The sequence below is a fragment of the Arthrobacter sp. NPDC055138 genome, assembly GCF_053607305.1.
Genome location: NZ_JBSGTH010000001.1, coordinates 99,766 through 155,388, shown reverse-complemented (window position 1 = coordinate 155,388; position 55,623 = coordinate 99,766). Strand labels below are relative to the sequence as shown.

At 67.4% G+C, this 55,623-nt stretch carries 56 protein-coding genes (1 of these 56 only partly in view); 35 read left to right on the top strand and 21 right to left on the bottom strand.

Annotated features, from left to right (window positions below; genetic code table 11):
- Positions 1-32: 32 nt before the first annotated feature.
- Both ACWF5H_RS00770 and ACWF5H_RS00765 read right to left on the bottom strand, forming a co-directional pair.
- On the bottom strand, positions 33-458 hold the full coding sequence (locus ACWF5H_RS00770) for a hypothetical protein (RefSeq protein WP_364651783.1): 426 nt from the start codon (positions 456-458) through the stop codon (positions 33-35).
- Between the two features lie 91 nt (positions 459-549).
- A complete protein-coding gene (locus tag ACWF5H_RS00765) occupies positions 550-2,223 on the bottom strand; it encodes an NERD domain-containing protein (protein ID WP_452034205.1) in 1,674 nt (557 codons plus the stop codon).
- A gap of 227 nt (positions 2,224-2,450) precedes the next feature.
- Here ACWF5H_RS00765 and ACWF5H_RS00760 point away from each other — a divergent pair, with 227 nt between their 5' ends.
- Positions 2,451-3,155, top strand: a complete 705-nt coding sequence (locus ACWF5H_RS00760; protein ID WP_452034203.1) for an SRPBCC family protein — start codon at positions 2,451-2,453, stop codon at positions 3,153-3,155.
- Between the two features lie 37 nt (positions 3,156-3,192).
- Here the strand turns inward: ACWF5H_RS00760 and pstS are convergent, their stop codons facing one another.
- Positions 3,193-4,308 (bottom strand): phosphate ABC transporter substrate-binding protein PstS, encoded by a 1,116-nt coding sequence (gene pstS / locus ACWF5H_RS00755; RefSeq protein ID WP_452034201.1) that lies wholly within the window; start codon positions 4,306-4,308, stop codon positions 3,193-3,195.
- Positions 4,309-4,484: 176 nt separating this feature from the next.
- Here pstS and ACWF5H_RS00750 point away from each other — a divergent pair, with 176 nt between their 5' ends.
- Positions 4,485-5,051 (top strand): cysteine hydrolase family protein, encoded by a 567-nt coding sequence (locus ACWF5H_RS00750; RefSeq protein WP_452034200.1) that lies wholly within the window; start codon positions 4,485-4,487, stop codon positions 5,049-5,051.
- Positions 5,052-5,102: 51 nt separating this feature from the next.
- Here ACWF5H_RS00750 and ACWF5H_RS00745 read toward each other — a convergent pair whose 3' ends face one another.
- Positions 5,103-5,693 (bottom strand): TetR/AcrR family transcriptional regulator, encoded by a 591-nt coding sequence (locus tag ACWF5H_RS00745; RefSeq protein WP_364651774.1) that lies wholly within the window; start codon positions 5,691-5,693, stop codon positions 5,103-5,105.
- A gap of 291 nt (positions 5,694-5,984) precedes the next feature.
- Here ACWF5H_RS00745 and ACWF5H_RS00740 point away from each other — a divergent pair, with 291 nt between their 5' ends.
- On the top strand, positions 5,985-7,598 hold the full coding sequence (locus ACWF5H_RS00740; protein ID WP_452034199.1) for an MFS transporter: 1,614 nt from the start codon (positions 5,985-5,987) through the stop codon (positions 7,596-7,598).
- Positions 7,599-7,694: 96 nt separating this feature from the next.
- Here the strand turns inward: ACWF5H_RS00740 and ACWF5H_RS00735 are convergent, their stop codons facing one another.
- Both ACWF5H_RS00735 and ACWF5H_RS00730 read right to left on the bottom strand, forming a co-directional pair.
- Complete coding sequence (locus tag ACWF5H_RS00735) at positions 7,695-9,170, bottom strand: MDR family MFS transporter (RefSeq protein ID WP_452034198.1); 1,476 nt, start codon at positions 9,168-9,170, stop codon at positions 7,695-7,697.
- Between the two features lie 100 nt (positions 9,171-9,270).
- Positions 9,271-9,744 carry a MarR family winged helix-turn-helix transcriptional regulator gene (locus ACWF5H_RS00730; RefSeq protein ID WP_452034197.1) on the bottom strand — a complete coding sequence of 158 codons (474 nt, stop codon included), beginning with the start codon at positions 9,742-9,744 and terminating at the stop codon, positions 9,271-9,273.
- A 138-nt stretch (positions 9,745-9,882) separates the two neighbouring features.
- Between ACWF5H_RS00730 and ACWF5H_RS00725 the strand changes: the two genes are divergently transcribed.
- Positions 9,883-10,125: a DUF2630 family protein gene (locus ACWF5H_RS00725; protein ID WP_364651764.1), complete on the top strand. Its 243-nt coding sequence runs from the start codon at positions 9,883-9,885 to the stop codon at positions 10,123-10,125.
- A gap of 134 nt (positions 10,126-10,259) precedes the next feature.
- Here the strand turns inward: ACWF5H_RS00725 and ku are convergent, their stop codons facing one another.
- Complete coding sequence (gene ku / locus ACWF5H_RS00720; protein ID WP_452034195.1) at positions 10,260-11,117, bottom strand: non-homologous end joining protein Ku; 858 nt, start codon at positions 11,115-11,117, stop codon at positions 10,260-10,262.
- A gap of 82 nt (positions 11,118-11,199) precedes the next feature.
- On the opposite strand from ku, the gene ACWF5H_RS00715 reads away from it, so the two are divergent.
- The 5 genes from ACWF5H_RS00715 (at position 11,200) to ACWF5H_RS00695 (ending at position 17,657) form a co-directional block, all read left to right on the top strand.
- Positions 11,200-13,743 (top strand): ATP-dependent DNA ligase, encoded by a 2,544-nt coding sequence (locus ACWF5H_RS00715; protein WP_452034194.1) that lies wholly within the window; start codon positions 11,200-11,202, stop codon positions 13,741-13,743.
- 135 nt (positions 13,744-13,878) lie between these two features.
- Positions 13,879-14,958 (top strand): LacI family DNA-binding transcriptional regulator, encoded by a 1,080-nt coding sequence (locus ACWF5H_RS00710; RefSeq protein WP_364651758.1) that lies wholly within the window; start codon positions 13,879-13,881, stop codon positions 14,956-14,958.
- Between the two features lie 24 nt (positions 14,959-14,982).
- Positions 14,983-15,825, top strand: coding sequence for an alpha/beta hydrolase (locus tag ACWF5H_RS00705; protein WP_452034193.1), 843 nt, complete (start codon positions 14,983-14,985; stop codon positions 15,823-15,825).
- A 41-nt stretch (positions 15,826-15,866) separates the two neighbouring features.
- Positions 15,867-16,781 (top strand): carbohydrate kinase family protein, encoded by a 915-nt coding sequence (locus ACWF5H_RS00700; protein ID WP_452034192.1) that lies wholly within the window; start codon positions 15,867-15,869, stop codon positions 16,779-16,781.
- Positions 16,782-16,820: 39 nt separating this feature from the next.
- Entirely contained in the window at positions 16,821-17,657 is an 837-nt protein-coding gene (locus tag ACWF5H_RS00695; protein WP_452034191.1) for an HAD family hydrolase, read from the top strand.
- A gap of 9 nt (positions 17,658-17,666) precedes the next feature.
- Here ACWF5H_RS00695 and ACWF5H_RS00690 read toward each other — a convergent pair whose 3' ends face one another.
- On the bottom strand, positions 17,667-18,329 hold the full coding sequence (locus ACWF5H_RS00690) for a hypothetical protein (RefSeq protein WP_452034190.1): 663 nt from the start codon (positions 18,327-18,329) through the stop codon (positions 17,667-17,669).
- Between the two features lie 114 nt (positions 18,330-18,443).
- Between ACWF5H_RS00690 and ACWF5H_RS00685 the strand changes: the two genes are divergently transcribed.
- Genes ACWF5H_RS00685 through ACWF5H_RS00675 form a run of 3 tightly spaced genes read left to right on the top strand, consistent with a single transcriptional unit; the run spans position 18,444 to position 20,836 of the window.
- On the top strand, positions 18,444-19,181 hold the full coding sequence (locus ACWF5H_RS00685; RefSeq protein WP_452035293.1) for a glycerophosphodiester phosphodiesterase: 738 nt from the start codon (positions 18,444-18,446) through the stop codon (positions 19,179-19,181).
- Positions 19,178-20,299, top strand: coding sequence for a glycerate kinase (locus ACWF5H_RS00680; RefSeq protein ID WP_452034189.1), 1,122 nt, complete (start codon positions 19,178-19,180; stop codon positions 20,297-20,299). Before ACWF5H_RS00685 ends, ACWF5H_RS00680 begins: the two co-directional genes overlap by 4 nt.
- Before the next feature lie 27 nt (positions 20,300-20,326).
- A complete protein-coding gene (locus tag ACWF5H_RS00675) occupies positions 20,327-20,836 on the top strand; it encodes a hypothetical protein (protein ID WP_452034188.1) in 510 nt (169 codons plus the stop codon).
- Between the two features lie 29 nt (positions 20,837-20,865).
- On the opposite strand, the gene ACWF5H_RS00670 is transcribed toward ACWF5H_RS00675, so the two are convergent.
- From ACWF5H_RS00670 to ACWF5H_RS00655, 4 genes are all read right to left on the bottom strand, one after another.
- Positions 20,866-22,503, bottom strand: coding sequence for a SulP family inorganic anion transporter (locus tag ACWF5H_RS00670; protein ID WP_452034187.1), 1,638 nt, complete (start codon positions 22,501-22,503; stop codon positions 20,866-20,868).
- Positions 22,504-22,508: 5 nt separating this feature from the next.
- Entirely contained in the window at positions 22,509-22,910 is a 402-nt protein-coding gene (locus tag ACWF5H_RS00665) for an ArsR/SmtB family transcription factor (RefSeq protein WP_452034186.1), read from the bottom strand.
- Positions 22,911-23,038: 128 nt separating this feature from the next.
- Positions 23,039-23,248, bottom strand: coding sequence for a dodecin (locus ACWF5H_RS00660; RefSeq protein ID WP_127513153.1), 210 nt, complete (start codon positions 23,246-23,248; stop codon positions 23,039-23,041).
- Positions 23,249-23,386: 138 nt separating this feature from the next.
- Positions 23,387-24,700 (bottom strand): uracil-xanthine permease family protein, encoded by a 1,314-nt coding sequence (locus ACWF5H_RS00655; protein WP_452034185.1) that lies wholly within the window; start codon positions 24,698-24,700, stop codon positions 23,387-23,389.
- Positions 24,701-24,842: 142 nt separating this feature from the next.
- Here ACWF5H_RS00655 and ACWF5H_RS00650 point away from each other — a divergent pair, with 142 nt between their 5' ends.
- On the top strand, positions 24,843-25,739 hold the full coding sequence (locus ACWF5H_RS00650; RefSeq protein ID WP_452034184.1) for an SDR family NAD(P)-dependent oxidoreductase: 897 nt from the start codon (positions 24,843-24,845) through the stop codon (positions 25,737-25,739).
- Complete coding sequence (locus tag ACWF5H_RS00645) at positions 25,736-27,124, top strand: aldehyde dehydrogenase family protein (RefSeq protein ID WP_452034183.1); 1,389 nt, start codon at positions 25,736-25,738, stop codon at positions 27,122-27,124. Before ACWF5H_RS00650 ends, ACWF5H_RS00645 begins: the two co-directional genes overlap by 4 nt.
- 51 nt (positions 27,125-27,175) lie before the next feature.
- Here the strand turns inward: ACWF5H_RS00645 and pgm are convergent, their stop codons facing one another.
- Positions 27,176-28,822: a phosphoglucomutase (alpha-D-glucose-1,6-bisphosphate-dependent) gene (gene pgm / locus ACWF5H_RS00640; RefSeq protein ID WP_452034182.1), complete on the bottom strand. Its 1,647-nt coding sequence runs from the start codon at positions 28,820-28,822 to the stop codon at positions 27,176-27,178.
- A 151-nt stretch (positions 28,823-28,973) separates the two neighbouring features.
- Here pgm and ACWF5H_RS00635 point away from each other — a divergent pair, with 151 nt between their 5' ends.
- Positions 28,974-29,417: a DUF4190 domain-containing protein gene (locus tag ACWF5H_RS00635; RefSeq protein ID WP_452034181.1), complete on the top strand. Its 444-nt coding sequence runs from the start codon at positions 28,974-28,976 to the stop codon at positions 29,415-29,417.
- A 177-nt stretch (positions 29,418-29,594) separates the two neighbouring features.
- Here the strand turns inward: ACWF5H_RS00635 and ACWF5H_RS00630 are convergent, their stop codons facing one another.
- From ACWF5H_RS00630 to ACWF5H_RS00620, 3 genes are all read right to left on the bottom strand, one after another.
- Positions 29,595-30,998 (bottom strand): peptide MFS transporter, encoded by a 1,404-nt coding sequence (locus ACWF5H_RS00630; RefSeq protein ID WP_452035291.1) that lies wholly within the window; start codon positions 30,996-30,998, stop codon positions 29,595-29,597.
- 195 nt (positions 30,999-31,193) lie between these two features.
- Entirely contained in the window at positions 31,194-32,576 is a 1,383-nt protein-coding gene (locus ACWF5H_RS00625) for an amidase (protein ID WP_452034180.1), read from the bottom strand.
- Between the two features lie 73 nt (positions 32,577-32,649).
- A complete protein-coding gene (locus ACWF5H_RS00620; RefSeq protein WP_452034179.1) occupies positions 32,650-33,393 on the bottom strand; it encodes a Type 1 glutamine amidotransferase-like domain-containing protein in 744 nt (247 codons plus the stop codon).
- Positions 33,394-33,523: 130 nt separating this feature from the next.
- On the opposite strand from ACWF5H_RS00620, the gene ACWF5H_RS00615 reads away from it, so the two are divergent.
- From ACWF5H_RS00615 to ACWF5H_RS00605, 3 genes are all read left to right on the top strand, one after another.
- Positions 33,524-33,850 (top strand): rhodanese-like domain-containing protein, encoded by a 327-nt coding sequence (locus tag ACWF5H_RS00615; RefSeq protein WP_364651725.1) that lies wholly within the window; start codon positions 33,524-33,526, stop codon positions 33,848-33,850.
- Positions 33,850-34,776, top strand: coding sequence for a prephenate dehydratase (gene pheA / locus ACWF5H_RS00610; RefSeq protein ID WP_452034178.1), 927 nt, complete (start codon positions 33,850-33,852; stop codon positions 34,774-34,776). Before ACWF5H_RS00615 ends, pheA begins: the two co-directional genes overlap by 1 nt.
- An 83-nt stretch (positions 34,777-34,859) precedes the next feature.
- Positions 34,860-35,189, top strand: coding sequence for a hypothetical protein (locus ACWF5H_RS00605; RefSeq protein WP_452034177.1), 330 nt, complete (start codon positions 34,860-34,862; stop codon positions 35,187-35,189).
- 45 nt (positions 35,190-35,234) lie between these two features.
- Here the strand turns inward: ACWF5H_RS00605 and ACWF5H_RS00600 are convergent, their stop codons facing one another.
- Positions 35,235-36,329, bottom strand: a complete 1,095-nt coding sequence (locus tag ACWF5H_RS00600) for a diacylglycerol/lipid kinase family protein (RefSeq protein ID WP_452034176.1) — start codon at positions 36,327-36,329, stop codon at positions 35,235-35,237.
- A 99-nt stretch (positions 36,330-36,428) separates the two neighbouring features.
- On the opposite strand from ACWF5H_RS00600, the gene serS reads away from it, so the two are divergent.
- Positions 36,429-37,718, top strand: a complete 1,290-nt coding sequence (gene serS, locus ACWF5H_RS00595; protein WP_452034175.1) for a serine--tRNA ligase — start codon at positions 36,429-36,431, stop codon at positions 37,716-37,718.
- Between the two features lie 128 nt (positions 37,719-37,846).
- Positions 37,847-38,752 carry an HAD family hydrolase gene (locus tag ACWF5H_RS00590; protein WP_364651715.1) on the top strand — a complete coding sequence of 302 codons (906 nt, stop codon included), beginning with the start codon at positions 37,847-37,849 and terminating at the stop codon, positions 38,750-38,752.
- Between the two features lie 122 nt (positions 38,753-38,874).
- Here ACWF5H_RS00590 and ACWF5H_RS00585 read toward each other — a convergent pair whose 3' ends face one another.
- The 4 genes from ACWF5H_RS00585 to ACWF5H_RS00570 all read right to left on the bottom strand — a co-directional run bounded on the left by ACWF5H_RS00585 (position 38,875) and on the right by ACWF5H_RS00570 (position 41,342).
- The gene (locus ACWF5H_RS00585) at positions 38,875-39,348 is read right to left on the bottom strand and encodes a hypothetical protein (RefSeq protein ID WP_452034174.1); all 474 of its coding nucleotides are present in this window, start codon (positions 39,346-39,348) and stop codon (positions 38,875-38,877) included.
- Positions 39,349-39,512: 164 nt separating this feature from the next.
- Entirely contained in the window at positions 39,513-39,938 is a 426-nt protein-coding gene (locus ACWF5H_RS00580; RefSeq protein ID WP_452034173.1) for a DUF1761 domain-containing protein, read from the bottom strand.
- Positions 39,939-40,048: 110 nt separating this feature from the next.
- Entirely contained in the window at positions 40,049-40,675 is a 627-nt protein-coding gene (locus ACWF5H_RS00575; protein WP_364651709.1) for a hypothetical protein, read from the bottom strand.
- A 142-nt stretch (positions 40,676-40,817) separates the two neighbouring features.
- The gene (locus ACWF5H_RS00570; RefSeq protein ID WP_364651707.1) at positions 40,818-41,342 is read right to left on the bottom strand and encodes an inorganic diphosphatase; all 525 of its coding nucleotides are present in this window, start codon (positions 41,340-41,342) and stop codon (positions 40,818-40,820) included.
- A gap of 163 nt (positions 41,343-41,505) precedes the next feature.
- Between ACWF5H_RS00570 and dacB the strand changes: the two genes are divergently transcribed.
- From dacB to lysS, 15 genes are all read left to right on the top strand, one after another.
- A complete protein-coding gene (dacB, locus tag ACWF5H_RS00565; RefSeq protein WP_452034172.1) occupies positions 41,506-42,918 on the top strand; it encodes a D-alanyl-D-alanine carboxypeptidase/D-alanyl-D-alanine endopeptidase in 1,413 nt (470 codons plus the stop codon).
- 57 nt (positions 42,919-42,975) lie between these two features.
- Complete coding sequence (locus ACWF5H_RS00560) at positions 42,976-44,148, top strand: zinc-dependent metalloprotease (RefSeq protein ID WP_452034171.1); 1,173 nt, start codon at positions 42,976-42,978, stop codon at positions 44,146-44,148.
- Positions 44,145-45,257 (top strand): tRNA lysidine(34) synthetase TilS, encoded by a 1,113-nt coding sequence (gene tilS / locus ACWF5H_RS00555; protein WP_452034170.1) that lies wholly within the window; start codon positions 44,145-44,147, stop codon positions 45,255-45,257. The genes ACWF5H_RS00560 and tilS overlap by 4 nt, the downstream gene beginning before the upstream one ends.
- 15 nt (positions 45,258-45,272) lie before the next feature.
- Positions 45,273-45,824 (top strand): hypoxanthine phosphoribosyltransferase, encoded by a 552-nt coding sequence (hpt, locus tag ACWF5H_RS00550; protein ID WP_353916673.1) that lies wholly within the window; start codon positions 45,273-45,275, stop codon positions 45,822-45,824.
- Between the two features lie 158 nt (positions 45,825-45,982).
- Positions 45,983-48,022, top strand: coding sequence for an ATP-dependent zinc metalloprotease FtsH (ftsH, locus tag ACWF5H_RS00545; protein ID WP_364651698.1), 2,040 nt, complete (start codon positions 45,983-45,985; stop codon positions 48,020-48,022).
- 10 nt (positions 48,023-48,032) lie between these two features.
- Positions 48,033-48,641, top strand: coding sequence for a GTP cyclohydrolase I FolE (gene folE, locus ACWF5H_RS00540; RefSeq protein ID WP_364651696.1), 609 nt, complete (start codon positions 48,033-48,035; stop codon positions 48,639-48,641).
- Positions 48,642-48,667: 26 nt separating this feature from the next.
- On the top strand, positions 48,668-49,573 hold the full coding sequence (folP, locus tag ACWF5H_RS00535; RefSeq protein ID WP_452034168.1) for a dihydropteroate synthase: 906 nt from the start codon (positions 48,668-48,670) through the stop codon (positions 49,571-49,573).
- A gap of 8 nt (positions 49,574-49,581) precedes the next feature.
- Positions 49,582-49,965, top strand: a complete 384-nt coding sequence (gene folB, locus ACWF5H_RS00530) for a dihydroneopterin aldolase (protein WP_452034167.1) — start codon at positions 49,582-49,584, stop codon at positions 49,963-49,965.
- Positions 49,962-50,471, top strand: coding sequence for a 2-amino-4-hydroxy-6-hydroxymethyldihydropteridine diphosphokinase (folK, locus tag ACWF5H_RS00525; RefSeq protein WP_364651690.1), 510 nt, complete (start codon positions 49,962-49,964; stop codon positions 50,469-50,471). Before folB ends, folK begins: the two co-directional genes overlap by 4 nt.
- 22 nt (positions 50,472-50,493) lie before the next feature.
- Positions 50,494-50,991 carry a DUF3180 domain-containing protein gene (locus ACWF5H_RS00520; protein WP_364651689.1) on the top strand — a complete coding sequence of 166 codons (498 nt, stop codon included), beginning with the start codon at positions 50,494-50,496 and terminating at the stop codon, positions 50,989-50,991.
- Positions 50,984-51,496: a PH domain-containing protein gene (locus ACWF5H_RS00515; RefSeq protein ID WP_452034166.1), complete on the top strand. Its 513-nt coding sequence runs from the start codon at positions 50,984-50,986 to the stop codon at positions 51,494-51,496. Before ACWF5H_RS00520 ends, ACWF5H_RS00515 begins: the two co-directional genes overlap by 8 nt.
- A complete protein-coding gene (locus ACWF5H_RS00510; RefSeq protein WP_452034165.1) occupies positions 51,493-53,151 on the top strand; it encodes a PH domain-containing protein in 1,659 nt (552 codons plus the stop codon). Before ACWF5H_RS00515 ends, ACWF5H_RS00510 begins: the two co-directional genes overlap by 4 nt.
- Complete coding sequence (locus ACWF5H_RS00505) at positions 53,135-54,052, top strand: Rossmann-like and DUF2520 domain-containing protein (protein ID WP_452034164.1); 918 nt, start codon at positions 53,135-53,137, stop codon at positions 54,050-54,052. Before ACWF5H_RS00510 ends, ACWF5H_RS00505 begins: the two co-directional genes overlap by 17 nt.
- Positions 54,049-54,945: a pantoate--beta-alanine ligase gene (panC, locus tag ACWF5H_RS00500; RefSeq protein WP_452034163.1), complete on the top strand. Its 897-nt coding sequence runs from the start codon at positions 54,049-54,051 to the stop codon at positions 54,943-54,945. Before ACWF5H_RS00505 ends, panC begins: the two co-directional genes overlap by 4 nt.
- Before the next feature lie 77 nt (positions 54,946-55,022).
- Positions 55,023-55,623: the 5' end (the start) of a lysine--tRNA ligase gene (lysS, locus tag ACWF5H_RS00495; RefSeq protein ID WP_452034162.1), read on the top strand. It continues 917 nt past the right edge of the window; only the first 601 of its 1,518 coding nucleotides appear in the window; the start codon lies at positions 55,023-55,025; its stop codon lies off the right edge, out of view.

Genomic DNA, 55,623 nt, shown 5'->3' with positions numbered 1-55,623 from the left:
CCGCTCGGCAGGAGCCGGCCGGTCGGAATCGGTCAGCGGGCGGTGCGGCGCCAGGCCGGATCGTACTGGGTGGCCAGGCGTGCCAGAGTCAGGGCTGCCAGCATCAGGCCGAAGTCCCGCAGGGCCACGTCGTAGAACCCCGACAGCGTCAACAGATTGATGATGATGCCCGCCAGCCAGAGCGCCACAACGTAGGCGGCGTAGCGGGGCTTGATCCAGACCAAAATGCCCGCGGCGATCTCGATGACGCCGACAATCAGCATTGCGGTGTGGGCGCTGAAGGGGAGCAGGCTGACAACCCACGGCGCCAGATACTGTTCCCAGTTGGTGAGCAGGTTGAAAAACTTGTCCAGCCCCATCAGGATCGGCAGGACGGTGAATCCCAGTCTGAGCATCCAGAACGCGCCGTAGGCGGGATCGGTCCGTACCCGCTGCAGCGTTGGAGTCGTGGTAGCCATCGGAACCTCCGGTAAATTCTAAAAACCGAATAAGTATTTTTAGAATCCTCCGAACGCCGGGGAATGTCAATGGACGCCTGCCAGTCCGCAGCTAATGCTCCGGACGCCAGGCTTCCGTCTGCGTCAGCCGCTTGATGACGGCGGGGCCGCCGATGCCGGACAGGACGGATCGCTCGCCGACGATGACCAGCAGGCTGCGTGCGCGGGAGGCCCCCACATAGAGCATCTCGCGGGCACGCGCCGGATCAGCGAACCCGTTGACTGCCAGCACCACCACGGACCGTTCCAGTCCTTTGAAACCCAGCACGTTTCCGTAGAACACGTCCTTGTCGTCGAAAAAGGCGTCCCAGTATCCGCGCCAGCCCAGCGCATCCACATCCTGCTGCTGAACCGGATGCTTCCGCTTGGTGGTCAGCAGGGCCACCTGCTGCGGGGCCCAGCCCTCCCGTTCAATCAGCTGGTTAACCGCATCGTCCGCCCGCTCAATAACGGTGCCGGCCGGTGCCTCGACCAACCGGATCCGGGGCCCGGAGAGGCCCCGGGGGATTGCCAGTTCGGTGGACAGCGCGCCGGACAGTGCAGCGATTTGCTTGGTATTCCTCAGGTTCTCGTTCAGGACGAAGGGCGGCGCCTCGATCGGCGGCCGTCCCTCGCGGCCGAAGATCCGCTGGTCGTCGTCCATGAAGACATACAACGCACCGGCGGCTGGATCCTTCAGGCACACCAGCACGGACTCCCACCAGAGCGCACCGAAGTCCTGGCCTTCATCGACCACGATGGCGTCGAAGAGCTCCGCGGGCGGCTGGACCTTGGCCAGGCGTTTGAGCGTCCGGGGCAGGTAATGCTCGTAGTACTGGTTGGTCAGCAGCCGGGGATCCAGCGGATGGTGCGCTCCCCAGCGCACCGGCAGGTCGTGGAACATACCCACGTGGGCTGGGCGGTCGGCCGGCTTCCAGCCAGCGGTTTCCGTCTCGAAGTAGCGGGCCAGGCCGCGGCTGTAGCAGAGCAGCGCCACCCGCTTTCCGGCGCGGGCCAGCCGGCGGGCCTGTTCCAACGCCAGCCACGTCTTGCCCGTCCCCGCACCGCCAATGATCCGTGCCCGCGGCTGGTTTTTAAGCACATCTAGGATCGCCGCCTGGTCGCGGGTCATCTGCTCGGCGCGCCCTTCGTGCTCCGCCGCCGCGGAGAGGGCACCGTTGCCCGGCAGCGGGCGGGTCAGCTGCGCCAGAATGCGTTCGGCGACGTCCGGCGTGGTGTCGCCGTCGCCGTCGCCGCAGAAGTTGATCGCCTCCCGGACGGCATCGTCCGGATACTTCAGGTCCTGGCTGCCGATCACCATCGCGCGCCTCAGGCCGGGGATGTCCCAGTGCCGGGGTATGGACGTGTAGGGAAAGGCCAGCAAATGGGCGAAACGGACCTTCCGGCCAAGCCCCAACTGGGCGCCGAGATAGCGCTGGAGCATGTGCCTGCCGTCCTGGACTTGGACCAGCGGATCTTTGATGCGGTGCTGCTGGCCGTTGCTGGCCTGGTACCACTGCCCCGACTCGAAGCTGACATGGCCGCCCTTGACTTCGATCGCCGCGATGCCGACGCCGGGCCAAATGACGAGCAGGTCGATCTCCCGCTCGGTGCCGTTCTCAATGATGTTGACGGAGTGCAGCAGCGCGGCGGACGGCGGCAGCGTACGCACCAGCGCCTCCCAGACCTCGCGTTCGGCATGCCGGTCCCGGCCGAACTCAGGCTGTTCCGGAAAACAGCGCGGCATACCTCCCCCTCACATCAACGCAGTGGCTTACCACACAGACTACCTAATGCAAGTCGTCGGTCGGCCTGCGCTGGTCTCCCGCAGGATTTCGGCGCAGGCCGGCGTGCAATGCTCAGCAAACGTGGCAATTCGTTGCCGTGCCAGCGGCCGTTCTGTAGCGTTAAGCCAAGTGGCAGCTGATGAAGGCGGCGCACGCGGCGCCGTTCCTCAGCGGATTGAGGATGATCATGGCAACTGTAGATGAAACCGTCGAGATCGCCCGGCCCGCCCAGACGGTCTACGCCGAGTGGCTGCGCTTCGAGTCCTTTCCCTTCTTCATGCACGGCGTGAAATCCGTGATCCGCACGTCGGACACCACCCACCATTGGGTCACCAAAGTGGGCGGCGCGCAGCGCGAATTCGACACCACCGTGACCGAGGAAGTGCCCGGGCAGCGCATTGTCTGGAGCGGCGAAGGCGGCGTCAGCCACGGCGGGACGGTGACCTTCGGAGCGGTTGACGCCGACACCACGTCAATGCATGTCCATATCGACTGGCAACCGGGGTCGCTGCTGGAGAAGGCAGGGTCCACTCTGGGCTCGGACCATAGGGAAGTGCGCAACGAGCTCTGGCGCTTCAAGGAATTCGTGGAGTCGGGCGGATCCGAAACCCATGACCTGGGCGACAAGAACTTCTACGGCGGGACCTTTGCGGGCGGATTCCCGCCAAAGCAATCCTCGCAGCCGGACATCCCCCGCAACGAGGACACCTACGCCTACAGCCGCGATCCCGACCTGAGCGAGGCGGAGCGCCGGAGACTGCGCGGCAGGAAACAGGGCCAGGCCCGGGAAGACCACGACGAACCGAGCGAGTGGGCCGACGATCCGATGCTGGACGACCCCGCGCTGCGCGAACCGCGGACTACGGAAGAGAGCCCCGGTTCAGGCAGCTAGCTGCTTCCGTCCCCACGCCCGAGACCGGCTGCCGTGGTCAGGAACGCGCGCTGATCCGGTCGATGGAGTCCGCGGCCCGCTGCGCCAGTTCCTCGGACAGCGGCGCACTCTTGGCGGATTTCGCGGCGTCCGCCTGTCCTTCGGGGCTCAGGACGTAGTGCCCGAAGGCCTTGATCAGGTCCACCTTGCTCTGGTCCTCATACGTGGTGCAGTAGATGTGGTAGGACACCAGCATCAGCGGATAGGCCCCGGCCGCGGTGGTCGCCCGGTCCAACTCCAGCGCCAGATCGTACGCCGGCCTGCCCTCGACCTGCTTGGCCTGGTCCAGAGCCGTGGCGGCTGCTTCGGCGCTGACCGGCACAAAGTCATCGCCGACTTTGAGGCTGGCCTTGCCCAGCGGGGCTCCAACGGCGGAATCGTCGGCGTAGGTTACGGCGCCCTTGGTGCCGGCCACCATGCTGACCACGCCGGTGGTCCCCTGGGCGTTCTCGCCGGCGAATTCTGCCGGCCACGTGTCGCTCGGCTCGGCCGTCCAGGTATCGGGCACGACGGCATGGAGATACTCGGTGAAGGTCTCCGTGGTTCCGGAGTCCTCGGAGCGGTTCACTGGAGTGACCGGCAGATCGGGCAGCTCAACGCCCGGGTTGTGCTGTGCAATGGCCGGGTCGTTCCAGGACTTGATCTCTCCCTGGAAGATTTTTGCGATGGTCTCGGCGTCCAGATTCAACTCGGTGATGCCCGGGAGGTTGAACGCCACGGCGATCGGTGAAATGTACGCCGGGACGTCGAACGCGCCGTCGGGGCCGCAGATCTTCCGCGACAGTTCCACTTCCTCGTCATCGAGGTAAGCGTCAGAGCCGGCGAAATCGACGGCGCCGGCCAGGAAAGCGGTGCGGCCGGCACCGGAGCCGTCGGGCGAGTACTGAACCTGCGCATCGGCATGCAGCAGGCCGAAGCCGGCCACCCATGCGTCCATTGCCGCATTCTGCGACGATGCCCCCGCGCCCGTCAGTGTGCCGGACAGCGAGGAGCCCTGCTCCGCGGCGGATTCTTGCGCCGGACCCAGTGGGTAATCGGAACCGCAAGCGGCCAAGGACAAGGATATGAGGGCGGCGGCCCCTAGGGCGGCCGCGCGGTGTTTCAGCTCAGGCATCCGAACCAGCGTACCGGTGCGCTGGCGCGAACCCAAGGCGCTGCCGTCCAATGCATCGATAATCCTTTCGGGCTGTACTACACACCACACCCTGTGCCCGCGGGCGCGTCAACGCCCTAAGTGCACGGGACACCTGACAGGATGGAGGCAATGACGGCCGGCGGAAGGCGGAGGGCATGAAAACTGCGGTGCTGATGATCGATTTGCAGAACGCGTACTTCGAGGACCCTGCGTTGGCCAGCCGGCAGCAAAGCGTCGTGGAGGCAGCGAATCTGCTGACCAGGACCGCGACGGCGGCGCAAGTACCGGTGCTGATGGTCCGCACCGAACACCGGCGGGACCGCTCCACCTGGACGCTGAGCATGCTCGACGACGACCAGGGTTTCATCTTCGAGGACACCGAGCAGGCCGCCTTCCTGCCCGGGCTGCAGACAGAAGGGCTGGAAAGCCTCGTCAAGACCCGTGACAGCGCATTTTTCGGTACCGATCTGGCCGAACGGCTGCGCCGCGGCGGGGTGGAACGGCTGGTGCTAGCGGGCGTTGCCACCCACAACTGCGTGGCACAGACGGCGGCCGATGCGTTCGCCCACAACTTCCGTGTGGTCTTTGCCAAGGACGTCATTGCCTCGACGAACGAAGAATATGCCGGCTCCATGCTGCAGATCCTCAGCGACGAATACCGCCAGCCGGTGTTGGGGCGAGGCGCCATCGCTGAGCTGTTGGCCGGGGCCCGTGAACGCTAGCCTGACCGCTCAGTCCTAGGGGCCTAGCCCTGCCCGCTGAGTCCTAGCGGCCTAGTCCTGCGAGAGCAGGTGGCACCAGGAATCCGTCAGTGTCTCCAAGCAGGTTTCGCGGTCCACGAACCAGCCGGACCTGATCCACCGCTGCGACAGGTACTCAAGTTGACCGAAGGCGAGCACGCACCGGATGCGCCGGCTGGCCGGATCAAACCGGTCGGCCCGGTCCAGGCCGGCGGTCATGTCCGCGGCTACGTCGCGGAGCCAATCCTCCAACGTCTTGGCCACTTCCGGTTCCATCGGGGCCGCCTGGTAGACCGCGTGGAGGTACGGGCGGGTCGCCTCCCACTGTTCGAATTTGCGGTTGAGCCAAGTCCGGACCAAGTCACGCTTGCCCAGTTCCACCACGGTTGACAGGGACGGGTCATCCACGCTGGTGAGGATGGCGTCCACGGTCTTGACCACCTCGCCCATCAATTGTGCCTTCGACGCGAAGTGCAGGTAGAAGGTGGTCCTGGTGGTGCCGGCACCAGCCGCGATGTCATCGATGGTCGTGGCCGCATAGCCCTTGGACTCGAAGAGTTCCAGACCGGTATCCAAGAGGAGTTGCCTGGTCTGCTGTTTCTGGACTTCGCGGAGTGTTGCCATGGGTCACAGGATAGTCGTTGGCGGTGCCGGCTCCTGACAGCGCGGCGATTGCGGCGCGGAAAGCGGCTCCGCCGAAACGCCTGCCGCGCCCGGAACGACGCGCCTCCGCAACTCTGACGCGGTAAAACGACGCTACGCACGTTCACTTGACACTATGTTGTCTGAGTCACTAGTGTTGTCGCCATCACAGCGTCTAATGCGCCAAGTCACACTGGGTGGGCCCGTCGCGAAGAAGCTTCAGACCACCGGCACGCTAGGTGTTACCCGTTCCGCATCATCAAGGAGTTCCATATGAGCCAGGGCCAGGCGACCGCTTCGTCACCGCAGTCTTATCCACCGCCGCAGGCACCGACGGTGGACACCACGCCGGCCCGCACCAAGGGCACTCTGGCCGCCGCCTCGCTGGCGGTCATGGTGGCGCAGATTGCCAACGCGCTGCCCGGCGCCCTGAACGGCGAGTTCCAGTTGACCTTTAACACGTTTGGCTCCCAGTTGACCTGGATCACGGCAGCCTTCATGATCCCGGTGGTGGTCTTTGAGCTGACGTTCGGCGTGCTGGGCGACAAATACGGCCACCGCAAGCTGGTCCTCGGCGGTGCGGTACTGGTCATGATCGGTTCGCTGGTCTGCGCAATTTCGCCGACAGTGCAGGCCATGTGGATCGGCTCGGCCATCAATGGTCTGGGCGCGGGCGCCATCTTCCCCGCGTCACTCGCACTGGTCGCGTCGGTTGCCCGGACTATGCAGGAGCGGGTGCGGGGCATCGCGATCTGGGCGGGCTTCCTGTCCGCCGGTTCGGCCTTTTCGCCCCTGCTCGGCGGAATGTTCGCCGGCTTCGGCTGGTGGCGCGGCGCGTATGCCGTCGTGGTGCTCACCGGCCTTGCCGCCCTGCTGCTGACCGCGCTGCGTTCTGCCGAGGCCAAGGTGGCCCGGGAGCGCCGGCTGGACATCTGGGGACAGATCACCTTCGCGCTGGGCCTGATCCTGATTCTGTTCGGCCTGGTGCAGGGTCCCGAAGACGGCTGGACCGCTTCCCACGTGCTGACCGCCCTGGTCGCCGGTGCCGTCCTGCTGGCAGTCTTCGTGGTCATCGAACTACGGGTGGAATCGCCGCTGCTGGAACTGAAGCTGTTCCTGAACCGCCAATTCACCATCGCCTCGATCGTTGCCGTGGTCGGCATGTTCGCCTTCCTGGGCGCCTGCTTCTCCACGAGCATGTGGCTGGGCCCGGTGCAGCACCAGAACCCGCTCTACCTCGGCCTGCTGTTCCTGCTGCTGCAGGGCCCGGCGTTCGTCTTGATCCCGCTGCTCTCCCGGCTCCAGGCGCGGGTCTCCTCTCGCTGGCTGATGACCTTCGGATTCCTCGCCATGAGCGCGGGCGCCTTCATCAACTCCACCGCAGACGTGACCAACCGCGACGTGACCACCTTTATCCTGCCGTCCCTGCTGGTCGGGCTGGGCTTTGCCTTCACCCTGAGCCCGATGACTGCCGTTGCCGTGAACTCGGTGCCGCGGGAACTGACCGGCATGGCCAGCGCCACCACCAACCTGCTGCGCGACCTCGGCTTCGCCCTGGGCCCCGTGCTGGTAGGCGCCATCGCCCTGTCCGCCGCGGGCGGCCAGTTGATGGGCTCGCTGCAGACCTCCGGTCTGGCACCGGATCAGCTGGGCCCGGCGATCGGCATCGCCGAAGCCGGCGGCCCCATCGCCCTCAACAGCATCCCTGAGGGTGTTCCCGGATCGGGCGCCAGCCAGTTCGCGCTTGAGGCCCTGGGCAGCGGATTCACCCACGCCTTCCTGGTGGTTGCCATTGCAGCCCTGGCCGCGGCCTTGCTTAGCTTCTTCGGGCTACACGGTGTCCGCGGGACCGATCAGGAGGCGGAAGCAGTGGACGCCGCAGCCTAGTCCCTCCGCGGCCCATCCCGCAGTAATAAGGAAGCCGGCCATCCCCCTGAGGGATGACCGGCTTCCGTGTGTCGCACGGGGAGGACCAGCGAATGCTTAGTGCTCTGCCTCCGCCTGCAGCCGGCGGACGAAAGGGGCACAGGCGACGGCAACGAGGCCCAGGATGCCGCCGACCGTAAAGGCGACGCGAACGCCGTCGACCAGGGCGACATCGTCCGCGATGCCGCTCGAGGCCGCCATGGTGGTGCCGATGGTCATGGCCGCGATCAGCACGGCGGTGCCGGCGGCGCCGGCCAACTGCTGCAGCGTGTTCATGATGGCGCTGCCGTGGCCGTACTGCTCTCGCGGCAGGGCTCCCAGCGCGACAGTCATCAGCGGCGTCATCAGCATGGCCATGCCGATGCAGAACACCGTGTGGAAGGCCACGATCAGGGCGACCGGGGTGTCAATGTGGACACTGCCCAGCAGCCACTGTCCGCCGGCCAGCAGGACCGAGCCCGGAATGACGATGGGGCGGGGGCCGACCTTGTCATAGACGCGGCCGACGATCGGGGAAACGATGCCCTGGATCAACCCGCCCGGGAGCAGGGCCAAACCGATGGTCAGGGTGCTCAGCCCCATGCCGTTCTGCATGAAGATGGGCATAACCATGACGGTGCCCAGCATGGCCGCCATGGCGATCATGACAATGACCAAGGAGATGCGGAAGTTGTGCACCTTGAGCGGGCGCAAATCCAGCAGATCCGACGCGGTCCTGCGCAGGGCACGCTGGCGGATGACGAACAGCACCAGGGAGATAAAGCCGACAACGAAGGCGACGAGCGGCGCCCAGGCCCCTTCCAGTAGGTCGGCAATGGAGGAGAGCGCATACACGATGCCGCCGAAGGCGAAGGCGGACAGGACGACCGATAGGACATCCAGCGGAGCCTTGCGGCTCTCCTTGCCGGTTTTGATCGCGAAGACGCCGAAGAGGAACACGATGAAGGCAACCGGGATCATCAGCCCGAACACCCAGCGCCAGTTCAAGGAGTCGATAATGATGCCGGACAGGGTGGGGCCGATGGCCGGAGCCACGGAAATCACCACGGAGTTGAGGCCCATTACCGTGCCTCGGTGCTGGACCGGAACAGATGTCAGCGTGGTGGTCATCAGCAGCGGCAAGATGATCGCGGTGCCGCCGGCCTGGACGATACGGGCGATCAGCAGGACCGCGAAGGTTGGCGCAATGGTGGCCAGCGCCGTGCCCACGATGAACAGCAGCATCGCGGCGACGAAGAGGCTCTTGGTGGTGAAGCGCTGAAGCATAAAGCCGGTGGTCGGAATGACCACCGCCATGGTGAGCATGAAGCCTGTGGTCAGCCACTGCGCGGTGGTGGCCTGGATGCCGAGATCGGCCATCAGGTTAGGCAGGGCGACGGTCAGCACGGTCTCGTTGAGGATCATGATCAGCGCTGACAGCACCAGCGCGGCGATCACGGCGGCGACGCGCTTGGGCGAGACCCTCTCGGGCTCCACGGCCCTTGCCGCCTCCACCCCTCCGGGCGGAACTTTCTCCTCTAGGACGTCTTTCATGGACACCTTTCTGGTCGCTTAAAGGGGTGGCGGCTTTCGCCGGTGTATTACTTACAAAAGTATAAGTATATCGGAAAGGGGAGAGAGGGCCTGAGCGGTCTCAGCTCGGTTCCCCGATCAGGGCGGCCAAGCGCTGCAGGGCCGGAAGGCTGGATGCGAGCTGCTCCTGCTCCTGGGGGTGGAGCTTCGCGGCCGCAGCACCGAGCGCCTCTGCCCATGCCGTTTCCAAGAGAGTCCTGATGCGCTGCGATTCCACGGTGGGGTGCAGTGTGACGTAGCGCTTGTCTGCCGCGTCGCGGATGCGGGTCACCAGGCCGCGGGCAACCAGCTCGCGGAGCTGTGTGCTGACGTTGCTGAATTGCCGGTCCAGCCGGGCGGCGACTTCTGCGACGGTGATACCGGGCTGGGATTCGATCACTCGCATGATGTCCACCATGCCGTTCGGCAGCAGCGGGATCCCCGCATTTTCATGCGATTTCCGGCGCACGTCGGACGAGATGTCGATTAATGCCACGGCAAGCCGGCGGTGGTCCAGGGCCTGGCCCTGCACGGCCCCGGGCTGGGAATTCTCCATCCCACAAGCATAAGATGCGGCGCTTGGCAGGACGCCGGGCTGCCGTTGAGAGCCCGCATCCAGTCCATCGATGAGGACCCTAGCCCGCGGGCAGCGTGCGACGTAGCCTGAGGTGACTACCGCCAGGAGGGACGTGCCATGGACCAGGACATCCACAAGTACATCAACGCGCTGGTCGAGAAGGAACAGCAACTGCGGGACTCCATGCCGGACGAGTCCGACAAGGCCTCCGCCCGCGCCGCCGAACTCCGCCGTCTGGAGGAACAGTTGGACCAGTGCTGGGACCTGCTGCGCCAGCGCCGGGCCAAGCGCAAGGCCGGCGAGGATCCCGGCGAAGCGGAAACCCGACCGGTGGACGAGGTGGAACACTACCGGCAATGACACGATCGGCGCCCCGGAGGTCGGGATCAGCCCGGCCTGCAGACCGGAGTCCTTCACAGCCCTTGGTAGCCGGGTGAAGGGCGGGTTGAAGCGCCCGGTGCTGCGCTGCGCCGTCGTGCTTGGGGGCTAAACGCTTAGGCGCCCTTTGACGCCTTGGAGGACTTGGATCCGGACTTTTTCTTGGCGGGGGAGTCGGAGGTGGACTTGGCTTCGCGGTTCTTCTCCACGCTGCGGCGCAGCGCCTCCATCAGGTCCAGGACCTTGCCGCCTTCTTCCTCTTCCTCTACGCCGAAGGTCTTCTCCGTGTCCAGGGCCTCGCCCTGCTCCAGCTTCGCCTCGATGAGGGTGCGGAGTTGTTCCTGATACTCGTCGGTGTAGTCGGCGGGCGTGAAGTCCGAGGAAAACGAATCCACCAGCGCCGCCGACATTTCCTTCTCTTTGGCGGAGATCCGTACCGTCTCTTCCAAGGACGGGAAACTGGCCTCCCGCACTTCGTCCTCCCATAGCAGGGTCTGGAGCATCAGGACCTTGCCGCGGACGCGCAGCGCGGCCAGCCGGGTTTTTTGCCGCAGCGCGAACTGCACGATGGCCGTGCGGTCAGTTTCCTCGAGCGTCTTGCGCAACAGCACGTAGGCCTTGGAGGACTTCGAATCCGGCTCCAGGTAGTAGCTGCGGTCGAACATGATCGGATCGATCTGCTCGCTCGGCACGAACTCGACCACTTCGATTTCGCGGCTCTTTTCTACCGGCAGCGACTTGAAATCCTCGTCGGTGATCACCACCGTGTGCTCGCCGTCGTCGTACGCTTTGTCGATGTTCTGGTAGTCGACCGTCTTGCCGCAGACCTCGCAGCGGCGCTGGTACCGGATGCGGCCGCCGTCCTTGTCATGGACCTGGTGCAGGCTCACATCGTGGTCTTCGGTGGCGCTGTACAGCTTGACCGGCACGTTGACCAGCCCGAAGGCCACGGCTCCCTTCCAGATGGCTCTCATGGCACTAGTGAACACCCGCGGGCAGTACAAAGCCAGAGGCAAGCCACTAGCCAATCGGTCAGGCGGCGGACAGACTGGCGGTATGCCCACCCGGAAATCCAGCCAGCAGGAGACCGTCACCGTTGATGGACACCGGCTCAGGCTCACCAACCTGGACAAGGTGCTGTATCCGGAGACCGGGACCACCAAGGCGGAGGTCATTGCCTATTACTCCGAGATTGCCCAGTACCTGATTCCGCATGCGGCCGACCGGCCGGTCACCCGCAAGCGGTGGGTCCACGGAGTGGGCACCGCGGCGGAACCGGGCCAGGTCTTTTTCCAGAAGAACCTGGACAAGTCGGCGCCCGACTGGGTCAAGCGTCACGCTATTGAACATAAGAGCAATACCAACGTCTACCCACTGGCCAATGACCGGGCCACCCTGACCTGGCTGGCCCAGATTGCCGCCCTGGAAATTCACGTTCCGCAATGGAAGTTCGGCCCGCGCGGCAAAATCAACAACCCGGACCGGATGGTGCTGGACCTGGATCCGGGCGAGGGCGCCGGGCTGCCGGAGTGCGTCGAGGTAGCATTCCTGATCAAGGACATCCTGGAGGGGATGGGGCTTGACCCGAGGCCGGTCACGTCCGGCTCCAAGGGGATCCATCTCTACGCCGGGCTGGACGGCAAGCAGACATCCGACGAGGTCAGCCAGGTGGCCCACGAACTGGCCCGCCTGCTGGAGGCCGACCACCCGGACCTGGTGGTCAGCGACATGAAGAAGTCGCTGCGCCAGGGCAAGGTGCTGGTGGACTGGAGCCAGAACAACTGGGCCAAGACCACCATTGCCCCGTACTCGCTGCGTGGCCGGCCGCATCCCACCGTGGCGGTGCCCAGGACCTGGCAGGAGCTGCAGGACCCGGACCTCACCCATCTGGACTTCCGGCAAGTGCTGGAGCGGGTCAAGCAGATCGGCGACCCGCTCTCCGGCATGGCCGGCGGCAGCGCCGACGAGGAGTCGCTGGCCGCGGCGCCGGCGGCCGACCGGCTCAGCGTCTATCGTTCCATGCGCGATCCGGACCGGACACCCGAACCGGTGCCGGCGGCCATCGCCCCGCGGGATGCGGACCAACCGGTCTTCGTGATCCAGGAGCACCACGCGCGCCGCCTGCACTACGACGTGCGGCTGGAGCATAACGGGGTGCTGGCGTCCTGGGCCGTGCCCAAGGGACCTCCGGTTACGGCGGGCAAAAACCATCTGGCCGTCCAGACCGAGGACCACCCGATGGAATACGCCACCTTCGAGGGCACCATCCCCAAAGGCGAATACGGCGCCGGGGTGATGAACATCTGGGACAGCGGCACTTATGAGGTGGAGAAGTGGCGCGACGGCAAGGAAGTCATTGTGGTGCTGCATGGCCGCCCGGAGGGCGGTTTGGCCAACGACGGCGGTCCCGCCGGCGCGCGCCGGTACGCCTTGATCCACACCGGCGGCGAGGGCGGCAAGAGCAACTGGCTGATGCACCTGATGAAGGACCAGCCCCGCCCTGAAGCCGGTACGGTGCAGAACGCACCGTCGAAGGACAAGGACAAGAATGACCAGAGAGTCGCCAGTGGGACGGCGACGCCGGCCGGCGCCGAACCTGCGCCGTGGAATGCTGGTATGCCGCAGCCGGTCAAGCCCATGCTCGCGGTCCAGGGTACGGAGGCCTCCATCGACGAGGACGACGGCTGGGCGTATGAGATGAAGTGGGACGGGATCCGCGCCGTCGCCGTCGTGGCGGAGGGCGACGTGCGATTGATCAGCCGCAACGGCCAGGATATGACCAAGACCTATCCGGAGCTCTCGGACCTGCCGGATCACGTACTGGCCCAGACTGCGGTGCTGGATGGCGAAATCGTCGCGCTCGACGCCAAGGGCCGGCCGGACTTCGGCAGACTCCAGAACCGGATGAATCTGGTGAAGACGGCCGATATTGAGCGGGCCGCGAAAAAGTATCCGGTGGAGTATTTCCTCTTTGATTTGCTGGAATTGGACGGAACGGCAACGCTTGGGCTGGAATACTCCCAACGGCGCGAAATCCTCAAGGAAGCGGTGGAAGCGCCCGAGGACGGACACATCCAGGTTCCGCCGGAACTGGACGCCGCCGTGGAAGAAGCCGTTGCAGCCAGCCGGGAGGTCGGTCTGGAAGGGATTATTGCCAAGCGGACGGACAGCACCTACGCGCCGGGCCTACGGACAAGGAGTTGGATCAAGATCAAGCACCTGCTGACCCAGGAAGTGGTCATTGTGGGCTGGCGGCCGGGTAAGGGTTCCCGCGCGCGGAAAGTCGGCTCCTTGCTGGTGGCCGTGCCCGACGGCGTGGAATTGAGCTACCTTGGCCGCGTCGGTTCCGGCCTGACCGAGCGGGAGCTGGCCGAGATTGGATCCCGGCTGAAGAAGATGTCCCGCAAGACCCCGCCCCTGGAAGGCGTGCCGGCGGCGGATGCCTCGGACGCGCACTGGGTCCGGCCCGCGCTGGTCGGCGAGGTGCAGTTCAGTGAACGTACCGAGGCCGGGAAGCTGCGGCATCCGGTCTGGCGTGGCTTTCGGCCGGATAAGAAACCGTCGGACGTCGTCGTCGAAATCCCGCAACTCCAGCCCTGACCGGACGGCCCCGGAAGCTTAAAAGTTTTTGCACCGAACCCCTATCATTCTGCGGATGAATCGTTAGTCTTTACCCAGAGGAACTTCAGGGGGAAGTTTCCGGGGGATGTTTCTTGGGGAAGAAGGCAGAACCTCATGGGGAGTTCATTTAAGCCGACTATTCGCGACGTCGCCGAGCGGGCAGGAGTCTCGCTGGCAACGGTGTCTTATGTTTTGTCCGGCCGGCATGGGGGTTCAACCCGGATCAGCGAGCCGACCAAAGCCAGGGTGGTGGAGGCCGCCAAGTCGCTGGGCTACGTGCCAAACCACGCGGCACGCGGCATGCGGCGCGGCCGGACGGACACGGTCGCCGTCGTGGTGGAAAACCTGGATTCGGCTTGGGACCGGCAGTTGGCAGAGGTAGCCAACCGAGTGCTTCCGGAACACGGCTACCGGGTGGTGGTCCTGCTGGGCCAGGAGGCCTGGCGGAACTTCATGCTCTCCGGCGGCGCAGACGGCGCCATTTTGGGCTTCAGCACCGAAACGCCGGAGGAAGACCACACCCTGCGCGACCTCGCGGACCGCGGCGTGGCGCAAGTGGTGGTGTCGCAGTTCCAGCAGCCGGACGGCTTCGATGTGGTCTCCGTTGACGCCGAAGCGGGCATCGCGCAGGCGGCCGCGTACTTGGCCGCCAGGCATAGCCGCATCGCGGTGCTGCACCGCGGCGGGCCGGCCCCGGGTCCCCGGGGTACCCGGCTGGGGCTGTTCCGGCAGGCCATGGCCGACCTCGGCGTCGAACTGGACGAGAACCTGGTCCGGGCAACGCACGGATCGTGGCGTGAGTCGTACGAGGTGACAGGCGAGCTCCTGAAGCTGGCCGATCCGCCCACGGCGTTCTTCACCACCGCGGATCTGGAGGCACTGTGCGTCTCCGGTTCCGTTACTGCGGCCGACCTCCGGATCCCGGAGGACGTGGAAATCATCGGGGTAGAGACCTCTGACCTGGGTCACCACTCCGATCCACCGTTGAGTTCGGTTGGCCCGGATCCACTGGTGGGCACCGTGGTGGACCTGCTGATCGACCGATTGGAGGGGCGTACGCCGACCAATGGACGCCTGGTTCCGGCGCCGTGGAAGCTGCACCACCGGGGGACCACTGTGGCCGGTGCACCCGGCGAGGCTGCCGCGGACGGCTCAGACGAGGCCGCCGACAGCATTTCCAACGGGGTGCCCTAGCCGAGCCCGCACTAGAGTGCAGGGATGGACTGCACGCGGCACAGCTACGGCCCGGATCCCAGCCAGTACGCCGAGCTCTACCTGCCTGCGCGGCGCCGGTACGCGACCGTCGTCGTGCTCATTCACGGCGGTTATTGGCGCGCCGCGTACGGGGCCGAGTTGGCACGGCCGTTGGCGGCGGACCTGGCCGGGCGCGGCTGGATCTGTTGGAACGTCGAGTATCGCCGGGCGGGCAACGGCGGCGGCTGGCCGGAAACGTTCGACGACGTTGCCTCCGGCATCGACCACCTCGCCATCATTGCGCAACGGCTGGGATTCGCCGCCGACCACGTGGTGGGGTTGGGCCATTCGGCGGGCGGGCAGCTGGCGGTGTGGGCCGCCGGGCGGGGCCGGCTGCCGGCGGGAACCCTTGGACTGAGCGTGCCCGGGGCGGCTCCGCGCGTGCAGTTTGATGCCGTGCTCAGCCAGTCCGGTGTGCTGGACCTGGCGCGCGCGCATGAGTTGGGCCTGAGCGGCGGCGCGGTGGAGAACCTGCTGGGCCGCCACCGGGGAAGGGCTGCGGCGGGCCCCGCACTAGGGCTTGGCGGGGAAGACACCGGACCGGAGGGCGCCGGCCCGGATGGATCTGATCCCTACCGGCTGGCAGACCCGCTCCGGAACCTGCCGCTGCCGGTGCCGGTCTACGCCTTCCACGCGGAGCAGGATGCGGACGTGCCGCAGGAGCTGTCGGAGCGCTATGTGGCCGCCGCCCACGCGGCAGGCGGCGAGGCCGAACTGATCATCGTTCCCGGGGACCACTTCGACCTGATCGATCCTGCCTCGACGGCCTTTGCCCGAATCCGGCAGGTGCTGGAGCTGCTGGGCTGACGCCGCTGCCGCAACCGGCGCTGCTCTGCTACCTTGGCAGTGTGCTCACGGTCATAGGCGAGGCGCTGGTGGACGTGGTCCGGTCCGACACCAGGCCGCCCCGTGCGCATGTCGGCGGAAGCCCGATGAACGTGGCGGTGGGGATGGCGAGGTTGGGCCATGCCGTCCAGTTCGTCGGCCGGTACGGCAGGGACCAGTACGGGGACCTAATCCACGGCCATCTGCGCCGCAACTCCGTGCTGGTGCCGCTGGACCCGGATGCCTCGCCCACCAGCACCGCCACCGCCAGCCTGGATCCCACCGGTGCCGCCCGCTACTCGTTTGACCTGCTCTGGGAACTGCCGGAGCTCGAGCAGGTCCGGCCCCGCCTCCTCGATGAGACGGTCTGGCTGCACACCGGCTCGATCGCCACCATGCTGGAACCCGGCGCGCACAAGGTGTTCCGGACCGTGCAGCGGGCGCACCCCAGGGCCCTGGTCAGCTACGACCCGAACTGCCGGCCCACGCTGATCACCGACCGGGACTTTGCCCGCCGCCAAGCCGAAAAGTTCATGGTGCTGGCGGACGTGGTCAAGGCCTCCAACGAAGACCTGGAGTGGCTGTACCCGGACCGCACCGTAGAAGAGACGGCACGGGACTGGCTAAAGCAAGGGCCGGCCGTAGTGGTAGTCACGCACGGGGCCAAGGGCAGCTGGGGAGTGGTCCGCGCCGGATCGGCCCAGGTCGCCGCTCCGGCGGTGCCCGTGGTAGACAGCGTGGGAGCCGGCGACGCCTATATGTCCGGGCTGCTCGATGCCCTGCTGGCGGCAGGGTTTTCCGGCTCCGCGCGGCGGGAGAGGCTGCGGGACATGGCCACCTCCACGCTGGAAGACCTGATGGTCCACGCCGCCCGATCCGCAGCCATCACGGTATCCAGGGCAGGGGCCAACCCGCCGCATCGGGACGAGTTGGGCTAGCCCGGCGTCCGGCGGCCGCTTCGTCCCTAGACTGGTGCAATGCGCCTTATCGCCAGCGACCTGGACGGAACCATCATCGGCCGGGACGGGAAAATCAGCCCCCGCACCGTCTGTGCCTTCCGCAGCGCCGCGGCCGCCGGCGTCGAAATTGTCTTTGTGACCGGCCGTCCGCCGCGCTGGCTCACCCCGCTGGCCGAGCAGATCGGCCACCGCGGCCGGGTGATCTGCTCCAACGGCGCCGTGGTCTATGACCTGGAGTCCGGCCAGGTTCTCTCGGCACAGGCGCTGCCGTACCAGAACATCCTCGACGTGCGCCGCATCATCCTGCGCCTGCACCCGTCGGCGACTTTCGCGGCGGAAACCACCGAGGGCTTTCACCTGGAACCGGGCTTTCTCCAGCCAGGCACGGTGGAGCTGCTGGACGGCATCGTGCCCAAGCTGCTGCCGGAGAGCCTGCGCCGCTCCGATGCGGTGGTGAAGCTATTGGCCCGCGGAATCGACCTGGACCCGGACGATTTCCTGGCGGAAGTTGGCCCGGCGGTGGGCCATCTCGCGGCCGTTACGCATTCGGCGCCGGGCAACCCGCTGCTGGAAATGGCCCGGCCGGGAGTCAACAAGGCGGTCACCCTGGCCGAGTACGCGGGGTCGCTGGGCATCGACCCCCTGGACGTGGTGGCCTTCGGCGACATGCCGAACGACATCGAGATGCTGCAGTGGGCCGGGGCGGGGTACGCCATGGCCTCCGGACATCGGCGGGCTCTCGAAGCGGCTCCGTTCCGTGCTCCGGCTTTTCATGACGACGGCGTTGCCCAAGTGATCGAGGACCGGTTGGCGGGCCGTCCGCAGACACCGCGGGGACCGTTGGCCACCGCCTGATTCCTTGGCTCAGGAGCCGAGGCCGGCTCCAACCGCCGCCTGCAGGCCGGCGTCCGGGCCTTCGGAAAGATACCGTCGGGCAAACCAGCTGGGGCCCACGGTCCGTTGCCTCGCGGGCAGGTCCACGTCCGCGCAAATCAACTCTTCAAACAGGCCGGCCTCGGCGGAAATGCCGGCGCCCGGCGCGGTAATGAAGCTGTGGCCCGGGCCGTTCCACGCCACCGCCGGCGCAGGTCCGCCGCGCCGGGCCAGTGCACGGAACCAGCCGTCACGCCCCGCGCTTCCACCGGGCACCAGCAGCAGTTGGGCGCCCTCGTCGGAAACCAGTCGGCGGCGCGATCGGTCGGCGCCGCAGGCGGCCGCACCGGCTTCGTCCTCGGTCGCCAGGCACATCAGGCGCCCGTTCAGCGGCACCACAGCGGCGGAGGCCGTGCAGGCCTGTAGCTCGCCGGCGGCGTCCAGCAGCCAGAGTTCGGTGTCGCTGCCGGCGGCTACCGCCACACCGTGGCGCGCGGCAAGCACGCCCAGCTCGCGGCGGAAGCCCGGTGCGAAACCCGAGGGGAGCACCAGCAGTTGGGCGCTCCGGCCGGCAGCTTGTTCCAGCCAGCGCCGGCTGCGCAGCACAGCACCGTCGCCGTGCAGCCCGGTGGCCTGCACAAGGGCAATGCGCATGGGTTCCTCCTGGTCGGCAACGGCGGGCGGGCCGGTAGAGTACCGGATGTGAGCAGCGCCAGCCCGTACTTCAATCCTACGTTTCCCGGGTCCGGGCAGAACCGGCCGCTGGCAATGTCCCACCGTGGCTTTTCCTTGGCGGGGCAGGAAAACTCGATGGCCGCCTTCCGCGCCGCCGTCGAATTGGGCTTCCGCTACCTGGAAACCGACGTCAGGACCACCCGCGACGGCGTCCTGATGGCGTTCCACGATCCAACGCTGGAACGCACCACCGACGGGCGTGGCGAACTCACCGCGCACACGGCCGGACAGTTGGCGCAGTTGCGGATCTCCGGGGAGCCGATTCCCACCTTCGAGGAGCTGCTGGCCGCATGGCCGGATGTATGCCTCAACGTGGATGTGAAGGACATGGCCGCGGCGGACGAGCTGGCCCGGCTGATCGAGGCCTATGGGGCGCATGACCGCGTACTGGTGGCGTCATTCTCGGACCGCCGGCGCTTCCGTGTGCTCCGAGGGCTTCGCCAGCCGGTCGCGGGCTCGGCCGGCGTGTATGCCACCGCAGGAATTTATCTGCTGGGCTTCGTGGGGCTGGCCAAACCGCTGGCCCGGCTGCTTCGGGTGCACGCCGTGCAGGTGCCGGTGAAGTACGGCCGGGTCACGGTCCTTACGGAAGGATTCGTGCGGCGGTGCCACCGCGCCGGCCTCCAGGTGCATGTGTGGACCATCAACGAGCGCGCCGAAATGCAGCGGCTGCTGGCACTCGGCGTGGACGGATTGATCTCCGACCGTGCCGACATCCTGGCCGACGTCATGGCCGAACGCGGCAACTGGCCGCAGAGGGAGACAACATGAAGGTCTTGATTGCACCGGACAAGTTCAAGGGAACGCTCTCTGCGGCCGAGGCTGCCAGCGCAATGGCCGACGGCGTGCTGCGTGTCTATCCGGATGCCCACGTGCAGTTGCTTCCCCTGGCCGACGGCGGCGAAGGCACCTTGGAGGCCGCTCTGGCCGCCGGCGCGACGGAGCACACCGACCGCGTCGTCGGACCCTTGGACCGGGAAGTGACCGCGTCCTGGGCGATGTTTGAACGGCCGGATCGCAAAATCGCGGTGATCGAGACCGCGCGCGCTTCCGGACTGCTGCTCACCGAACCGAGTGTGCAGTCGGCACTGGCGGCCCATTCCTACGGCAGCGGCCAGTTGATCGAGGCGGCCCTGAACGCCGGCGCCACCGAAATCGTGCTGGGCGTCGGCGGCTCCGCCATGACCGACGGCGGCTCCGGCGCCCTGCGTGCCCTCGGCCTGAGCATTTACAACGACGGCGGCGCCGAAGTGCTGCTCGGCGGTGCCGCCTTGGCTACGGCCGAGCTCTTGGATGCAGCCGGCTTGGACCCGCGGTTGACTGCGACCATCATCCGGATTGCGGCTGATGTGGTCAATCCCCTGTACGGCCCGGACGGCGCCGCGCACGTCTTCGGTGAACAGAAGGGGGCCGATGCGGTCTCGCGCCGGCTGCTGGACGAAGCGCTGCAGCGCTGGTCGCAGCTGCTGCTGCAGGCAACAGGCCGCGACGTGAACGTAGAAGGTGCCGGGGCGGCGGGCGGCTTTCCGTCCGGCTTCATGGCGCTGGCCGATGTCCGCGTGGAGCGGGGCTTCGATGTTGTCGCAGACCTCGTGGGGCTGGACGCGGCGCTGGCCGATGCCGACCTGGTGCTGACCGGCGAGGGCTCGTTGGACCGGCAATCGGAGTTCGGCAAGGTGCCGCTGGGCGTGGCCGGACGCGCCCACGCACGGGGAATCCCCGCCGTCGTGGTTGCTGGCCAGATCAGCCTGGCGCCGGACAAGCTGGCGGAATACGGCGTGCATGCGGCCGCCAGCCTGGTGGAGGCGGCCCGCGGCGAGGAGCAGGCGATGGCGCACGCCGCGCGCTATGTCACGTTGGCCACGCAGCAGGCCCTCGAAGGGGCCTGAGCCAGCGGCCAGACCTATCATGAGGGCATGAGCAGTACCTTGGTCCCGTCCGCTGCGGCGGTGCGTCAGCGCTTCCTTCCCTCCCTCGTTCTCTGGCTGGCCCTTCCGATGGCGGTGCTGGTGCCGCTCTGGGTGGTGGCGGGACGGGCGCTGTTCGGGATCGGCGGCCAGATGGTGCTGTGGCTGGGCATCAGCCTGGGCCCGGCGCTGCTGGTGCTGCTGTTGCTGACCGGCATCAAGCTGGCCGAGGCGGCGCGCCGGGGCGTGCTGCTTCCGGTGCGGGCAGCGGTGGCACCGGCCCTCGCCTGGCTGGCGGCGATCGCCTTTGGATTCACCGTTCCGGACTTCGGCGGCGGGGCCGGAGACGGTACCTCCGTCATGTCGCTGCTGGCCGGTCCGTCCGCCCTGGGGATGTCCACCGCGCTGTGCAACCCGTGCGGCATCATCGCGGTGGCGCTGACGATCGCGTCCACCGTGTTCGCCTTCCGCGCCGCGGCCGCTGACAGGAAGGCAGCGGGCCCCGCGCCCGGCCAGTGACTAAGCCGCCGGCGGCTGAGGCTGCCGGGCTAGGGCTGTTGCGGCTCGCGGTTGCGCCGGACATGGCTGCGGGCATGCTCTACCGCGGCGTCCAGTTCGCCGAACAGATGCTTGTGGTGCCGTAGCGACTCCAGGACGCCCACCCGGCGGGCCAACTGCAGGTGCCGGTCCTGAATACCCTTGATGAGCACGGTGATGCCCCGGCGCTCCAAGGCAGTGACCAGATCGGCAATGACTTTCGCCCCGGTGGCGTCGAGGATCTGCAGCTGGGACATCCGGATGATCACCACCTGCACGTTACGGATGGCGCCAGCGCGCTCCAAGACGCGGTCCGCCACACCGAAGAACAGGGCGCCGTCCAGCCGGAATACCGCGATCTGCTCATCACCGTCCTGCGCCGGACCGGGGATTTCCTCCCGGTGCACGCCGCTGGAATTGACCAGCGACCGGAGGGCAAAGAACGCCGCCACGACGATGCCGATGACCACGGCCTGGATCAAGTCGAAGGACACGGTAATGATCGCGGTGACGATGAAGACCGTGCTGTCCGCCCGGGTGGAGCCCAGCACGCTGCGCAGGGTGCTGGCGGAGACCATCCGGAAGGCGGTCACCATCAGGACGCCGGACAGCGCCGCCAGCGGGATCTGCGAGACCGGCCCGGTGGCAAAATAGACCACGCCCAGCAACACCAGCGAATGCACGATGGCGGAGGCCCGGGTACGTGCTCCGGCCCGGATATTGACGGCGGTCCGGGCTATGGCGCCGGTGGCCGGCATGCCGCCAAAGAAACCGGAGGCCAGCGAGGCCAGGCCCTGCCCCACCAGTTCGCGGTCCGCGTCGTAGGGCCCGGTGTCTGAGATGGAGGCGGCGACCCGGGCAGAGAGCAATGACTCGATGGCGGCCAGTGCCGCGATGGTCACGGCCGGTCCGGCCAGTGCGGCGACCAAGGCCGGATCGATGGACGGCAGGGACGGGGCCGGCAGGGCACTGGGCAGGGCGCCGATCCGGGCGACCTCCAGCCCGGCCAGCTGGGCCACCAGGGTGGCGACGACGATGCCGATGATCGAACCGGGCAGCTGGGGATGGATTTTGGGTGCCCCCAGCATGATGGCAGCCACGACCAGCACGAGGACGATGGGCCAGAACATGCCGGCCAGGGTTGCGGTGCCCAGTGCCTGGACCGCGGAGACTGCCGCGTTCGTGCTCGGGCCGGGTTCGGTCCCGAAGGCAGCCGGGACTTGCTGCAGGAAAATAATGACGGCGATGCCCAGCGTAAAGCCCTCGATCACCGGCCAGGGGATGAAGCTGACCGCGCGGCCGAGCTTCAGCACGCCGGCCACGAGTACCATGAGGCCCGCCATCAGGGTCACTACGGCCAGCGAGGAAATGCCGTGGCTGGCGATGACCGGCGCCAGCACTACGACCATGGCTCCGGTGGGACCGGACACCTGGATGTTGGAGCCGCCGAAAACAGCGGCGACGATGCCGGCGATGACAGCGGTGATCAGACCGGAGGCGGCGCCCGCGCCTGAGCTAACGCCGAAAGCCAGCGCCAGCGGCAGGGCAACAATGCCGACCGTGATGCCGGCCATGAGGTCGTTTTTCCACGTGCGCGGCAGCTGGGCGTAATCGGCGGCGCCGGGCAGCAGGGCAGCGGCTCCCTTCACAGCTTTCACCTTAAGGGCGCCGATTCTGTGGCGGCTCCTGCTGTTGCGGCTGACTCGCCGACCGGCGGGCCGAAGCCGGCCAGTTGCTGCGTGGTGGTGTGCAGGAGTTGCTGCAGCAGGCTGCGTGCAACGGTCAGCAAGTCGGCTACTTGGGGATAGGCCAGTCGGTAGAAGACCTGAACGCCGCGCCGCTCGGCCAAAACCAGGTTGTGCCGCCGCAGCACGGCTAGATGCTGGGACAAATTAGACGCTTCCTGATGCGTGCCGTGCATCAGATCGGTCACGGTTACTTCAGCCGAATCTGCGAGCAGTTCCAGCACTCGGATCCTCACCGGGTGGGAAAGTCCTTTGAACAGATTCGCCTTGACTTCGTACAGCGGGGCATCGGCAGCGGGAAAGCGGTCCACGGTATTCCTTTAGCAGTTTACTACTTTAGGATTTCATCATATAGCGGTCCAGAGTCCCCGGGACAGCCGGCGCCGCAGCGAAGGGGATCCTCCACGTTGGCCGCCGGAAGTCCTCGTCGAGGCCCGGGCTAGCTTTCGTGCCGGAAGCCGAGCTTGATGGTCACCTGCCAGTCCGAGACCTTGCCCTCGTTGAGGTGGCCGCGTACGGACTTCACCTCGAACCAGTCGAGGTTGCGCAACGTCTTGGATGCTTCGGCGATGGCGTTGGACACCGCGGCGTCGATGCCATCCGGCGACGTTCCCACAATCTCCGTGACGTTGTAAACGTGGTTGGCCATGCTTCCTCCTTGCGGACGTTCCCGGGGTGGACTCCCCGAGGATGTCAGCAACGCTAGCGGCGGGCCTTCCCCCGGTCTAGGTCCGGACGACACGGAAGCAGGGCGGCGCAGCCAGTTGGCCGCGCCAGCGGCGGGTGGTCAGCCGAGCTTGGAGGGCTTGACGCCTTCGTCTTCGGCCGAATCCACCGGCTCGGTGCCGCGCCAGCGGGACACCAAACTCATGCCGTGGAAGATGATCAGTGCGGCTGCGGTGCCCAGCGCGATGCCTTCGAACGTGAGCTCGCCAACCGTCCAGGTGAAGTTGGCAATGCCGACCACCAGGGATACTCCGGCCACGGAGAGGTTGATCGGGTTCGCAAAGTTCACCCTGTTCTGCACCCAGATCCGTACACCGAGGATGCCGATCATGCCGTAGAGCACCACGCCGGCACCGCCCAGGACCCCCACCGGAACGGTGGCGATGGCGGCGCCGAACTTCGGGAACAGGCTGAGCAGGATGGCGACGATGCCTGCCACCCAGTAGGCGGCCGTGGAGTAGACCTTGGACGCTGCCATCACGCCGATGTTCTCGGCGTAGGTGGTGGTACCGGACCCGCCGCCGCTGCCCGCCAGCACGGTGGCCAGGCCGTCGGCCATCAGCGCGCGGCCGGTCACCGGGTCAAGGTCCTGGCCGGTCATCGCCGACACGGACTTCACGTGGCCGATGTTCTCAGCCACCAGCACCAAGACCACGGGGACGAACAGGCCGATCACGGAGATGTGGAACTCCGGGGCATGGAATTGCGGCAGCCCGAACCAATCAGCGTCATTGATCGCGGAGAAGTCCACCTCTCCGCGCAGGACGGCCGCCAGATAACCGACCAGTACGCCCACCAGGATCGAGAGCCGGCCCAGCAGTCCGCGGAACAGCACGGTGGCCAGCAGGATTGCCACGACCGTGATGAGCGCCGTCACCGGCCCCTTCTCGAAGTTGGCCTTGGCTGTCGGTGCCAGGTTGAGTCCGATCAGCGCCACGATGGCACCGGTCACCACCGGCGGCATCACTATATGGATCCAATGCGTGCCGGCCTTGTGCACGATGAGGCCGATCAGGAAGAGCACCGCGCCCGCCATAATCAGGCCGCCGAGCGCTCCGCCCATGCCGTGCTGGTTCATGGCGGCGCTGATCGGAGCAATGAACGCGAAGCTGGAGCCCAGGTAGCTGGGGATACGGCCGGCCGTGATCAGCAGGAACAGGATGGTGCCGACGCCGGAGAAAAGCAACGTGGTGGCCGGCGGAAACCCGGTCAGCAGCGGAACCAGGAAAGTGGCGCCGAACATGGCGATCACATGCTGGGCACCAATGCCGATGGTGCGTGGCCACGTGAGGCGCTCATCGGGAGCGACGAAGCTGCCGGGCTTGATGGTCCTGCCATCTCCGTGGATTTTCCAGTCTGTGCCCAGCCTGCTCATGCGTGTGCCTTCTAACGACAAGGGGGGAATGATTCGTGCAGAATGTTACCGGTGGGTAGCTTGTCGCGGCCGACAGCATGCCCGCACATATTTTAGCGGCAGATCGGATGGCTGCACGGCGGCCCGGAACGAACGGATGAACGTGGGCATTTCAGTAAGCGAACGGACTGTACTCATCACCGGCGGAGCCATGGGAATGGGCCGGCTGTATGCGGAACGCGCGGTGAGCGAGGGTGCCAAGGCCGTCATCCTCTGGGACCGCGACGCCAAAGCCTTGGCGGCTACTGCCGCAGAACTCCAGTCCCTGGGCGGCTCCAGGATCCACACCTATGCGCTCGATGTGTCCTCGCTCGAGGAGGTAACCCAGGCGGCCACGGCAACAATGTCCGACGCGGATGTGCCCGATGTTCTGATCAACAACGCCGGCATTGTGCGCGGCAAGTACTTCTGGGACCACACGGACGCGGATATCGACGCCGTGATGCAGGTCAATACGCTGGCGCCCATGCACGTTACCCGGTCCTTCCTGCCCCGGATGATCGAACGGCCCACGCCGGCCCGCATCCTCAACGTCGCCTCGGCCTCCGGCACGCTCGCGGTACCCAAGATGAGCGTCTACACCGCGTCCAAATGGGCCGTGATCGGCTGGAGCGATTCCGTCCGCTTGGAACTGGAGGAGGCAGGCCACGGCCATGTTCGGGTGACCACGCTCATCCCCAGCTACATCAAAACCGGGATGTTCGAAGGAGCGCGCGGGCCGCTGCTCACGCCGCTGATGGAACCCGAATACGTCGTCCACAGGGCCTGGACGGCGCTGATGGAGGGCAAAGCACGGGTGCAGCTTCCCTGGACGGTGCCGCTTGGCAGCGCGCTGCGCGGGCTTCTGCCCCAGCCCATCTGGGACGTTGTGGCCGGGCGGGTCTTCAAGGTCTACCAGTCAATGGACCACTTCACCGGACGGCCGACTCCGAGGCCAGACGCTGCGCCCGCTGCCAACGGCGGCCCCTCCCGAACCAGCGGAAGCGGAACCACCGCGTGAGCGTGCGAACCGACGCCCCTGCCGTAGCAGACACGGTTGCAGCGGTCCGGAAAATCTATGATTCGGGCAGGACACGCCCGCTGGCGTGGCGGCGTGGACAACTGCAAGCCTTGGTCCGGCTGCTGACCGAAGGCGAAGCCGAACTTAGCGCCGCGCTGCAGGCTGACCTCGGCAAGAATGCGCTGGAAAGCTACCTGACCGAAATCTCGATCGTCCGGTCCGAAGCCGGACACGCGCTCAAACACCTTGGCGAGTGGACCCGCAGCCGCCGGGTGCCGGTCCCGCTGGGCTTGCTGCCGGCGTCGGCGCGGACCGAACCGCAGCCGCTGGGTGTGGTGCTCATCATCGCGCCGTGGAACTACCCGGTCCAGCTGCTCCTGGCACCGCTGGCCGGGGCCCTGGCGGCGGGCAACGCGGCTGTACTCAAGCCCAGCGAACTGGCGCCGGCCACGTCCCGGACCTTGGCGCGACTGCTGCCCGCATACTTGGATCCCGAGGCGGTCACGGTGGTGCAAGGCGGGCGGGAGGAGTCCACGGCGCTGCTTGCCGAACGCTTCGACCACATCTTCTTCACCGGCGGGGAACAGGTGGGCAAGGTGGTCCTGCGCGCTGCAGCCGAGCACCTGACCCCGGTGACCCTCGAGCTGGGCGGCAAGTCCCCCGCCGTCGTGATGGGCGGCAATCTGCGCGCCGCCGCGCGCCGACTGGTCTATGGGAAGCTGCTGAACGCGGGCCAAACCTGCGTCGCGCCGGACTATGTCCTGACAACCGAAGCGTTGGCGCCGTCGCTGGTGAAGCAGCTCGGTAGGGCCGTCCGCGAGATGTTCGGCGAAGACCCGGCCAAGAGCGCGGACTTCGGCCGGATAGTGAACGAAGGCCACTTCGATAGGCTGGCGTCCTACCTGGCGGACGGTACGGTGGCGTCCGGCGGGCGGACCGACCGGGAGCAGCTGTACATCGAACCCACCGTGCTGACCAAGGTCTCCCCGGACGCTGCAGTGATGCAGGAGGAGATCTTCGGACCGATCCTGCCCGTCCTGACCGTTGCAGACCTTGGCGAGGCGATGAGCTTCATCAACTCCCGGCCGGCACCGCTGGCCGCCTATCTGTATTCATCCTCCGATGCCGAGCAGCGCCGCTTCGAGCACGGGATCCGGGCCGGGAGCATCAGTCACAACGCCAGCACCATCCAGCTGGCCGTGCCGGAGCTGCCCTTCGGAGGCGCTGGCGCCAGCGGAATGGGCGCCTACCACGGCAAACACTCCTTCGATACGTTCAGCCAGCTCCGCCCGGTCTTTTCCAAGGGGACGCTGCTGGACACGCTGCGTGTTGCCTACCCCCGGTACAGCGCGGCCAAGACCCGGATCCTCCGCCGCCTGCTCTAGGCCGGTGCCCACGACCCCCTCCGCCGGCGCGGAGGGGGCAAGGTCATGCCGCTAGGCGATGACGGCGTCCACAATCGCCTTGGCTTCTGCCTGCACCTGCACCAGATGCTCCGACCCGCGGAACGATTCGGCATAGATCTTGTACACGTCCTCGGTGCCGGAGGGCCGCGCTGCAAACCAGGCGTTTTCGGTGGTGACCTTGAGGCCGCCGATGGCCGCGCCGTTGCCCGGCGCTTCGGTCAGCTTGGCGGTGATGGGCTCGCCGGCCAGCTCCGTGGCGGCCACGTCCGCGGCGGACAGCTTGGCCAGTGCGGCCTTCTGCTCCCGGGTCGCTGCGGCGTCGATGCGGGCGTACGACGGCGATCCGAACTTTGCGGTCAGCCCGCCGTAGAGTTCTGACGGCGATTTCCCGGTGACGGCGCTGATTTCGGAAGCCAGCAGCGCCAGCAGGATGCCGTCCTTGTCGGTGGACCACGGCTTGCCGTCGAAGCGGACAAACGAGGCCCCGGCAGACTCCTCGCCGCCAAAGACGCCCTCGCCGGAGAGCAGGCCGGGCACGAACCATTTGAAGCCCACCGGCACTTCCACCAGCCGCCGGCCCAGGCCGGCCGCCACCCGGTCGATCATCGAGGAGGAGACCAGCGTCTTGCCCACCGCAGCACCGGCCGGCCAATCCGGCCGGTGCGTGTAGAGGTAGTCGATGGCCACGGCCAGGTAGTGGTTCGGGTTCATCAGCCCGGCGTCGGGGGTGACGATCCCGTGCCGGTCAGCATCGGCGTCGTTCCCGGTGGCAATGTCATAGGCGGCACCGCCGCCGCGCACCGCGTTGATCAGCGACGCCATGGCCGACGGCGAGGAACAGTCCATCCGGATCTTCTCGTCCCAGTCCAGCGTCATGAACGCCCACTGCGGGTCCACCGTCGGGTTGACCACCGTCAGGTCCAGCCGGTGCCGCTCGGCGATGGCACCCCAGTAATCCACAGAGGCCCCGCCCATCGGGTCCGCGCCGATCCGCACGCCGGCGTTGCGGATGGCATCCAGATCCAGCACCTGGGGCAGGTCGTCCACGTAGGCGCCGAGGAAATCGTAGGTTCCCACCGCACCGGAGAACTGCGCCTGCCCCAGCGTCATCCGCTTCACCCCGCGCAGGCCGCCTTCCAGCAGCTCATTGGCGCGGGCGGCGATCCAGCCCGTGGCGTCCGAGTCCGCGGGGCCGCCATGCGGCGGGTTGTACTTGAAGCCGCCGTCGCCGGGCGGATTGTGCGAGGGGGTGATCACGATCCCGTCGCCCTGGGCATCGGGATGGGCGGCGTTGTGGGTCAGGATGGCGTGGCTGATGGCCGGCGTCGGAGTCCAGCCGGTGCGGGCGTCGACCAGCACGGTGACGCCGTTCCCGGCCAGGACTTCCAGGGCGGTGTCCTGGGCCGGATCGGACAGAGAATGCGTGTCTTTGCCGACGAACAGCGGGCCGGCAATCCCCTGGCCGGCGCGGTACTCCACGATCGCCTGGGTGATGGCGGCGATGTGGTCCTCGTTGAAGGAGGCCTTCAGGCTGGAGCCGCGGTGCCCGGAGGTGCCGAAGGCCACGCGATGGGCGGGGTCGGCCGGATCCGGCTTGATGTCGAAGTAGGCGTCCCGCAGCGCGGTCAGGTCTACAAGGTCGCTGGGGAGGGCTACGGTGCCCGCACGGTTTGCCATGCCACAAGCATGCCAAAAAACCCGGGGATCCGTAGCGGTCCGTGACGTATCCGCCGCCACACCGGCAGATCCGGGGCCGCGCCTAGACTGGAGGGGCACCCGCATAACAGCTGCGCCCAGCGGCGAAACCACCCCAGGGGGAATCCAGAGCATGTCCGGCACGGAAAACAGGCCGCCCTTCAACGACCCGAAGCATCCGGGCTGGTACACGGATCCGAACGCGGGCCAGGCCATGCCGCAGCCGCCGGCGCTGCCCGACGCCCCCCATCCGTACGCCTACCAGCCCGGCCCCGGCGCCCAGCCGTATGCAGGCCAGCAGCCCTACGGCGGCCCGGACTACAACCAGCCGATGTATTACACGCCGCAGGCCCAGCCGAAGGGCCTGAGCATTGCGGCGCTGGTGCTGGGCATCGTCTCCGTGGTGACGTTCGGATTCATGTTCGTCCCGCAGATCCTGGCCATCGTGTTCGGTCACATCGCGCTGGGCAAGGAACCGGCCGCGCGCAGCCTGGCGCTGGCCGGCCTGATCATGGGTTACGCGGTGACCGGCATCTGGTGCCTGCTGATCTTCATCGGCGTCCTCGGCAGCATCTAACCCGCCCAGCCCACCCGCTGGCCCACTTCCGCCATTGACTATTCAGCTCCGGCCCTTCTGAACGCTCAGAAGGGCCGGAGCTGAATAGTGGATGAGTAAGACGCCGCTAACGACGGCGATGCCCGGGTGAGGATCCAATCCTCACCCGGGCATCGCCGTCGTGCTTAAGACCCGTTGTTAGCGGATGCCGCCCATCAGCTTCTTCAGCGACGGCACGGCGGCGGCCAGGCCGACGCCCAGGATGATCGCCACCACGCCGATGAAGCCGAAGTACGGGGCTTCATTGGTCGGGTCGTAGTAGCCGGCCAGGATGCCGGCCAGCGTGGTGCCCAGCGAGATGGACAGCAGGAACAGCGCCACCATCTGGGTCTGGAATGCCTTCGGGGCCAACTTGGTGGAGACCGAGGAGCCGGTGGGGGAGAGGAACAGCTCCGCCATCGTGAACAGGAACAGGATGCCGACCATCGCCAGCAGCGGGGTGGAGTTGGCGCCGCCGCCGGCCAGCGGAATGAAGGCCAGGAACGCCAGGCCCATGACCACCAGGCCCAGAGCGAACTTCATCGGCGAGCTGGGCTGCTTCGGGCCGAGCTTGGTCCATACTGCGGCAAAGATGCCTGCGAAGATGATGATGAAGACCGGGTTGATGGACTGCACCCAGCTGGCCGGCATTTCCCAGCCGCCCAGCGAGCGGTCCAGCTGTTTGTCCGCGTACAGCGCCACCACGGTGAACTGCTGCTGGAACAGCGCCCAGAACGCGGCGGAGGCGATAAACAGCGGGATGAAGGCGTACACCCGCTTGCGCTCCACGCCGTCCACCTGCTTGCTGGAGAGGATCACCACGAAGTACACGACGGCGGCGATGATCGCCAGCCAGGCCATGATCGGGGCAAGGTTTTCGGCGGTGACAAAGCCGAACGCCACCAGCAGCACAATCACGACGACGCTGGCCACGGCCACGGCGGCGACCTTGCCGTAGTTGCCGCGCGGCAGCGGGTTGGCCACGTGGTGCGAGGCCTCGGGGAGGTTCTTGCGGGTCAGCGCGTACTGGGTGAGGCCGATTGCCATGCCCAGCGCGGCCAGGCCGAAGCCGTAGTGGAAGCCAAGCTGCACCTGGGCCAGGCCGGTGAGCAGCGGGCCGAACAGGCCGCCGATGTTCACGCCCATGTAGAAAATGGAGAAGCCGGCATCGCGGCGGTCGTCCTTCAGGCTGTACAGCGAGCCGACCAGCGAGCTGGCGGTGGCCTTCAGGCCGCCGGAGCCGATGGCCACCAGGACAAGGCCGACGGCCAGTCCCACGCCGCCCGGAAGCACGGCCAGCGCGATGTGCCCCAGCATCACCATGATGCCGGTGAAGAAGAGAACCTTCTCGGAACCCAGGATGCGGTCGGCAACCCACGCGCCCAGGATGGAGGAGAGGTAAACGCCGCCGCCGTAGGCGCCCACCAGGCCGGTGGCGATGCCTTCGTCGATCCCCAGGCCGCCCTCGGCGACCGAGTAGTACATGTAGTAGAGCAGGATGCCCTGCATGCCGTAGAAGGAGAAACGCTCCCAGAGTTCTACGGAGAAAAGATTGGCCAGCATCCGCGGATGCCCGAAGAATGTTTTGCCGGTCTGACTGGACTTTATAGCTTGTTCCGGCTGCGGATTCCCGGACTGCACGGTATTGCTCACGGTGTTCAATTCTGACACTCAGCGACACGCATTGTCATATCCTTGCCGCGCGCAGGCGCGGGTGCTAATGCGTTTCCGCAGGTCAGCGCGGGGTTCTCCGGCGAGTCAGCGGACGTTCTCCAGCTGGGCGGCAACGGCCAGCAGTGCGCCCTCGGAGCCCGGCTTGCCGATCAGCTGGACCCCCATGGACAAGCCCTCTTCGGTGCTGCTGACCGGCACGGCAATGGCGGGCAGGCCGCAGACGTTGACCATTGATGTGAACGGCGAATATTGGCATTGGCGCATGTAGTCAACGTCCGCGCGGGTGGAGGTGTACCAGCCCACCGGCCGCGGCGTTTGAGCCAGCGCCGGCGTGAGCATCAGGTCGTAGCGGCCGAACTGCGCCCGGGTGTCGTCCTGGAAGCGCGCAAGCACGGACAAAGCCTCCGCCAGCGCCTGGGGTGTGCGCTTCATGGCGCGGCGCCGGAAGGCCCGGGTGAGCGGCATGAGTTGCGCTTCGCGCCCGGCCGGCAGCTCCAGCCGGGCCAGGCCGGCGGTCCATACTGTGGCGAAGGCGTCCGGGTAGCGGTTGTCGTAGCGGACCTCAGCGTCCGCCAGATCGTGGCCCAGCCCCTGCAGCAACTCCAGGGCCGTCTCCAGTGCTTGGCTCGCCTCCGGCTCCAGCGAGAGCGGGTAGGCGGACTCGAACGGGGAGTCGGTGCTCACACCGATCCGGAAGCGGCCTTCGGCGCGGCGAGCGGCGCCGAGGAAATCCGGTTCAGCGCCGGAGGCCGCCCGGGCCGAGGGTTCGTCGGCCATGGCGTCCATGAGCAGGCCCGCGTCGGCTACGGTGCGGGCCAAGGGGCCCGCCACCACCAGCTGGCCGGCGTCGTCGCCGGTAGTGCCGGCGGGCAGCCGGCCGCGCCCGGGTTTGAGCCCCACCAGCCCGGTGGCGGCCGCGGGGATCCGCACCGAGCCGCCGCCGTCGGAGCCCGGCGCGAACGGCAGCATGCCCGCGGCGACGGCCGCGGCGCTGCCGCCGGAGGAACCGCCCGGGCTCAGTGTAGGATCCAGCGGGTTGCGGGCCGGAGGCGCCACGCGGTTCTCGCTGTAGGAGGTCAGGCCGAATTCCGGCACCTGGGTCTTGCCCAGGGTGATGCTGCCGGCGGATTCGAGCACCTCGACCAGGGGGTGGTTCGCCAGCGCCGGCCGGTGATCCAGCGCGGCGCTGCCGTGCGTTGTCGGGAGGCCGGCCACGTCGGTGAGGTCCTTGTACGCCAACGGAAGTCCGTGCAGCCGGCCCAGCGTCCCGCCGCGGGCCTGGTGGTCGTCCGCGGCGCGCGCCTGCTTGAGCGCCTGGTCGGCGCCGACCGTGATGAAGGCGCCGAGCCGCGGATTAAGCGCCTCGATCCGGCGGAGATAGTGGTCCGTCAGTTCCCGGGCCGACAGTTCGCCGCGGGCCACGGCGTCGCGCTGGGCAACCGCCGTCAAATCATGCAATGCAGTCATCGCCCGTAACTGTAGCCCCGGGCGGTGGTGCGGGCCAATCCCCCTGTGTCCCGCTGCGGGCAGCCTGTCCCGTTCAGCCGAGGAAGCGGGCTTCGATCGGCTCCTCGACGGCGATGGCTTCGGGCCCGTCGCCGGCCTGGGCGGTCACCCGGTAGGCCAGCTTCCCTTCGGTCTCGCTCACCGCCCCCGCCAACTCGATGCCGTGGTAGACCAGCCCCACGCCGTCGTCGGTGCAATGTGTTTCGCCCAGGATGCCGTCCGCCACCAGTCGGTGCACCAGCGGCCGGCGCTGTGGTTCCGAGTCGTAGTGGACGCCGTTGTCATAGGGCAGCAGCGCCAGGCCGTTGGTGACCGGCCGCAGTTCGGGACCGAAGGAGTCGGTGGTGCCGCCGCGGAACCAGCAGATGGAGCCAGCGGAGACGCCCGCCAGCACCACGCCGGCCTGCCAGACGCGCCGGAAAATGGTATCCAGTCCGTGCACCCGCCACACGGCCAGCAGGTTCGCCACCGAACCGCCTCCCACCCACACCACATCCTGGCCGAGCAGGTGCTCTTCGATGTCGGGTACGTTCGGCATGGTGAACAGGTTCAGATGGCTCAGATCATAGCCGGCCGCGCGGGCTGCCTCGTCCAGTTCGGCCTGGAACCAGCGCTGGTCGCCGCCTGCCGTGCCCAAGTGGGTCAGCCGCGGCGCCCGCCCGGTGGCCCCTGACAGTTCGACGGCGTGGTTTACCAGGTGGTTGAACGCGATCCGGCTGCGCACTCCGGCTTTGAAACCTCCGGACGTGGCCAGGATGGTCGGCTGGTCTGCGGCCATGGGTACCCCTGTCTCGTTAAGGTGCAGCGGACGATCCCACTATAGGCTTGTGATGCGGCCGAATTGCCGGGACGCGTGCTAAAGAAATCATCAGCGGCAGCAGTGGCTGCCGCGGATTGCGGAGGTTGCCATGAGCGATGTCGAGAACGTGGACGTCAACAGCGTAGGCGGCGACGCCACCATTCTGGACGTGCGCGAGGACTATGAATGGGAAGCCGGGCACATCGCCGGCGCGGTGCATATCCCGCTTAACGAATTGCCGGTGCGCCTGGAGGAGCTGGATCCGGACGTGGACCTGCACGTGGTGTGCCGCAGCGGCGGCCGCTCCTTCCGGGCCACGGAATGGCTGAACTCGAACGGATATTCCGCCGTCAACATCCACGGCGGCATGGGGGCCTGGCTCGATGCGGGCAAGCCCATCGTGTCGGAGAACGGGCAGGAGCCCCGGGTCCAGTAATGACCAGCGTCTACACCTTCCTGGGGCCGGAGGGCACCTTTACCGAAGCTGCCCTGCTCCAGGTCCCCGGGGCCGAGGCCGTGCCTCGGATCCCGGCGTCGAACGTGGAGGCCGCCCTGGACGCGGTCCGCTCGGGCGAAGCCAGCGCGGCGATGGTTCCGATCGAGAACTCGGTCGAGGGCGGCGTCAGCGCCACGTTGGACGCGATCGCGGGCGGCGAACCGCTGCAGATCATCGGCGAACAGCTGGTGCCCATCCGGTTTGTACTGGCCGTCCGGCCCGGGACGGAGCGCCATGGGATCTCCGTGGTCTCCACCCATCCGCATGCGTGGGCCCAGTGCCGCACCTGGTGCAGCGAAAACATTCCGCAGGCGGAATATCTTCCGGCGTCGTCCACCGCCGCGGCCGGGGTGGGGCTGTTGGACCCGGCGCCCGGCCACCAGGCCGCGATCTGCTCGCCGCTGGTCGCCCAGCAACGTGGCCTGCAGGTTCTCGCGGACGACATCGGAGACATTCCCGACGCCGTCACCCGCTTCATTCTGGTGAGCCGGCCCGGAGTTCTGCCCGCGCCGACCGGAGCGGATAAAACCACGCTTGTGGTGCCGCTGCCACAAGACCACCCGGGGGCGCTGGTGGCGATCCTGGAGCAGTTGTCCAGCCGGGGCGTCAACCTGAGCAGGATCGAATCCCGGCCAACCGGGCAGTTCCTCGGCGACTATTTCTTCAGCCTGGACGCGGAGGGGCATCTGGCTGAGGAGCGCGTGGCGGACGCGGTGCGCGGGCTGCACCGGCTCAGCCCGGGGCTGAGGTTCCTGGGCTCCTATCCTCGCGCCGACCGCCGCGGCCACGCGGTCCCGCGCAGCAACCAGGACGAAGCGTTCCTGCGGGCCGACGGCTGGGTCAGGGAACTGCTGCAGGCCCGCTGAACACCGGCGGCCGGGGGTATCCGCTGGTTGTTATGGTCAGTATGCTGAGGAAAACTGACCTCGGGACCACAGATCGGAGCAGCATGACACAGCACAACGATAGGGACCAGTACCAGGATGGGGAGCCGACCCCGGAGGAAGCGCTGAACCAGACCGCCAGCGAGAACCGCGCCGGTGACCTCGGGGACCAGGGAAATGACCTGCGCTTCGCCGAGGAGCAGCAGTTGATCAACCAGCAGGCGGCCGGCGAATTCCCGGTTCCCGCGGAGGAAGACCTGCAGCAGCCGGACGCCGAGATCCCGGCCCTCGAAGCGGACGAGCAGCCTATCGACATTCCGGGCGAAGAGCTTCACGACACCGACGAGGCCGACGCCAGCGACGATCCGCTGAATGCCGGCGGCGACGACACCTAAGCCGCCCGGTTTGATCTCCCCCGTGCCGGCAGCGGCTGCACCCGTCTATGCGGCGGGGCGGGCGCTGTCGGCGGAGGGGATCGACTCCGTTCGTACCGCCAGCGACCGGGGCCTGACCTCAACGGTCAGCGACGTGACCGGCCCCGAGGGGTCGCCGTCCAGCTGGGTGCCCATCGGGTCGTGCGCGGTAATCCGGACCGTCCGTCCGCGGTGGTATTCGATCACCGGAATCGGCGCAGCGTGCCGGACCAGGGTCTTGGCAGCGATCCACAGCCAGCCGACCACGCTGCGCGGGCTGAGCACCACGATGTCTATTTCGCCGTCGTCAATTTCCGCGGTGGGGATGAAATCGATTCCCGCCGGAAGCTTCCCGCAGTTGGCCAGCAGGATGCTGCGCACCTTGCGGGGCTGGGCGGGGCCGCCGTCGATGCTGACCATGACCCGCTTGCGCTGACCCGCCAGATGGCGGACACCGGCTTCCGAGTAAGCCACCCAGCCGAACCGGCGTTTGAGGTCGTCCCGGGTGTCGGCCAGCACGTCCGCATCCACCCCGATGCCTGCGATCACCAGGAAACTGTCCTCGACGCGCATCCCCGTGGCCTCGTTCTCCAATGTGATGTCCGCGGTATCGATCTTCCGGATCACACCGTGCAGCGCCACGTTGATGTTGGCCTGCAGGGCACTGGGTTCCAGGCCCAGGTTCCGCGCCAGCAGGTTTCCGGTGCCCAGCGGAAGCACTCCCATCGGCACCTGGGTGCCGGATAATTCCGAGGCAACCACCCGGATGGTGCCGTCCCCGCCGCCGGCAATAACGACGTCGGCCCGCTCCTCCAGGGCCCGTTTTGCCTGCCCATGGCCCGGGTCGTCCGGGGTGGTTTCCAAGACCAGCGGAGCACTCCAGCCGGCGGCCGCGCAGGCCGCCTCCACTTGGCGGCGGGCCTCGGCCGCCCCATTCTTCACCGGGTTCAGGATGAACACCACGCGCTGGTCGGGCAGGACATCAGCCGGCGCGGGATCGGCGGGCCCGGCTCCCAGCCGGCGCCGGGAGGCCCGGCGGACGCCCAGCCAGATCACCACAAAGGCGGCCGCCGCTGCGGCCACGGTGAGGGCAAGTATCCATTCGGCAGGCATCGTGCTCATAGCTTATCCAGCGCCGCACCGAGGGCGGCCCGCGGGACCGGAGGCAGAGCCGGGGGGACCGGATCGAGGGCGGAAGGCCTTTTTGGGTACCCTTAGCAAGTGATCGATGTAAACGAACTCCGCGCCAATCCAGAGATCTTCCGTGCCTCCCAGCGCGCCCGGGGCGCCGACGAGTCCGTCGTCGATGCCGTCATCGCCGCCGACGTGGCACGCCGGGAAGCGATCAACCGGTACGAGGGACTGCGTGCCGAACAGAACGTCTTCGGCAAGAAGGTGGCGCAGGCCAAGGGCGAGGAGAAGGCTGCGCTGCTGGCGCAGGTCAAGGAACTGGCGGCATCGGTCAAGGAGGCGCAGGCGGCATCGGACGCCGCGCAGAACCAGCAGGAGTCGCTGCTGCGCAGCATCCCCAACCGGATTGAGGACGGTGTTCCCGCCGGCGGCGAAGAAGACTTCAACGTGGTCAAGACGGTCGGCAAGCCCCGCGATTTTGGTCCGGACGGCTTCGAGCCGAGGGACCACCTGGCCATCGGCGAACTGATCGGCGCCATCGACATGGAACGCGGGGCCAAGGTCTCCGGTTCCCGCTTCTACTTCCTCAAGGGAGTGGGCGCCCGGCTGGAGATCGCGCTGATGAACATGGCGCTGGACCAGGCCGTGTCCAATGGCTTCATCCCGATGATCACCCCCACGCTGGTTCGCCCGGAAACAATGCAGGGCACCGGCTTCGACGTTGAGCACGACGACGAGATCTACCGCCTGGAGCGCGACAACCTGTACCTGACGGGCACGTCGGAGGTGGCTTTGGCGGGCTACCACGCGGACGAGATCCTGGACCTCTCCGCCGGCCCGACCCGCTATGCCGGCTGGAGCTCCTGCTACCGCCGGGAAGCCGGTGCAGCCGGCAAGGACACCCGGGGCATCATTCGGGTGCACCAGTTCAACAAGCTGGAAATGTTCATCTACTGCCCGGTCGAGGAAGCCGCCGACGAGCACGCACGGCTGCTGGCTTGGGAAGAGGAAATGCTGGCGAAGGTGGAACTGCCCTACCGGGTGATCGATACCGCCGCCGGAGACCTCGGCATGAGCGCGGCCCGCAAGTTCGACTGCGAAGCGTGGGTGCCCACCCAGCAGGCCTACCGGGAGCTGACCTCCACCTCCAACTGCACCACCTTCCAGGCCCGCCGGCTGAACATCCGCGAACGCCAGGTCTCGGCAGAGGGCGAACGGAAGGGCACGCGGGCGGTCGCCACGCTGAACGGAACGCTGGCCACCACGCGCTGGATCGTGGCCATCCTGGAACACCACCAGAACGCCGATGGCTCGGTGAACGTACCCGCCGCCCTGCAGCCCTACTTGGGCGGCATGGAAGTCCTGCCGGTCCTCGGCTGAGAACCGCCTCCGCGGCCAGATCTCGGGCCGGTGGCGTGCGTTGCAGTTCCCCATCCGTTCACCGGGGTGTCATTCGCCCGTAGAAAACTCCCTACCGGTCCGTAGCTTGGTCATGCTTCACTAGGTGGATGACAACTACAGCTGATAAAGCTCACGCTGGCATCGACGACCAGCGGATAGCAGCGAAAAACAAGACAGATCAGTCCAGTGCGGCCCGGCGGAAGAACTTCGTCGAGAACGGGGCCCGCAAGCTGGTGGCCTTGGACGTGGACGGCACCCTGGTCAACCATGACGGCCACATGAGCGACGCGGTGCGCGAAGCGGCCCGCGCCGTCGTCGACGCCGGCCACGAGGTGGTCGTGTCCACCGGGCGGTCGCTGAATGCGACGCTGCCGATCATCGAGTTGATCGGTATGACCAAGGGGTACGCGGTCTGCTCTAACGGCGGTGTCACCCTGCGGATCGACACCTCGCTGGACGCCGGCTACGAGGTGGAAGACCGAGTGACGTTCAATCCCGGCCCGGCCCTGCGCGTGATGCGCTCGAAACTGCCGACCGCAAAGTTCGCGCTGGAGGACGAAGAAGGCAACTTCCTGGCCACCGAGCGCTTCCAGGACGCCAGCTTCGGCATCGAAGCCAAGGGGGTGGACTTCGAGACACTGCTGGAATCCACGGCCGTGCGCGTGGTGGTATCCAGCGCCGAAAACACACCCGAGGAGTTCAAGGCAGCCATCGATACCGCCGGGCTCAAGGGAGTGACCTACTCAGTGGGTTGGACCGCCTGGCTGGACATCGCCGCCAATGGCGTCACCAAGGCCAGCGCACTGGAAGCGCTGCGCCGAAAGCTGGACATTGAGCCGTCGCACACGGTGGCCATGGGCGACGGCCGCAACGACATTGAAATGCTGGACTGGGCCGCCCGCGGGGTGGCCATGGGACAGGCGCCCGAAGAGGTCATCGCCGCCGCCCACGAGGTCACCGGAACGGTGGAGGAAGACGGCGCGGCCCCCATCCTGCTCAGCCTGCTGGACTGATAACGGCTCGAACTGACCCTGCTGGACTGACGTGCCCGGTGCCGCAGCACCGGGCACGACGTTCTTGGTCGCGCCCGGCTTTGCCCGCCCTCGGAAAGCCCCGGCTTTGCCCGGCTTGGGGGTTAGCCGACCAGCGAGACGCCCAGGCTGGCGAGGATGCCGAAGGCGGCCCCCCAGAGTGTGATCGAGACGATCTGCCAGAGGATCACCGCGTTCCTGGACGCTCCAAAGGAGACCATCGCCGCGGAGGTGATCTGGCTGGGCAAGATCGTCTGGCCCAGCAGGCTCACGCCGGCCACCCCGTACTTGTCGAACTGCTTCCGCAATTTCTCGCGGCGGGGCGAGGGCACCCGGGACTCCTTGCCGCTGACAACCTTGGCACGCATGTTGTGGGCGCTGAGCACGAAGACCAACATCGAGACGACGTTGCCCACAATGGCTGCGGCGACCGCGATCACGGGGTTGATGCCGGCGAGGACGCCGATCACCGATCCGAAGTAGGACTCGACGAAGGGGATCGCGGCGGCGAAGACCACACCTACCCACTGCAGGACGGTGGGTAGCGAAGCGGTGAAGTCTTGCAGTGCGTCGATCATTGGTGGGGCCTCTCAAGCTGGTGTGGTGAATCGATTGATCAATTCTCCCAGCCTGAGCGGCCCGTATGCCTTCCGGCTGACGCCGGGCCTATAACGATTTCGCCCTGGATGGCGGAGGACAGAGGGCACCACCCCGCGGGTGCGGGAAGGCCCATCGGCGGGCGTCAGGCTGCGCTGATCCCGAAGAGGCCGATGATCAGGGCCATGACCAGGAAGGTGACCAACTCGTGCACGATGTTCAGCACGGTCAGTCCGGCCGGGCGCCCCTCGAAGGCGTCATGGGTGACAAACCGGGCCGCGGTAAAGCCGGCCCACAGGATCACGGCGGTCAGCACGGTGTTCCAGAGGAAGTTGCCGCCGTAGAAGTCCTGCGCAATCGCAGCCGAGCCAGCCAGCACCCAAGCACTGATGAAGCTGACAATGAGGGTGATGATGATGGGGCGCACGGCGTTCTTGCCTTCGCCGGGGCTGACCTTGGCGACCTTCATCCAGTAGTTACCGAAGACCTTCGGTGTGTACCAGATGGACCCGACGACCATGGTGGAAATGGTGGCCACGATGACCGCCCAGACGTTAATTTCGGGGACCATTTGTGCACTCCTTTGTTCCACGCCACAGACGGGAGCCGCGGCATTCTTTTACGGAGTCTAAGCGCCGCAGGCGCTGTTGCGGTGCACGCGCGGCCGGTCAGGGCGGCCGGTCAGTAGGGCAATGCGGCGGCCGGCAGGGACCGTGGCCCGTAGGCCAGGTCCAGCAGCCGGGCTGCTGCCGGCCGGCAGGCCCATTCCTCCACCCAGTGCGACCGGACCACGGCCTTGCTTACGGCCTGGCTGGTAATGCCCAACTCGTCGGCAATGAACTTCTGCTGGCCACGCGCTCCCGGCGTCATCAGGTCCAGGACCTTCCACTCCGCGTCGGTGCGGGTGGCGACAATCTGGCCGATCAGCCGCAAGACGGCCTCTGCTTCCGCGGCGACGTCCGCGTCCGGGCCGGAGACGGCCAGCGGGACGCGCTCGCCGGTTTTCTGCGCCCGGTTCACGGCGCGGCGCGCGTAGACCAGCCCGTATCCTTCGGCGTCCTTGATCTCCGATGGAAGCGGCAGCCGCAGTTCACCCACGCCGACGCCCACGTGCCAGCGCCGGCTGCGCAACGCGATCAGCGCGGCGTCGATGGCCGTGGACGCCTCCGCGACCGCGCCGATGGCCTCGTCGCCGACGGAGCGCTGGAACGGGATGGCTGCCGGCAGGTGGCGCAGCGATTTGATCAGCTCGGGCACCAGGTCGCCCACCTCGCGGGAATCGCGCTGGTTGATGGTGAGCACATACATGGCACCAGTATTGCCCCCACATCGACGGGAACAACCGATTTCGGTTGATGGCGTGTCCGGTGCGCCTTAACGGCAGGCGGTCCGGACCTCCAAGGCCCGGACCGCCGTCGTTGTTCCCGCAGATTCCCTGCGGCAGTGTCAGTCAGACGTCGCGGCCCTGCGGCTCATCGGCGGCCGAGTCCTCGCCCTGCGCGGCAAAGCGCTGGATCGAGGCTTCCAGCTCGGCTTCGGCAGCGGCGCGGTCAGCCCAGCCCTCGGCCTTGACCCACTTGCCCGGCTCCAGGTCCTTGTAACGGGTGAAGAAGTGCTCGATCTCCTTGACCAGGAACTCCGGCACATCGGAGAGCTCCTGGATGTGGTCGAAGCGCTTGTCGGCCGGGACGCACAGCACCTTGGCGTCGCCGCCGCCGTCGTCGGTCATGTTGAAAACGGCGATCGGGCGGGACTCAACCAGCACGCCCGGCAGCAGGTCGAAGTCCTGCAGCATGACCATGGCGTCCAGCGGATCGCCGTCTTCGCCCAGCGTGTCCTCGAAGTAGCCGTAGTGCGTGGGGTACTGCATGGAGGTGAACAGCACCCGGTCCAGGCGGAGGCGGTGGGTTTCGTGGTCGATTTCGTACTTGACCCGGGACCCCTTGGGGATCTCAATGGTGACGTCATGCTGCATGGCTTCGCTCCTTGGAGACGTTCAGACTTTTGGCTTCGGCGCCGCTGGTGCAACCGTTGCCCGGCGCCGACTACGCTTAACGATATCGGTCTTGCCTTCGCCCCCCGGCATCGGGGTTGAGCCGGGGCGAAAAGCAACAAACACAATCCTCGGGAGGGGCAGCATGGGGCGTGGTTTCCGTGTGCTCACCTCAGGGCTGCTGGCGGTGGTGTTCGCCGCGCTGGCAGTGCCGGCAGGATTCAACCTGGCGCAGGCCATCGAGTGGCCGGAGCCGCAGCCGGTGATCAGCACGCCGGCGGCGCAGCTGCCCCCCACCGAACTGGCTTCGCCGCCTGCGGGACCGAGCGGCACGGTGCCCTTGCCCGACCCGGCAGCGCTGAAGCCCGCACTGGACAAGGCCCTGGCGTTCGACGGCGCAGGCAGCTTTTCGGGGACAGTCACCGACGCAACCAGCGGCGAGGTGCTGTACAACAAGGGCGCCGCCGACCCGGTGATTCCGGCGTCGAACCTGAAGACACTCACCGCCGTCGCCGCGCTGGAATCGCTCGGTGCGGACCGGCGGCTCAGCACCACGGTCAAGCGCGGCGGCAATCCGGGTGTCCTTTATTTGGTGGGCGGCGGCGACGTCCTGCTCGGGGCCGGTGAATCACGGCCCGGCGCGGTCTGGGGTGAGGCCGGGCTGGCAACGTTGGCTGCCGAAGCAGCCGGGAAACTGGCCGCCAGCGATTACACGGGTGAGCTGACCGTGGTGGTGGACGATTCGCTCTACTCCGGGCCGGCCATCAGCGCCGCCTGGGATCCGGGCGACGTGAAGAACGGCGAGATTGCCCCGGTTTACCCGCTGGGGATGTACGCCGGGCGGGATCAGGCCGACGGCGGGGGCGACCTGGTGGCCGACGCGGCCGGCCTGGCCGGGACGGCCTTCCGGGATGCGCTGGCCCAGGCCGTAGCCGGAAAGGACTTTACGGTGTCGGCGAAGGTGGGCCGCGACGCGGCACCGGCGGACGGGACAGTGCTGGCCGAGGTGCAGTCCGCACCCGTCGCCAACCAGGTGGACTACATGATGCAGCACTCGGACAACTACCTGGCTGAGGTCATGGCACGGAACACGGCCGTTGCCGTGGGGAAACCGGGCAGCTTCGGCGGCGGCACCGAGGCCGTGCGGGAAGCGGCCGAACGGCTGGGCATTCCGGTGAAGGGGATGGTGCTGGCCGATGCCAGCGGACTCTCGATGAAGAACCGGGTGAGTCCCGCCCAACTGGCCGCTGCGGTCACGCTGATCGCCACCGCCCAGGACGCAGACCTCCGGGCAGGCATCGGTTCGCTGCCGATTGCCGGCCTGACCGGAACGCTGTCCGGACGGTATCTGGACGCCAATGCCGGCGGCGCCGGTCTGGTCCGCGCCAAGACCGGCACGCTGAACTCGGTGACGTCGCTCAGCGGCTACGTGGCCAGCGCGGACGGCCGGCTCCTGGTCTTCGCCTTTGTGGCCAATGGGCTGAACGGTTCGATCGACGCCGCCCGCGCCGCCGCCGACCGGGCCGCGACGGTCCTGGCCGGCTGCGGCTGCCGCTGACCGGGCACCGATTCGCGGGCCGGCCGGTAGTGACCGGCTTGGCGCTGATGTGATCTGATGGGACGCATGGACAGCAGCGCACCCACCCCCAGCGAATCCGGCGCCTCCCCCGGGCCGCCCCCGCGGCTGGTCAACTGGGAACTGGCCGCCTCCACGGCAGCCAAACTGACCCCGGCCGGCCCACGGATGAAGGGCGCGGAGATCCGCGCCGCCGTGGATGAGCTGCGCCGTCTCGCCGAGCAATCGGTGGACCACGTGCACCGCATCACCGGGCTGGATGCCGCCCGCGACCTGCGTGATTCCGAGGTGCTGATCATCGACCGCGCGGCCTGGTCAAAGGCTAACGCGCGCAGCTTCGAGGTCATGCTGGCCCCCGCCATCACCGCGCTCGCCGAGAAGCGCCCGGACCAGCTCAAAAGCGCCACCACGGCCGTGGGCAGCGCCATCACCGGCACTCAGATGGGCGCCATCCTCTCCTTCCTCTCCAGCAAGGTGCTGGGCCAGTACGACCCGTTCTGCTCGCTGCTGCCCGGCGGCCCCGCGGCCGGCCGGTTGATGCTGGTGGCGCCCAACATCGTGACGGTGGAACGCGAGCTGAATGTGGTACCGGCCGACTTCAGGCTGTGGGTCTGCCTGCACGAGCAGACGCACCGGGTGCAGTTCGCTGCGGCGCCCTGGCTGCGCGACCACATGATGGAGCAGATCGGCGAGCTCTCGTCGTCGCTGGTGGAAAAATCGGACACCCTGGGCGAGCGGCTGCAGCAGGCCGTCAAGGCCGCCTTGGCCGCGACAAAGGACAGCGGGAAGGAGGACGGCGGAGCGCCGGGTTCGTCGCTGAAGGGTTCCGTCCTGGAGCTGATCCAGGGACCGGAGGAGAAGGCGGTCTTCTCGCACCTGACGGCCGTGATGAGCCTGCTGGAGGGCCACGCCAACGTGGTGATGGATGCGGTGGACTCCTCGATTGTTCCGACCGTGAAGACCATCCGCCAACGGTTCAACGCCCGCGGCCAGAGCCGCGGCGCGCTGGAGAACTGGATCCGCAAGCTCATGGGCCTGGATGCCAAAGCGCGGCAGTACTCCGACGGCGCCAAGTTTGTCCGAGCCGTGACCCGGCAAGTCGGCATGCAGGGCTTCAACGCCGTGTGGGAGCGTCCGGAAAACCTGCCCACCGAGGAAGAGATCCACCATCCCGACCTGTGGATCAGCCGCATGGACCTCAGCCGCGCATGAGCGGTGTGGCAGCGGGCCGGCGCAAGCCCCGGCTCCATCCGCAGGTGGGGGCCGTCCGGCACCAGTTGCGCCGGGCGCTGGAAGAGTTCGGGCCGGCACCGGCCACCGCTGACTCCGCCGAAGCGCCGCTGTTGCTGGTGGCCTGTAGCGGCGGGCCGGATTCGCTGGCCTTGGCCATCACGGCCGAATTCTTCAACCGGCCCGCGCGCAACGGCATCCGCCCCTACCGGGTGGGAGCCGTCGTCGTAGACCATGGATTGCAGGCGGGCAGTGCCGAGGCGGCCGAGGGGGCGCGGCTGCAGCTCGAATCGCTGGGCCTGGCGCCGGTTCAGGTCCGCCGTGTGAGCGTGGAATCGGCCGGGATGGGGCCGGAGGCCGCCGCCCGGACGGCCCGCTACGCGGCCTTGGATGCCGCGGCGGCGGAATTCGGCGCGGCCGCGGTCCTGCTGGGGCACACCCTGGACGACCAAGCGGAGCAGGTCATGCTGGGCCTCGGGCGCGGGTCCGGCACCCGCTCGCTGGCCGGCATGCCGGTGAAACGAGGACCCTATCTGCGTCCGTTTTTGGCCCTGCGCCGGCGGGACACCGAGGAAGTCTGTGCCCTGGCCGGGCTGCAGCCCTGGCACGACCCCAGCAACACGGATCCGCGCTTCATGCGCTCGCGGATCCGCACCCGGGTGATGCCGTTCCTGGAGGAGGAAATGGGCCCCGGCGTGGCGGAGGCGTTGTGGCGTTCCGCCCAGATCCTGGCCGCGGATGCGGAGTACCTGCAGGAGCAGGCTGCCGAAGCGTACCGCCGGGTGCGGCTCGTGACGCCGGACGGAGTGGAGCTGCAGCGCGACGGCATGGAACGGCTGCCGGCCGCCATGAAGCACCGGGTGATCGCCTTGGCCGCCGCGGAGCTGGGCGGCGAGAATCCCAGTTACGAACGGCTGCAGGCGGCCGAAACGCTGCTGCGCCGCCACGGATCGGCCGGCCCCGTGCAGTTGGCCGGATTCGTCAGCGTCTACCGGCGGACCAATGCCAATACGGTTCCCCAAGATGGCACCGGCTATGGCAATCTTGTGTTGAGAGCAACTGGCCGCAGCCCCGGTCAGTCAGACCGCTAGACCCGGGAGCAAGTGGTGGATTCCAACGACGTCCAGGCAGACCTCAAGCACGTCCTCTATACCAAGGAGCAGATCCAGCAGCGCGTTGCCGAGCTGGCTGCCCAGATCGATAAGGATTATGAAGGGCGCGATCTGCTGATCGTCGGCGTCCTCAAAGGCGCGGTGATGGTCATGGCGGACCTGGCGCGTGCCCTGCACAGCCACGTCAAGATGGACTGGATGGCCGTCTCCTCCTACGGCTCCGGCACCCAGTCCTCCGGCGTGGTGCGGATCCTGAAGGACCTGGAGACTGACCTGATGGGCAAGCATGTGCTCATCGTGGAGGACATCATCGACTCCGGCCTGACGCTGTCCTGGCTGAAGACCAACCTGATTTCCCGCGGCCCGGCCAGCGTGGAAATCTGCACCCTGCTGCGCAAGCCCGATGCCGCCAAGGTGGAGATCGACGTAAAGTACGTCGGTTACGAGATCCCGAACGAGTTCGTCGTGGGCTACGGGCTGGACTACGCCGAGCGCTACCGCAACCTGGACTTCATCGGGACGCTGGCGCCGCACATTTACGAATAACCGCTGCACCGTCTTTCTGCAGGCCACGCTACGCCGAGAGGGAACTAATCGGCTCCGCCGAGCGTGAATGAAGACGGACGGTGTATAGCTTTAGTAGCCCACCGGGCTGCCATCACGCGCGGACAAGCAGGAGGGACGGGCGCAAGCCCCCAAGTCGCATGAAATTGAAGAACCTTTTCAAGGGACCAATCATCTGGATTGTCCTGGTCTTGGTCATCCTCCTGATCGCCGTGCCAAACCTGGCCGGCCCGCAGTCGTCGCGGGTCGACACCAGCGTGGGGCTTTCGCTGCTGCAGGACAAGAAGGCGGAACAAGCCCGGATTAACGACGGCGCGCAGAGCGTCGACCTGACCCTGCGCGACGACTTGGTCATCGACGGCGCCAACAAGGGCAAGTCCGTTACCTTCTTCTACAGCCGCGACCGCGGACCGGACATCGTGGACGCGATCAACGCCTCCGGGGTTGACAACTTCACCGACCAGCCGGTGGAGAACAACTGGTTCATGAGCTTCATCAGCCTGATCCTGCCCATCCTGATCATCGGCCTGATCTTCTGGTTCCTGCTCTCACGGATGCAGGGCGGCGGCTCCAAGGTCATGCAGTTCGGCAAGTCCAAGGCCAAGCTGATCTCCAAGGACATGCCGCAGGTGACCTTTGCCGACGTCGCCGGCGCGGACGAGGCCGTCGAGGAACTGCACGAAATCAAGGAGTTCCTCTCCGAGCCAGCCAAATTCCAGGCCGTCGGGGCCAAGATCCCCAAGGGCGTGCTGCTCTACGGTCCGCCCGGCACCGGCAAGACCCTGCTGGCCCGCGCCGTGGCCGGCGAAGCCGGGGCGCCGTTCTTCTCCATCTCCGGTTCGGACTTCGTGGAGATGTTCGTGGGCGTCGGCGCCTCCCGTGTGCGTGATCTGTTCGAGCAGGCCAAAGCCAACGCACCCGCCATTATCTTCGTCGACGAGATCGACGCCGTCGGCCGGCACCGCGGCGCCGGCGTGGGCGGCGGCAATGACGAACGCGAGCAGACGCTGAACCAGCTGCTGGTGGAGATGGACGGCTTTGACGTCAAGACCAACGTCATCCTGATTGCCGCCACCAACCGCCCGGATGTGCTGGACCCCGCGTTGCTGCGCCCCGGCCGCTTCGACCGGCAGATCGCCGTGGAGGCCCCGGACCTGGAAGGCCGCCATCAGATCCTGCAGGTGCACGCGGCCGGCAAGCCGATGGCCCCCGGTGTGGACCTGAAGTCGCTGGCCAAGCGTGCGCCCGGGTTCACCGGCGCAGACCTGGCCAACGTGCTGAACGAGGCCGCGCTGTTGACCGCCCGCTCCAACGCCCAACTGATCGACGACCGGGCGCTGGACGAAGCGATCGACCGTGTCATGGCCGGCCCGCAGAAGCGCTCGCGCGTGATGAAAGAGCACGAGCGAAAGATCACCGCGTACCACGAAGGCGGCCACGCGCTGGTCGCCGCGGCGCTGCGCTATTCCGCGCCGGTCACCAAGGTCACCATCCTGCCCCGCGGCCGCGCCCTGGGCTACACCATGGTGGTGCCGGAGGAGGACAAGTACTCCGTGACCCGCAACGAGCTGCTGGACCAGTTGGCCTACGCCATGGGCGGCCGGGTGGCGGAGGAAATTGTCTTCCACGATCCGTCCACCGGCGCCTCGAACGACATTGAGAAAGCCACCGGCACCGCCCGCCAGATGGTCACCCAATACGGCATGAGCGAACGCGTCGGTGCCGTGAAGCTGGGCCAAGGCGGCGGCGAGCCGTTCCTGGGACGCGACATGTCGCACGAACGCAACTACTCGGACCACGTGGCGTTCGTGGTGGACGAGGAAGTTCGCCGGCTGATCGACGACGCCCACGACGAGGCCTATGCGATCCTGACCGAGAACCGCGACGTGCTTGACCGGCTGGCTCTGGCCCTGCTGGAGCGCGAGACGCTGAACCAGCGCGAGATCGCCGAGATCTTCCACGACCTGCGCCGCCGCGACCTCCGCGACGTGTGGCTGTCCAAGGAAACCCGGCCGGTCCACGACATCCCGCCGGTTATCTCGCGGCGCGAGCGGGAGGCCGCAGCCAACGGCCAGCAGGAAGAAGAAAGCCACGCGGCGGTGATTGTGGACCCGAACCCGGCCGGCGGGCAGCTGCCGGAGGACGACGGCCGCGGCGGCGTTCTGGGCACCAGCGGCTAGGATCGCATACGTGACCGAATACGATGACGTCGTTGCCGAACTGGATTTCGACCCGCAGATCGACCTGCCAAGGATCGAAAAGGCGGTGCGCGAGATCCTGATCGCCGTCGGCGAAGATCCCGACCGCGAGGGCCTGCTGGACACTCCGCAGCGGGTGGCCCGTTCGTACGCCGAGGTTTTTGCCGGATTGCACCAGGATCCGGCGGACATCCTCGGCACCACGTTCGACATCAACCACGAGGAAATGGTGCTGGTCAAGGACATCCCGTTCTATTCGACCTGCGAACACCATCTGGTGCCCTTCCACGGCACCGCGCACATTGGCTACATCCCGTCGCATGACGGTAAGGTGACCGGGCTGAGCAAGCTGGCCCGCCTGGTGGAGATCTACGCGCGCCGTCCGCAGGTGCAGGAACGCCTCACCACGCAGATCGTGGAGGCGCTGGTCAAGTACTTGGAACCCAAGGGCGCGATCGTCGTCGTCGAATGCGAACACATGTGCATGTCCATGCGCGGGGTACGTAAGCCGGGGGCCAAGACGGTCACCTCGGCGGTGCGCGGCCAGCTGCGCGAACAGGCCACCCGGGCCGAGGCCATGAGCCTGATCATTGGACGATAGCGAAGAGATAGAGACGGTAGAACTAGATGGATTCACTCGCCGCAGTCCCCGGAACAGGGCCCGCCACCTCGCCCCTGCCCGTGCTGCGCAAGGCACGCGCGCCGAAGAGGTTCGCGGACTTGCCCACCGACCGGGCCATCGTGATGGGCATTTTGAACGTCACCCCGGATTCGTTCAGCGACGGCGGTGAGCACGCCAACCGGGAGGCGGCGATCGCCTACGGGCTGAAGCTGCTCTACGGCGGCGCCGACATCATTGACGTGGGCGGGGAATCCACCCGCCCGAACGCCGATTCGATCACTTCCGAAGAAGAGCAGAAGCGGATTCTTCCGGTCATCGAGGCGCTGGCCAAGGCCGGCGCCCTGATCAGCGTGGACACCATGCACGTGGACACCGCCGCGAAGGCGCTGGATGCCGGCGCCGCCATCATCAACGATGTATCCGGCATGACCTTCGACCCGGAGATGCCGACGCTGGTGGCGGAGCGCAAGGTCCCCTACATCCTGATGCACCGGCGCGGCGATGCCCGCCACGCAGATCCGAAGGCGGAGTACCAGGACGTGGTGGCCGAGGTCCTCGCGGAACTGACGGAGCTGCGCGACAAGTTCGTCGCCGCCGGCGTCGCGCCGGAGCAGATCATTCTGGATCCGGGCCTGGGCTTCTCCAAGAACGCCGAGCACAACTGGGAACTGCTGCGTGCCACCGGGCAGTTCGCCCAGCTGGGACACAAACTGCTGGTCGGTGCGTCGCGCAAGCGGTTCCTCGGGTCCTTGCTGACCACCGCGGGCAAGGCCGCCGCACCCAAGGAGCGCGACCAGGCCACGCTGGCGGTCTCCGCGCTGGCTGCGGCCAACGGCGCCTGGGGTGTGCGCGTGCACGACGCCGGTGCCTCCCTTGACGCTGTCAAGGTCGCCGCCGCCTGGACCAAGTAGGGCGGGAGATGGCGGCAGGACTCCCGGCGCGTCCGGACATCATCAAGCTCACCGGCATCTCCGCCGTGGGCTACCACGGCGTGCTGGAAGAAGAGCGCCGCAACGGTCAGCGGTTCATTGTGGACGTTGCGCTGCACACGGACATTCGGCCCGCGGCGGCTGGCGACGACCTGACCCATACCGCCAACTACGCCGAGGTCGCGGACCAGGTGGAAGCGATCATCACCGGCGAGGCGCTGCAGCTGATCGAAACCCTGGCCGAGCGGATTGCGGACCACGTGCTGCGCACGTTCTCGGTGGCGGCCGTCGAGGTCACCGTGCACAAACCCCAGGCGCCCATCCAGGTGGAGTTTTCCGACGTCACGGTCAGCATTTACCGGGAGAAGCCATGAGCGTGCGTGCCGTCCTGGCGCTGGGCAGCAACCTCGGCGAACGCAGCGACACACTCTCGCACGCCGTGGCGGACCTGGTGGACACCCCGCATGTGCGGCTCCGCGAAGTCTCGGCGGTGGTGCAGACCAAGCCGGTGGGCGGTCCCGAGGACCAGCCGGATTACCTGAACATGGTGCTGGAAGTGGAGACCGATCTGGATCCGCACCAGCTGCTGGCGCATTGTCAGGCGGTGGAGAACAAGCACCACCGCACCCGCGAAGTGCGCTGGGGTCCGCGGACGCTGGACGTGGACATCATCACCTACGGCGACCTGACCCTGGACGATGAAGACCTGGTCATCCCGCATCCGCGGGCGCATGAACGGGCCTTCGTCCTCGCGCCCTGGGCGTGGATGGACTCGAACGCCACGCTCAACGGCGTCCCGGTGGGCGAGCTGGCGAAGGCGGCCGGGGACCTGGACGGCGTGGAGCCCTACGAAGCCGAACCGTTCGAAGCCGGGCAGTAGTGTCCGGCGGGGTGGGGGCTTCGTGAGGACCATCAGGTACCGCGCACTGGCGGCCATCGCCGTCGTCAGTGCGGTGCTGGGATGGCTGGGCAACCAGGTCACCGAGCGCAACGGGCTGCCGGTGCCGTTCCTGCATCTCTCCTCGCTGGTCACTATGGCAGCCATCGCCGTCTTCACGCTGGTGCTGGGCCTGAAGGTGCGCCGCTGGCGCAACGGCAAACGGGACAAGGAACTGAATCCGGTGCTGGCGGCCCGCACGCTGGTGTTGGCCCAGGCCTGCGCCTACGCCGGCTCGCTGATCTTCGGCTGGCACGCCGGCATCCTGCTGGACCAGCTCATCCTGCTGCTCTACCGGCCCGGCCTCGGTGCGTTGCCCTCCGTGCTGGCTATGATGGGCGGTGGCTTGATCATGGTGGTGATAGGGCTGGTGGTGGAGCGTTTCTGCAAGCTCCCGCCCGAAGACACCGACGCGGCCAAGGACAACGGAACCGAGGCCCAAGGCGAGGGGGAGTATGCCTAGCGAAGCGATCGACCCGGCCGGCATCAGCTGGATCCGGGTCTCGCCCAAGTACGTCACTGTGGAACTGATCAGCTGGGCGATCTGGACAGTGGTTGAACTCGCCGTCCTGTCCGTTCCGCTGGTCCTGCTGCTGGCGGGCGTGTGGCCCGATTTCCCGGCTTGGCTCGCCTGGCTGCTGAGCGTGGGCACACTGGTGATCCGCATCTGGATCGGATTACTGATCCCTCGCCAGGTCAGGGCCATCGGCTACGCCGAACGGGACGAAGACCTGCTGATCCGGCGCGGCCTGTTTTTCCAGCGCGTGATGGTGGTGCCCTACGGCAGGATGCAGTACGTGGATGTGGCTGTGGGCCCGCTCCAGCGCGCGTTCGGGCTGTGCTCGGTCAAGCTGCACACGGCCAGCCCGCAGACCAATGCCAGCATTCCTGGTGTGCCGGCGGCAGAAGGCGCCCGGCTGCGCGAACAGCTCTCCGACCGCGGACAGGCAAGGCTGGCCGGGCTATGACCATTCCCGGCAGCACCGGGCAGGACCCGCTGCACGGGCAGGGGCCGGACACCTCCGGCGAGGTGGTAGCGGCCTCCCAGGGCGTGCCGCTCACTCCCGACAGCACCGGCAGCTGGCACCGCGTCCATCCCGTGTCCCCGCTGGTCCGGGGCTGGATCGCGCTGGCCGCCATTGCCTACTTCTTTGGCCGCGACTGGTTCGAGGCCGTGTTCCGCGGCGACGAGTTCTGGGGGCTGAGCGGCGGACGCGCGCTCTGGACCGTGCTGATCGTGGCCGTCGTCGTCCTGCTGCTGGTGGCCGGGTTCTTCCTGTCCTGGTGGTACACCCGTTACCAAGTGACGGAGGAGCACGTCCGCGTGAACTCCGGCGTCCTGTTCCGTCAGCACCGCCAGGCTCGGCTTGACCGGGTGCAGGCGATCGACGTGATCCAGCCGCTGCTGGCGCGGATCTTCGGCTTGGCGGAACTCAAGTTCGAAGTGGCCGACGCCGGCGAATCCGCCGTGCGGCTGGCGTATCTGCCGCTGGCTTCGGCGCAGGAACTTCGCGCCACCATCCTGGCCCGGGCCGCCGGGCTGAGCAGCGAACCGGGCCATGCCCAGGAACCGGTACCCGAGGCTCCCGAACAGCAGATCCTGGCCGTGCCGGGTAGCCGCATCGTCGGGGCGGCGCTGCTCTCCGGCACCACGGTGTTCCTCGCCATCATGCTGATTGCGGCAGGTGTGTCCACCTTTGTGTTCGATGCGGCGTTCGGTCCGGCCCTGCTGGTGCCCGCCGCGTTCGGTGTGGCCGCCGGCTACTGGTCAACCTTCAGCACCGGCTACAACTTCCGCGCCGCGGTATCCCCGGACGGCATCCGGCTGCGCTACGGGCTGCTGGAGACCCGGGCACAAACCGTTCCGCCGGGCCGGGTGCAGGCAGTGGAAATCATGCAGTCGCCGCTGTGGCGCTTCACGGGTTGGTACCGGATGCGCGTGAACGTGGCCGGCTACGGTGTCAGCACGGAGAACTCCGGTGCCCGCACCACGTTGTTGCCGGTCGGTACGCGGCAGGAAGTCATGCAGATGCTGGCCCTGGTGCTGCCGGATCCGGGCACCGAAGATCCGTTCACGGTCTTCACCGCGGGGCTGGACGGGATCGCTGCCACGGACCACAACGACGGCGGTGCCTCCGACGGCGGTTTTGTCACCTCGCCGCGGCGCGTTCGCTGGCTCTCCTGGCTGACCTGGCGGCGGAACGGCTTTGCCGTCACCGGCACTGCGCTGTTGGCCCGCAGCGGTCGGCTGTGGCGCAGCCTCGCCGTGGTGCCGCACGAGCGGACCCAGTCCATCGCGCTGCACCAGGGTCCGCTGGCCCGGCGACTGCACGTGGCCGACCTGCGGCTGCACACCACCACCGGGCCGGTCACGCCGGTGGTCTACCAGATCGACGCAGACACGGCCCGCAGTCTCTTCGACGAGCAGGCCTCCCGGGCCGCCGCGGCCAGGCGCCGCAGCCTTCCCGAGCGCTGGCTCGAAGCCAGACCGGAATCAACGCCCGAACCCAGCAGCGGACCCGAACCCGGAGCGGCCAGCGGGCGCCAGGACGGCCGGTACGGTCCGCAGCAGCAGGACGGACCCCAAACGGAGCAGGAGAGCCGCCATGGCGGGCAGCGCTAGGCCCGGCCGGCTGGGCATTGGCGTGATCGGCGCCGGCAAGGTGGGAGCGGTCCTCGGCGCCGCGCTGCGCGGGGTCGGGCACGCCGTCGTCGGCGTTTCCGCGGTCTCGGAGGACAGCAAGGAGCGGGCAGAGAACCTGCTGCCGGGCGTGCCGATACTCCAGATCCCGGAGGTTGTTGAACGGGCCGAACTGGTCCTGCTGGCGGTCCCGGATGATGCGCTGCCGGAACTGGTGGAGGGCTTGGCCGCGGCCGGGGTCTGGCAGCCGGGCCAGTTGGTGGTGCACACCTCCGGACGCTTCGGCACCGGTGTGCTCGCGCCGGCCCGGGCTAAAGGGTCCATCCCGCTGGCGATCCACCCGGCCATGACCTTTACCGGCATGAGCCTTGACCTGGCCCGGTTGACCGACTGCAGTTTCGGCGTGACCGCCGAAGCCACGGTCCTGCCGATCGCGCAGGCGCTGGTGGTGGAGATGGGCGGCGAACCGGTGGTCATCGCCGAAGAGGACCGCACGCTCTACCACGCGGCTTTGGCGCACGCCTCGAACCACCTGGTGACCATCGCGGCGCAGTCCGCCCAACTGCTGGCCGAAGCCGGCGTGGAGCAGCCGGACCGGGTACTCAGCGCACTGATGCGGGCGTCCTTGGAGAACGCGCTGGCCTCCGGCGAATCGGCGCTGACCGGACCGGTGGCGCGCGGCGACGCCGGCACGGTCCGCAGCCACCACGAGGCATTGCTGAGCCGCGAAGTGGACTCGGGCAGCACCGACATCCGGCTGGCCTACGAATCACTGGCCCGTGCCACGGCCCAGCGGGCACTGGAACGGGGCATGCTGAAGGAAGCGCAGGCCACCGAAATCCTTGACATCCTGGCCCAATCCACACCGGAGGAGAAACAGTGACCCGTCCGCGCCTTGTGCAGACCCAAGCCGAACTGAAGGACGCCACCACCGGGCTCCTGGCGGAGTCCGCGGCAAGCGGCCGGCCTTCGGTGGGACTGGTGCTGACCATGGGGGCGCTGCACGACGGCCATGCCGCCCTGGTGCGCGCCGCGCGGCAGGCGAGCGACGTCGTCGTGGTTTCCATCTTTGTGAATCCGCTGCAGTTCGGTGAACAGGAGGACCTGAACCGTTACCCGCGCACGCTCGAGGCCGACCTGGACCTGCTGGCGGAGTGCGGCGCGGACGTGGTGTTTGCGCCGAGCGTGGACGAGGTCTACCCGGACGGCCTCCCGATGGTCAGGATTACTGCGGGGGAACTCGGCGGGAAGTTCGAGGGGGCCTCCCGCCCCGGCCACTTCGACGGAGCGCTCACCGTGGTGGCCAAGCTGCTGCATCTCGGCCTGCCGGCCGGTGACGCGGACTACCGGACGTTTTTCGGGCAGAAGGACGCCCAGCAATTGGTGCTGGTCAAGCGCATGGTGGCGGACCTGAACTTCCCCGTGGACGTGGTGGGGGTGCCGATTGTGCGCGACGACGACGGGCTGGCGCTCTCCAGCCGCAACCGGTTCCTCTCCGAAGCGGAGCGGGAGGCGGCGCTGGTGCTGTCCCGCAGCCTGGCGTACCTGCGCGGCCAGGCGGAGCGCCACGAACCGCTGGACATCGACGGCGCCCTGGCCATGATCGACTCGGCGCCGCTGGTCCAGCCCGACTACCTGGAAGTGGTGGACCCGAAGACCCTGGAGCCGCTGGCCGTCAACTGCCGGGAAACACCGTTCACCGGCGAGGCCTTGGCGCTGGTCGCCGCGAAGGTCGGCCCGGTGCGTCTGATCGACAACGTGCAGCTGGGATACTGAGCCGGGAGGTACTGGGCAGGGGCTCCGAGCCTGGGCGTTTGGCTGGCCCGGCCCGGGTACCGGTACCCTTAACTACCGTGACCCGCGAAAATACCCCCACACCACATCCCGCAGCCGAGGCTGCCGACGCGTCCGAGCAGATGCACGTGCGCATGGCCAAGCGCGCCAAACTCCTGGAACGCGGTGTGGAGGCCTACCCGGTGGGTGTGGACCGGACCCATACGCTGGCCGAAGTACGTGAAAAGTACGGTCACCTCGAGGCGGACGAAACCACCGGCGACATCGTCGGGGTGTCCGGGCGCGTGGTCTTCATCCGCAACACCGGAAAGCTGTGCTTCGCCACCCTGCAGGAAGGCAACGGCACCCGGCTGCAGGCCATGCTGAGCCTGGCGAACATCGGCGAGGAAGCGCTTGCGGATTGGAAGGCGCTGGTGGACCTGGGCGACCATGTGTTCATCCGCGGCGAAGTCATCAGCTCCAAGCGCGGCGAGCTGTCCGTGATGGCCGAGTCCTGGCAAATGGCCTCCAAGGCGCTGCGTCCCCTGCCCGTGCTGCACGCCGGCCTCAATGAAGAGACCCGCGTACGGCAGCGCTACGTGGACCTGATGGTCCGCGACGAAGCCCGGCAGATGGTCTTCACCCGGGCGGCCGTGATCCGTTCCATCCGGGACACCCTGC

Coding starts and splice junctions, on each gene's coding strand:
- ACWF5H_RS00655 (WP_452034185.1), bottom strand. CDS start 24,700: ATGAGCAGGCTGGGCACAGACTGGAAAATCCACGGAGATGGCAGGACC.
- ACWF5H_RS00725 (WP_364651764.1), top strand. CDS start 9,883: ATGGACCAGGACATCCACAAGTACATCAACGCGCTGGTCGAGAAGGAA.
- ACWF5H_RS00620 (WP_452034179.1), bottom strand. CDS start 33,393: ATGGCCGCAGACCAGCCGACCATCCTGGCCACGTCCGGAGGTTTCAAA.
- dacB (WP_452034172.1), top strand. CDS start 41,506: ATGGGGCGTGGTTTCCGTGTGCTCACCTCAGGGCTGCTGGCGGTGGTG.
- ACWF5H_RS00605 (WP_452034177.1), top strand. CDS start 34,860: ATGACACAGCACAACGATAGGGACCAGTACCAGGATGGGGAGCCGACC.
- ACWF5H_RS00710 (WP_364651758.1), top strand. CDS start 13,879: ATGGGGAGTTCATTTAAGCCGACTATTCGCGACGTCGCCGAGCGGGCA.
- pheA (WP_452034178.1), top strand. CDS start 33,850: ATGACCAGCGTCTACACCTTCCTGGGGCCGGAGGGCACCTTTACCGAA.
- folK (WP_364651690.1), top strand. CDS start 49,962: ATGAGCGTGCGTGCCGTCCTGGCGCTGGGCAGCAACCTCGGCGAACGC.
- ACWF5H_RS00735 (WP_452034198.1), bottom strand. CDS start 9,170: ATGAAAGACGTCCTAGAGGAGAAAGTTCCGCCCGGAGGGGTGGAGGCG.
- ACWF5H_RS00510 (WP_452034165.1), top strand. CDS start 51,493: ATGACCATTCCCGGCAGCACCGGGCAGGACCCGCTGCACGGGCAGGGG.
- ACWF5H_RS00560 (WP_452034171.1), top strand. CDS start 42,976: ATGGGACGCATGGACAGCAGCGCACCCACCCCCAGCGAATCCGGCGCC.
- ACWF5H_RS00705 (WP_452034193.1), top strand. CDS start 14,983: ATGGACTGCACGCGGCACAGCTACGGCCCGGATCCCAGCCAGTACGCC.
- ACWF5H_RS00765 (WP_452034205.1), bottom strand. CDS start 2,223: ATGCCGCGCTGTTTTCCGGAACAGCCTGAGTTCGGCCGGGACCGGCAT.
- ACWF5H_RS00635 (WP_452034181.1), top strand. CDS start 28,974: ATGTCCGGCACGGAAAACAGGCCGCCCTTCAACGACCCGAAGCATCCG.
- ACWF5H_RS00730 (WP_452034197.1), bottom strand. CDS start 9,744: ATGGAGAATTCCCAGCCCGGGGCCGTGCAGGGCCAGGCCCTGGACCAC.
- ACWF5H_RS00630 (WP_452035291.1), bottom strand. CDS start 30,998: ATGCTGGCCAATCTTTTCTCCGTAGAACTCTGGGAGCGTTTCTCCTTC.
- ACWF5H_RS00770 (WP_364651783.1), bottom strand. CDS start 458: ATGGCTACCACGACTCCAACGCTGCAGCGGGTACGGACCGATCCCGCC.
- ACWF5H_RS00615 (WP_364651725.1), top strand. CDS start 33,524: ATGAGCGATGTCGAGAACGTGGACGTCAACAGCGTAGGCGGCGACGCC.
- ACWF5H_RS00745 (WP_364651774.1), bottom strand. CDS start 5,693: ATGGCAACACTCCGCGAAGTCCAGAAACAGCAGACCAGGCAACTCCTC.
- ACWF5H_RS00740 (WP_452034199.1), top strand. CDS start 5,985: ATGAGCCAGGGCCAGGCGACCGCTTCGTCACCGCAGTCTTATCCACCG.
- folP (WP_452034168.1), top strand. CDS start 48,668: ATGGATTCACTCGCCGCAGTCCCCGGAACAGGGCCCGCCACCTCGCCC.
- ftsH (WP_364651698.1), top strand. CDS start 45,983: ATGAAATTGAAGAACCTTTTCAAGGGACCAATCATCTGGATTGTCCTG.
- pstS (WP_452034201.1), bottom strand. CDS start 4,308: ATGCCTGAGCTGAAACACCGCGCGGCCGCCCTAGGGGCCGCCGCCCTC.
- folB (WP_452034167.1), top strand. CDS start 49,582: ATGGCGGCAGGACTCCCGGCGCGTCCGGACATCATCAAGCTCACCGGC.
- ACWF5H_RS00680 (WP_452034189.1), top strand. CDS start 19,178: ATGAAGGTCTTGATTGCACCGGACAAGTTCAAGGGAACGCTCTCTGCG.
- ACWF5H_RS00625 (WP_452034180.1), bottom strand. CDS start 32,576: ATGACTGCATTGCATGATTTGACGGCGGTTGCCCAGCGCGACGCCGTG.
- ACWF5H_RS00760 (WP_452034203.1), top strand. CDS start 2,451: ATGGCAACTGTAGATGAAACCGTCGAGATCGCCCGGCCCGCCCAGACG.
- ACWF5H_RS00515 (WP_452034166.1), top strand. CDS start 50,984: ATGCCTAGCGAAGCGATCGACCCGGCCGGCATCAGCTGGATCCGGGTC.
- ACWF5H_RS00570 (WP_364651707.1), bottom strand. CDS start 41,342: ATGCAGCATGACGTCACCATTGAGATCCCCAAGGGGTCCCGGGTCAAG.
- ACWF5H_RS00585 (WP_452034174.1), bottom strand. CDS start 39,348: ATGATCGACGCACTGCAAGACTTCACCGCTTCGCTACCCACCGTCCTG.
- ACWF5H_RS00580 (WP_452034173.1), bottom strand. CDS start 39,938: ATGGTCCCCGAAATTAACGTCTGGGCGGTCATCGTGGCCACCATTTCC.
- ku (WP_452034195.1), bottom strand. CDS start 11,117: ATGAGAGCCATCTGGAAGGGAGCCGTGGCCTTCGGGCTGGTCAACGTG.
- pgm (WP_452034182.1), bottom strand. CDS start 28,822: ATGGCAAACCGTGCGGGCACCGTAGCCCTCCCCAGCGACCTTGTAGAC.
- ACWF5H_RS00715 (WP_452034194.1), top strand. CDS start 11,200: ATGCCCACCCGGAAATCCAGCCAGCAGGAGACCGTCACCGTTGATGGA.
- ACWF5H_RS00695 (WP_452034191.1), top strand. CDS start 16,821: ATGCGCCTTATCGCCAGCGACCTGGACGGAACCATCATCGGCCGGGAC.
- ACWF5H_RS00600 (WP_452034176.1), bottom strand. CDS start 36,329: ATGAGCACGATGCCTGCCGAATGGATACTTGCCCTCACCGTGGCCGCA.
- ACWF5H_RS00505 (WP_452034164.1), top strand. CDS start 53,135: ATGGCGGGCAGCGCTAGGCCCGGCCGGCTGGGCATTGGCGTGATCGGC.
- ACWF5H_RS00590 (WP_364651715.1), top strand. CDS start 37,847: ATGACAACTACAGCTGATAAAGCTCACGCTGGCATCGACGACCAGCGG.
- ACWF5H_RS00750 (WP_452034200.1), top strand. CDS start 4,485: ATGAAAACTGCGGTGCTGATGATCGATTTGCAGAACGCGTACTTCGAG.
- tilS (WP_452034170.1), top strand. CDS start 44,145: ATGAGCGGTGTGGCAGCGGGCCGGCGCAAGCCCCGGCTCCATCCGCAG.
- ACWF5H_RS00685 (WP_452035293.1), top strand. CDS start 18,444: ATGTCCCACCGTGGCTTTTCCTTGGCGGGGCAGGAAAACTCGATGGCC.
- ACWF5H_RS00675 (WP_452034188.1), top strand. CDS start 20,327: ATGAGCAGTACCTTGGTCCCGTCCGCTGCGGCGGTGCGTCAGCGCTTC.
- ACWF5H_RS00690 (WP_452034190.1), bottom strand. CDS start 18,329: ATGCGCATTGCCCTTGTGCAGGCCACCGGGCTGCACGGCGACGGTGCT.
- ACWF5H_RS00660 (WP_127513153.1), bottom strand. CDS start 23,248: ATGGCCAACCACGTTTACAACGTCACGGAGATTGTGGGAACGTCGCCG.
- ACWF5H_RS00575 (WP_364651709.1), bottom strand. CDS start 40,675: ATGTATGTGCTCACCATCAACCAGCGCGATTCCCGCGAGGTGGGCGAC.